Genomic DNA, 54,858 nt, shown 5'->3' on the forward strand with positions numbered 1-54,858 from the left:
CAGGTCGAGCGCGTCGGTGGCGTGCCAGGTGGCGTCGGCATAGGCGGCGAGCGATTCGCTGGTGTTGCGCGAGTCGGACTGGTGCGTGTCCAGCGGCATCGGCCCCTGCATCTGGTTGAACACTGCGCGCGATTGGGTGACGCGCTGGCGATACAGGCCCAACACGCCGTCGACGACGCGCTTGCCGGTGGTGGACAGGCGCAGCTCCTGCACCTGCTGGCGCCAACGCTCGGGCTGACTGGTGTAGCTGGGGCCGATGGGGTAGTGGCGGTCGTAGTGCAGGGCCTGCCAGGCCGCCACCGCGTTCAAGCGCCAGCCGTCGAAGTCGTAGCGGCCGGTCAGCGACTGGCTGTTGCCGCAGCGCTTCTGGTAGAAATCCGCCAGCGACGCCGGCATGCCCGGCGCGGTGTACGCGTGGCTGGCATGGAGATCGTCGAACGGGACGTAGGCGTCCTGGCTGGCGCGGGTGCATTCGCCGCTGACGGCCAGGCCCAGTTCCCACGGACTGCCGGCGGGCGCCAGCCGCAGCCGCGCGGCGCCCGCATTGGCCGAGGCCCCGCCGACGTGGCTGGCGCCGGTGGCGGCGTTGTCCAGCCGGCCGGGCGCGTCGTTCGCCACGGCGGTGACCGACCCGTACAGCAGGTTGTCGACCAGCGGCCCGCCGCCGCTGGCCTTGAACAGGTACCCGTCCCGGCTGGCGACGCCGGCGCTGGCGCGGAAATAGGGTTCGTCGCCCGGTTGCCGCGACACGATGTTGAGGACGCCGCCCATGGCGCTCTTGCCGTAGAGCGTGCCCTGGGGGCCCTTCAGCAGCTCGATGCGGTCGACGTCGGTCAGCAGTTGCGAGGTGAACGTCGGCAATTGCGGCACGCCGTCCACGTAGACCGTCAGGGCGGGGTTGTAGAAGTCCTGCGCGGACGTGATGCCGCGTACCGAGATCACCGGGTACAGGAACGAGCCGCTGCTGGACATCTGCACGCCGGGCAGCACGCGCGACAACTGCATGGTGTTGTCGACCTGCGCGGCCTGCAGCGCCTCGGCCGGCACGACGACCACGGCGCCGTTGACGTCGCGCAGCGATTGTTCCTGCTTGCTGGCGGTGACGGTGATGGGAGCGAGCTCGCTGACGGACTGTGCCGCGGCGGGCGCCGCGAAGGCGCACAAGGCGGCCGCCAGGGCGGTGTGTCGGAAAGGGAACGCAGTCGTCATGGTGTCGGCCCGGGCTTTCGGTAGAATCATTAATGAGAATTATTGTTGTTTGATGGGCGTCGCGCTGACGTTTTCGGTGCCGCCGTTGTTCAAATCGGGGTCTAAATTTGGATTTCGCCATCGGCGCTATCGCGCCCCCCGCCGCCGGGCCTATCGCGCGCGCCGACCATCCGTTGCTGTCGGCGGTGGCCATGCCGCCCGAGTGGATGACGATGCTGCGCATGGAGTCGCGTGACGACGACCTGGCCCTGACCGTCTGGAGCGGTACGCCCGCGGTCGGGCTCAACGTCAACGCCGAAGGCCCGCCGATGTTCTGCATCGCGGTTTTCCTGGATGGCCGTGCGCGCATGTCGATCCAGGGGGGAGAGCCGTTGGCGGTGGGGCCGGGCATGGCCGTGGTGCAAACCGGCGAGCGCGGGACACGCGGCTGGTTTCACATGCCGGGCAGGCAGAATGTCCGTCTGGTGGACATTCGTTATTCACCCGCCGGGCTGCTGCGCGCCGGCGGCAGGCCGCTGGCCGCGTTGCGCGGCGCTTTCGTGCTCGATCACAGCGTACCGGCCACGGGATCGCTGATGGCGGGCTTTCCCGCGCCGCCAGGCTTGTTGCGGTTGGCGGCGGACGTACTGGACTGCCGCCACGAAGACGCCACCGCGCGCCGCTTGTACATGCGCGCCAAGGCGCTCGAAGCCCTGGCCATCGTGCTGGAAACCATGAGCGACGCGGCCGCGGAGCCGCCGGTGGCGCCGCGCGAACGGTGCCTGCTGGCGCAGGCGCGGCGCCTGATAGAAGCCCGCTACGGCGAGGAATGGACGGTATCGCGGCTGGCGCGCGAGGTTGGCCTGAGCGAAAAGAAGCTCAAGGCCGGCTTTCGCCAGGTCGCCGGCCGTTCGGTCCATGCCTATCTGAAATCGGTCCGGCTGGACGCCGCGGCGTCCATGCTGGAGGCCGGTTACAGCGTCACCGACGCCGCGCTGGCCACCGGATTCAGCAACCTGAGCCATTTCAGCAAGAGCTTCCGTCAGGCCAAAGGAGTCGCTCCCCGGCAGTGGCTTGACCGCCCCGGCGTCCGGCTGCGCTAAAATTAAGTTATCCACAGCAATCCGGGCCTGGTACTGCCCTCATAAGTATCGAAACCAGAATGCGCCACCTGGCCTGCAAGGCAGGGTGCCGATTGCCCGCGACGCGCTTGCGCTTCGGGTGGTTCGCACGTGGCCGCGCGAGCGTGGCGCGCGTTCCGGTTGTCCCGATGCATATGCAGTGCAGTGCTTGCAGCACTCTCGTTTTGTTCTTTTTCACTGGTCCCGGTACTTGCCTAACCCTGATGACTGAATCCACTCAATCCGCAGCACCCACCGCCGAAGCGCCCGCGCCGACGCCCACGTTCTCCGACTTCGGGCTGCATCCCCTGCTGTTGCAGTCGATCGCCGAAACCGGCTACACCACGCCCACCCCGATCCAGGCGCAAGCCATTCCCGTCGTGGTCGAGGGGCGCGACGTCATGGGCGCGGCCCAGACCGGCACCGGCAAGACGGCGGCCTTCACGCTGCCGATCCTGCATCGCCTGATGCCGCTGGCCAACACCAGCGCCTCCCCCGCCCGCCATCCGGTGCGCGCGCTGATCCTCACGCCCACGCGCGAGCTGGCCGACCAGGTCTACGAAAGCGTCAAGCGCTACAGCAAGCAGACGCCGCTGCGTTCCGCGGTGGTCTTCGGCGGCGTCGATATCGGTCCGCAGAAGGAAGCGCTGCGCCGTGGCTGCGAAGTGCTGGTGGCCACGCCCGGCCGCCTGCTCGACCACGTCGAGCAGAAGAACGTGAACCTGAGCCAGGTCGGCATCCTCGTGCTGGACGAAGCCGATCGCATGCTGGACATGGGCTTCCTGCCCGATCTCGAACGCATCATCCGGCTGCTGCCCGCGCAGCGCCAGGGTCTGCTGTTCTCGGCCACCTTTAGCAACGAAATCCGCAAGCTCGGCCGTTCGTACCTGAACCACCCGGTCGAAATCGAAGTCGCGGCGCGCAACGCCACGGCCAACACCATCACGCAGATCGCCTACAAGATGTCGGGCGACCAGAAGCGCGCCGCGGTGGTGCACCTGGTGAAGTCGCGCGGCCTCAAGCAGGTCATCGTGTTCTCGAACACCAAGATCGGCACGGCGCGCCTGGCGCGCGAGCTCGAGCGCGACGGCGTCAAGGCCGAATCGATCCACGGCGACAAGACCCAGGCCGACCGCATGAAGGCGCTCGAAGCCTTCAAGGCCGGCGAACTTGAAGTGCTGGTCGCCACCGACGTGGCGGCGCGCGGCCTGGACGTGGCTGGCGTGCCTTGCGTCATCAACTACGACCTGCCGTACAACGCCGAGGATTACGTGCACCGCATCGGCCGTACCGGCCGCGCCGGCGCCACGGGCGAAGCCATCGCCCTGTTCACCGGCGACGAAGAGCGCTTCCTGCTCGACATCGAAAAGCTGATCAAGCGCGAAGTGCCGCGCGGCACGCTGGAGCTGCCCGCCGACCTGGTCGCGCGCAGCCATCATGGCCATGGCCGCCGCGAAGAGCGCGCCGCGTCGCCGCGAGAAGGCGGCCGCGAGCGTGGCCGTTCGTCGGAACGCCGTTCGAACGGCGGTTCGTCGCGCCAGCCGGTGGACGATTTCTTCCTCAAGCCCTACGAGCCGTCGACGTCGTCGGCCCCGGCCGAAGAGCCCGACGCGCCGCGCCAGGGCGGCAACTCGTCCGCGCCCAAGCGCCAGATCGCCGTCCTGCTGGGCGGCAGCCGCAAGTAGTGGCGTCGTCGCGCACCCGCATTCCGGATGCGCGACGCGCGGACAAAAAAAGCGCCCGGGGCGCTTTTTTTTTCTGCGGGCCGTTCAGGCGGCGAGCAGCCGGGGCAGGTCGGGGAGCGCCGAGGTCACTGCGGCGCTCTGCGCGTCCAGGCTTTCCAACAGACGTTCCAGATGGCCGATGTGCGGCAGCATCGGGCCGTAGAACACCACGCGGCCGCCGATCTGGATGAGCAGAGTCGGGAAGTTCTCGACGTCGACTTCCCCCAGCAATTCGGCATGATCCTCGATGTCGATCCAGGCGAAGACATGCTGCGGCAGCGCGCTGGACAGCGCCCGCAGCTTGGGTTTGTATTCCTCGCAGGTGTCGCACCAGGCGGCGCAGAAACAGGCGACCAGCCAGGCATCGGGCGAGGCCGCCAATTGGGCGCGCAGGGCGGTGAGGTCGGAGCCGGGTACAAGTAATGTCATACGAGCGCAGGGGGGCGTGTTTGACTATCATACCCGGGATGACCACCTTCCTTTCGTCCTGCGATGACCGCCTTGCGCACTGATTCCCCGCCGCCCGAAGCCGGCCGCTTCGCCCGTGCCGCCACCGGCGTCGGGTTGGCGTTCAAGCGCGCCCTGGTGTCGCAATGCCATCCAACGATGCTGTTCGCGGTGCTGCTGCCGTTCCTGATTGCGCTGGTCGGGGTGGTGCTGCTGTTCTGGCTGTTCTGGACGCCCCTGACCGACTGGCTTGCCGCCCAGGCCTCGCATTGGGACTTCATCAACCGCACCGAGGAATGGCTGCTGGCGATGGGGCTGTTCTCGCTCAAGATCTACCTGGTGCCGGTGATCGCGGTGTCGATCCTGCTGCCGCTGTCGGGCGTGCTGGGCCTGGCGATCGCCGCCGTTTTCGTCATGCCGCTGGTGCTGCGCCACGTGGGCCACCGCGAGTACGCCGGCCTCAGCCGGCAGGGCAAGCTGGCGACCTCCGTCAGCGTCTGGAACGCGATCTGGGTATCGGGCGCGTTCGTGCTTGGCTGGCTGTTCACCATGCCGTTGTGGCTGGTGCCGCCGATGGCCTTGATCCTGCCGATCTTCTGGTGGACCTTCGCCTTTTCGCGCATGATGCGGGTCGACGCCATCGTCGAACACGCCAGCCCGGCCGAGCGCAAGCTCATCCTGGAGCGCCACAACGGCGGCTTCTGGATCATCGGCCTGATCTGTTCGTTGCTGAACCTGCTGCCGCCTGCCTGGATTATCCTGCCGGTGTTCTCGGCACTGGTCTACGCGCACTACGGCCTGGACGCGCTCCAGCGGCTGCGCCAGGAACGCACCATCGACGTCGCCTGACGCGGCGCCTTCGCCTTCATTCAACCGCCAATCTCTGGAACCGGACATGGCTGCAGAATCCGCCTCCCGCCGTATCGGCCTCATCATCGTCGGCGACGAAATCCTGTCGGGCCGCCGCCAGGACAAGCACTTTTCCAAGGTCGTCGAGCTGCTCGGCGCGCGCGGCATGCAACTGGCCTGGGCGGAGTTCCTGCCCGACGACCGTGACGTGCTGGTTGCCGCCTACCGGCGCAGCTTCGCCACCGGCGACGTGGTGTTTTCCTGTGGCGGCATCGGCGGCACGCCGGACGACCATACCCGCCAGGCCGCCGCGGCGGCCCTGGACCTGCCGCTGGCCCTGCATCCCGAGGCCGAGCAGGCGATCGCGCTGCGCACCGCCGAAATGGCGGCCAAGGGGCAGGGCACGGCCGACATGAGCGCGCCCGAGAACCAGCAGCGGCTGCAGATGGGCGTGTTTCCCGAGGGCTGCGAGATTGTGCCCAATCCGTACAACAGGATTCCGGGCTTCTTCATCCGCGACCATACCTTCGTGCCAGGCTTTCCCGTGATGGCCTGGCCGATGCTCGAATGGACCCTCGATACGCGTTATCGTGCGTTGCAGCATACGCGCCGCCACGCGGAGCATTCGTTCCTGGTGTTCAGCATGCCGGAATCGCGCATCACGCCGGCCATGCAAACCGTCGAGAGCCGCTGGCCCGGGGTGCGCGCCTTCAGCCTGCCGAGCGTCGGCGAAGCCGGCGGCACGCCGCACATCGACCTGGGCGTGAAGGGCGAGCCCGAGGCGGCGGCCGAGGCATTGGCGTTCCTGCGGGCCGAAGTGCTGCGCCTGGGAGGCAAGCTGGCGCCACCCGCGGGTTGAATCGGGAGCGCTAAGGAAAACGGGGCATGTCCCCGTTTCCAAGGCCAAAAAACGATTGCCAAACGGCCCGGTAAATTTCACAATACGGGAAAGAACTGTTTGCTGCGTTGCCGCAAGTCTGGTCTCTTTCGGTGGCGCCGCGCTTGCCCTTCCTTTCCTATGTCCCGTCCTTCTTCCACCCGTAATGCCCTGGACGCCGAGGCCGATGGCGCTTCGGGCAGTCCCATCGCCATTCAGGTCATCGAGCGCGCCATGCGCCTGCTCGATGCGCTGGCCGCGCAGCCCGAACCCGTCACGCTCAAGGAATTGTCCGCGACCACCGGCCTGCATGCCTCGACCGCGCACCGCATCCTGAACGACCTGGTCGTGGGACGCTATGTCGAACGTGTCGACAACGGCCTGTATCAGTTGGGCATGCGCCTGCTGGAGCTGGGCTCGCTGGTCAAGGGGCGGCTGAATGTGCGCGAGGCGGCCATTTCGGCGATGCGGTCGCTGCACAAGCTCACGGGTCAGACGATCAACCTGTCGGTGCAGCAGGGCGACGAAATCGTCTACATCGACCGCGCCTGGAGCGAGCGCTCGGGCATGCAAGTGGTGCGCGCCATCGGCGGCCGCGCGCCCCTGCACCTGACCTCCACCGGCAAGCTGTTCCTGTCCACCGGCGACGCCCGCCAGGTGCGCGCCTACGCCTTGCGCACCGGCCTGGCCGGCCATACGCGCAACAGCCTGACCGATCTCGACCGCCTCGAACGCGAGCTGGCGCTGGTGCGTCGCCATGGCTACGCCCGCGACAACGAGGAACTGGAGCTGGGCGTGCGCTGCATCGCGGCGGGCATTTTCGATGACACCGGCAAGCTGGTCGCCGGTCTGTCGATCTCGGCGCCCGCCGAACGCTTGCAGGACGACTGGATCAAGGCCCTGGTGGACACGGCCGCCAGCATTTCCGAGGCGCTGGGCTACGAGCCCTCGGTATCCAGCGGCTTCAACGGCCTGGGTATGGCGGCGGAAGCGATGCGCACCTGATCGCCTGCGTTGCCGCGGCCATGAAAAAGCCCCCCGGTTTCAGCAACCGAGGGGCTTTTTCATGGCCGTGGCGAAACTATCCGCCAGGCGCGATGCACAGCGCAGGCCCCGCCCGGCGGGGCCCGCCCTGAATTACTGCTGTTCGACGCCGGCCTTCTTGAACAGCTCGGCCCACTGCGGGACCTGCTGCTTGACCTTGGCGTCCAGGGCCTGCGGGTTGGCGTCGGCGGTCAGCACCGTGGCGCCCAGTTGCTTCATGCGTTCCTGGAACTTCGGATCCGCCAGGCCAGCCTGCAGGCTCTTGACCAGCTTGTCGACCACCGGCTTGGGCGTGCCCTTCGGCACCCACATCCCATGCCAGATACCCACTTCGAAACCCTTGAAGCCGGACTCGTCCATGGTCGGCAGCTTGGGCAGGGTGGGCACGCGCTGCAGGCTGGTGACGGCGTAGGCCTTGACCTTGCCGCTGTCGATCTGCTGCGTGGTGTTGGTGGTCTGGTCGCACAACAGGTCGACCTGCTTGCCCAGCAGGTCGTTCATGGCTGGCGCCGTGCCCTTGTAGGGGATGGTCAGCAGTTGCACGCCCAGGGCCTCGACCAGCATGGTGCCGCACAGGTGGCTGGCGGCGCCGATGCCGGCGTTGGCCAGCGAGACCTTGTCCTTGTTCTTTTTGACGTAGTCGGCCAGTTCCTGGATGTTGTTGGGCGGGAAGTCGGAGCGCGCGATGATGGTCATGGGCACGTCGACCACCAGGCCGATCGGCTCGAAGCTCTTGTAGGGGTCGTACCCCGGGTTCTTGTAGAGCGACGGCGCGGTCGAGAAGCCGGCGTGCATCAGCAGCACGGAATAGCCGTCCGGCTGCGAGCGGGCCACCTGCGTGGTGCCGATCGTGCCGCCCGCGCCGCCCTTGTTTTCGACCACGACGGTCTGGCCCAGCGAATGCCGCATGGCTTCAGCCAGCGAACGCGCGACGTTGTCCGTCGGACCGCCGGCGGCGAAAGGCACCACCATGTTGATGGGGCGTTCCGGGAATTCCGCGTGGGCGGCGCCGGCCGCGAGCATGGCGCTGGCCGCGAGCAGGGCCGAAAGCGTGCGGGGGATGAGGGTCATGAAGTCTCCAATTGCAGGGTTTTGCTTGCTGCGATGTGTTTTTGACCGCTGACTTATCGTTTGTGTTTATCTGTCATCAGCGTGCAAGCAGTGTAGAAAAGAATTGATACGCCGTCATGTCCGGTATTTCCCGAATCATGGGAAATGCTTGAGTTGGATCAATCCTGCACCGGCGCCTGCACTGTTAATGTGCAAATAGTTGTTGCGTTGCACCAATATTGCTTGACAAGGTTTTTTAGGCCCGTAGAATATCAATTGTGCAGTGCATCAAACGGGCCGGCGGTAGCTTGTAGTACCAGTTTCCGCGCACGTTCCTTATTTCGTCGCAGACACCATCCTTACTCGCCGGACAGCCTCCGGCTACCCCTAAAAGGAGCAATTCTATGAGCGCTATCCCGCAACAAGTCCTGGACCGTCAAAAAGCCAGCATCAACACTTTCGTGGCCGCCCAGTCGGCCGTGTTCGCCGGCTTCGAAAAGCTGGTCGAGCTGAATCTGAAGGTCGTGCGCGCCACCCTGGACGAAGTCGCCCAGAAGTCGCAGCAAGCCGCTGAAGTGAAGGACCCGCAGGAAGCCGCGGCGTTCGCCTCCGGCCTGCTGCAACCGGGCGCCGAAAAGGCCTTGGCCTACACCAAGCACGTGTATGACATCGTCGCTGGCGTGCAGGGCAATCTGGTCAAGCTGACCGAAGAACAGATCGCCGAAGGCCAGCAGCAACTGAGCGAAGCCGTCGAGCAGTTCTCCAAGAACGCGCCGACGGGTTCGGAAAGCGCGGTCGCCCTGATCAAGTCCTCGCTGGCCACCGCCAACAGCGCCTACGATTCCCTGACCAAGGCCGCCAAGCAGGCCGCCGAGGTCGCCGAGTCGAACCTGAATGCCGCCGCCAACGCAACCTTCAAGGCCGCGACGGATGCCGCCGACGCCGCCACCAAGGTTGCCAGCCGTAGCCGTCGCAGCGCCTGAGTATTTGGCGCGTGATGCTGCGCAAATCGCAGTAATGTAGTACTGTTGAGTGACAGAGCAGAGCTGGAATTAGGGCCACCCTTCGGGTGGCCTCTTTTTTTGCCCGTTTTCCGGGGCGCGCCGGCGTTCAGCGGGCGACGGCCCGCACGCACTCGCCCACCAGGGCCGGGCCGCGGTAGATCAGGCCGGTATATAGCTGCACCGCGTCGGCGCCAGCCTGCATTTTCTCCAGGGCCTGGCGGCCCGACAGCACACCGCCCACGCCGATGATCGCCAGGCTGTCGCCCAGGCGTTCCTTCAGCCTGCGGATCACCGCCAGCGACAGTTCATGCACCGGCGCCCCGGACAGGCCGCCCGCTTCCTCGGCGTGCGCCAGGCCGGTGACCGCGTCGCGGGATAGCGTGGTATTGGTGGCGATGACGCCGTCGATGCCATGGCGCGGCAGCGCGTCGGCGATGGCGTCGATCTGTTCGGTGGTGAGGTCGGGGGCGATCTTGACCGCCATCGGCACACGATGCTGGTGCTGGTCTTCCAGTGCGCGGCGCTTGTCCGCCAGTTGCGCCAGCAGGGCCGACAATTCGTCGCCGCCTTGCAGCGCGCGCAGATTCTTGGTGTTGGGCGATGAGATGTTCACCGTGACGTAGTCGGCGTGCGGGTAGACGCCGGCCAGGCCGATCAGGTAGTCGTCGGCCGCGCGCTCGATCGGGGTGTCGGCATTCTTGCCGATGTTCAGGCCGAGGATGCCGCCCTGCTTGCGCCACTGGCTGCGCTGCACGTTGGCCAGGAACGCGTCCAGCCCCTGGTTGTTGAAGCCCAGGCGGTTGATCAGCGCGTTGGCGCGCGGCAGGCGGAACATGCGCGGCTTGGGGTTGCCCGGCTGTGCCCGGGGAGTTACCGTGCCGACCTCGACGAAACCGAACCCCAGATTGCCGAGCGCGTCGATATAGGCGCCGTTCTTGTCCAGTCCCGCCGCCAGTCCGATGGGGTTGGCCAGCCGCATGCCCATCAAGGTGCAGGGCGCCTTGGGTTGGGCGTGCAGCAGCTTGCGCGTGGCGCCGCAATCATAGGCCCGCTGCAGTCCCGACAAGGTGACTTCGTGGGCGGTTTCCGCGTCCATGGCGAACAGCGCCGGGCGGGCCAGGGAATAGGCGTGGAAGAGGATCGACATGGAGCGGGATTGTAAAGCGTCTTTGGCCCGCCCTGCGGGCCAGGCTCGGTCGCGGATCAGGCCTGGGGACCGGACGCGGCGGGCGCGGGCGGCTCTCCCCAGGCGCCGTCGACCAGATACTGGGCGGGATGGAAGCTGGCCTTGTACGACATTTTCTGGCTGTCGGCGATCCAGTAGCCCAGGTAGAGCCACGGGAGATTGAGCGTGCGGCATTGCTCGATCTGCCAGAGGATGCTGTAGGTGCCCAGGCTGCCCGGCACGTCGGGGTCGTAGAAGGTGTAGACGGACGACAGGCCGTCGTCCAGCACGTCGATGATCGAGACCATCATCAGCACCCCCGCGGGATCGCGGAATTCGACAAGGCGGGTGTTGACGCGGCTGGTCAGCAGGAACTGCGCGTACTGCGTGCGGCTGTCCTCGTCCATGCCGCCGCCGGGATGGCGCCCCTGCTGGTAGCGGGTATAGAGCCGATAGTGTTCTGGCGACCAGGCCAATTCGGCCACGAACGACTGCAGGTTGCGATGGTCTCGCCACGCACGGCGCTGGCTGCGGTTGGGCGCGAAGCTGGCGGTGTCGACCCGCACCGGCACACAGGCGTGGCAGTTGTCGCAGTGCGGGCGGTAGGTGAACAGGCCGCTGCGTCGAAACCCTTGCTCGACCAACTGAGAGTAGGTGCCGGCGTTGATCAGGTGGCCGGGTGCGGCGACCTGCGAGCGCGCCTGGCGTCCCGGCAGATAGCTGCAAGGGTAGGGAGCGGTCGCGTAGAACTGCAGCGTGGAGAAAGGTAATTCTTTGAGCTGGCTCATGTGGAATCCCGGCGTCCGGCGCCAAGTCCGTGACGGGGACCACTACATATTAACGCCTAACACGGCCGGTGATGTGCGGGGAGGGCGGCGCGCGGCGCCACCCGGCGGGAAGGCCGTCAGGCCGGGGCGCCCGGCGCCAGGGGCAGCAGCCGCCCCCCGCTGTCCAGCCGTCCCGGACCCCAGGTCAGCGGCGGTTGCGCGGTGGCGGCGCGTATGTGCTCCAGGAAGCGCGAGCGCGGCACCGGCCGCGCGCCCAGGCTGGCGAGATGGCGGGTCTGCTGCTGGCAGTCGATCCATTGCACGCCCTGCGCGCTGACGTAGCGCACCAGGTAGGCCAGCGCGACCTTGGAGGCGTTGGGCACGCGCGTGAACATCGATTCACCGAAGAACATGCGGCCCAGGTTGATGCCGTACAGGCCGCCGGCCAGTTCGCCGTCGATCCAGGTTTCGATGCTGTGGACGTAACCTGCCCGGTGCCAGTCGAGGTAGGCCTGCCGCATGGCGGCGGTGATCCAGGTGCCGGGCTGGCCATCGCGCGGCGCGGCGCAGTGCGCCATCACCGTGGCGAATGCCGTATCGACCCGCACCTCGATGCGCGGCGCGGCCTCCTGCTCTTGGCTGGCGATCTGGCGCAGCAGCTTGCGCAGCGAGTGCGAGGGCGCGAAGTCGCGACAGGCCAGCACCATGCGCGGATCCGGGCTCCACCACAGGATCGGCTCGCCCTCGGAATACCAGGGAAAGATACCGTTCGAATAGGCCTGGATCAGGCGCGGCGTGGACAGGTCGGCGCCGGCCGCCAGCAGGCCGTCCGGATCCGTCAGGGCGAATTCAGCCGGTGGAAACGGCGTGTCCGCGGCAAGCCAGGGCAGCTTCAACGGTGCGATTCTAGGGTGTAGTGGTGAGGGCCGAACGTGCCGCGCCTGCGGTCCTCGAAATAGCGTTGCAACGTGGTCGCCACGGTGCGGAACGCCAGGTCGTCCCAGGGAATGTCGGCCTCGTCGTAGAAGCGGGCTTCCAGGCTTTCCGGGCCGGGATCCAGCTCGGGGCCCAGCACCTCGGCCAGATAGAAGACATGCACCTGCTCGATCTGCGGCACGTCGATGATGGTGTAGATATCGCCCAGCCGGATGCGTGCGCCGGATTCTTCCAGCGTTTCGCGGCCGGCGCCTTGCGCGGTGCTCTCGCCCAGTTCCATGAAGCCGGCCGGCAGCGTCCAGGTGTTGTAGCGTGGCTCGATGGCGCGCCGGCACAGCAGCACGCGGTTGTCCAGAACCGGCACCGTGCCCACCACCAGCCGCGGATTCTGGTAGTGGATCGCGCCGCAGTGGTCGCAGATGTCCCGTTCGCGGTTGTCGCCCTCGGGCACCCGGCGGTTCACGGGCGAGCCGCATTGGCTGCAGAAATTCGCACGGCGCGGCGCGGGGAAGTATTCGAGGGGCGATTTGGCGGTCATGGCTACGATTCTAACGGCTGTGGCGCCGGCTGGCGCGCCGCGCGGGCGCCATCGGCGCGCGGGTGCCGAAGCGTTCTTCCAGGTGTTCGACGAAGGAACGCACCTTGGGCGAGAGGAAGCGCCGGTGCGGATAGGCGGCGTACATGGAAATCGGGGTGTGGGCGTAGTCCTGTAGCAGCGCGGTCAGGCGGCCGGCGCGCACGTCCTCGCCCACCAGGAATTCCGGCTGCAGGATCACGCCGTGCCCGGCCAGCGCCGCGGTGCGGAGCACGTCGCCATTGTTGGCGCGCAGGGCGGCGTTGATCCGCACCAGGTGGGTGACCCCGTCCTTCTCGAAATGCCATTCGTTGCCGGTGCTGGCGTAGGCGTAATGCAGGCAGCGGTGCTGTTTCAGGTCGTCCGGTGTCTGTGGCACGCCATGGCGTTCCAGGTAGGCGGGCGCGGCGCACACCAGCAACTGCTGCGGCGCCAGCGGTCGCGCCACCAGCGACGAATCCTGCAGCGGGCCGATACGCACCGCGACGTCGTACCCATCCTCTACCAGGTCGACGACGCGGTCGTTCAGATCCAGGTCGATGATGACGTCGGGATAGCGCAGCAGGTATTCGGCGATGGCCGGTCCCAGGTGCAGGATGCCGAACGAGACCGGCGCGCTGACGCGCAGGCGCCCGCTGGGCGCCTGGCCCTCGGCCTGCAGCGACAGCTCGAGGTCGGCCACTTCGGCCAGGATCGGCCGCACCCGCTCGTAGAAGGCGCGGCCGGCGTCGGTCATGCTGAGCTTGCGGGTGGTGCGGTTCAGCAGCCGCACGCCGTATTTTTCTTCGAGGTATGCGATCTGGCGGGTGACCACGGAGCGCGCCTGCCCCATCTTGTCCGCGGCGGCCGCGAACGAGCCCAGTTCCACGACTCGGGCAAAGGTCTGCATGGCAGTGTGGGTGTCCATGATTGTTACCTAATGGGGAACAATAAGTTGCGATTTTGCATGTTTATCTTTGTTTTTGGAATCGCAAGAATAGCGGCCATGAAGAATCTTCCCGTTCTGGGCGATTCGCTCACGGAGAATGCAATGATCGATACCCGTACCGCGCCTTATGCCGCGCTCCTGCTCCGCATCGCGCTGGGCGTGATGTTCCTGGCCCATGGCCTGACCAAGCTGCTGGTGTTCACCCTGCCGGGCACCGCGCAGTTCTTCGCCAAGATCGGCTTTGCCGGCTGGCTGGCGTATCCGGTGACCTTCTTCGAGATCGGCGCCGGCGCGCTGCTGATCCTGGGCGTGTGGCCGCGCTGGATCGCCGTGATCGCGGCGGTGCAGTTGTTCGTCGCTTCCACCGTGCACTTCGGCAACGGCTGGGGCTTCAGCAACCCCAACGGCGGTTGGGAATATCCGGTGTTCCTGTCGGTGGCCGCGGCGGTCCTGGCGCTGCTGGGTGACGGCAAGTTCGCGCTGCTCAAGAGCGGTCGCGGCTGACCGGCTCGCGCACCAAACTGTCAACTGGATTGGGCATCGCCCGCCAGGCGGCCGGCACCTAGAATGGGCCGGCCGCCTTGGCTTTTATGGAGATTCCATGTCGTTCATCACGCGTGTCTTCGGCGCAGTCCTGTTTGCCGCCGCCCTGTCGCCCGCCGTCCAGGCCTCGACCGAACAAGAGGCCGCCAACAAGGCGGCCGTGTTGGCCTTCTATGAGAAGGGCCTGAACCAGAAAGACGCGGACGCCGCCGTGAAGTATCTGGGCGACCGCTACATCCAGCACAATCCCAACGCGGCCGACGGGCCCGACGGGTTCCGCAAGTTCATCGCCTTCCTGCGCGACAAATATCCGCAATCGAAAAGCGAGATCAAGCGCGTCTTCACCGACGGCGATTATGTGATCCTGCATGTGCACGCGGTGCGCGAACCGGGCACGCGCGGCAACGCCATCATCGACATCTTCCGATTGGAGCGCGGCAAGATCGTCGAGCACTGGGACGCGGTGCAGCCAATTCCCGAACGCTCCGCCAACAGCAACGGCATGTTCTGAGGCGTGAGGCTTGCCGCTGGCGCGCCGTCTTGCGCGAACGCGCCGGATCAGGCGGTTGGATTGGCCTGGAAACCCAGGACGTTCGGCACTTGGGCGTGTTCGATCAGGCGCAGTGGCGCCGGGCCGTAGATACCCGGCAGCGCGATCCGCAGTGCTCGCGCAGGCGCCAGGCGATCGATGGCGTCCAGCAGGGCGGCGCCGTCTTCCGTGACGAGTCGCTCCATCAGGGGCGGCAGGTCGCGGTCCAGCACCACGCCGGGGCCCTGCGGCGCCATGGCGTACAACTGTCCGGCGTCATCCAGCCACCAGCCGCTTACCGCGCTCACCGCCTGGCCGGTATGCGTGAGCAGGGCGCGGCCGGCGTCATCGAGGCGCAGCACGTATGGCGCGGCATCGAGCCGCAGGAAGACGCGCTGCGGACCGTTCTGGAAAAACCAGCGGCCTGCGTCGTCGCGTTCGTAATTGCGGTCGATGAAACCCTGGATCTGGGCATTGGTGATGGACTCGCCGGGCCCGCCCGCGGCGGCCTGCCCTTGCGGATGCAGACGCCAGCGACCGCGCGGATCCAGCGACAGCCAGCCGAACACCGCAGGCACGTCGGGCCAGCGGGCGATGGCGTCTTTCACCGAGGCATCCATGGTCAGGGGCGGATGATGATGGGGGGCGGGTTGATGATGATGGCGGGCGCGGGCATGGCCGGCACCAGCACGGGCTGGGGGGCGTAGCCGTAGCGGTAGTCGTCGCGGCACTTGCGCTTTTCGCGGTAGTCGCCGTTGCGCTTCCACTTGCGCTCGACTTCACAGGCGCCGTCCCAATACTTCTCTTTATACTCGCCGCGGCCATGGCCATGGCCATGGCGATGGTGGTGGCGGTCGGAGTCCGCCTCCGCGGCCAGCGGCGCCAACGTCATCAGCGTGGCCGCGGACAACGCCAGCAGGGTGGAGGAAGCGCGCCGCGAGGTTTGATTGTTGTACATGGGATCGTCGTCAAATGAAAACGGCGTCACCTTAGCAATCAAACGATTGACTGGGCGTAGGGATGGGTAACGAGATGCTGGGGAGGAAATACTGGAGGCGCAAGCCGGAATCGAACCGACGTACACGGATTTGCAATCCGCTGCATAACCACTCTGCCATTGCGCCAGTACTGCAAGAAAAAAGGAAGCTCGGTATAGGCCGGTGCTTCCTTTTTGTATTTGGAGCGGGAGACGAGTCTCGAACTCGCGACCTCAACCTTGGCAAGGTTGCGCTCTACCAACTGAGCTACTCCCGCGTGGGCACTGCGTTTGATGAACCTGTTTTGTCGGTCTCTTTTGAAAGAGGCCGTGTCCACCAAAGACAGCGATTATACACAGTTTTTAGGACTTGTGCGGGTCTGTCCGGGCGTCCGAGAAAAAAAGTTGCCAGATGGTGTCGAGCGCGGCACCTTGCGGGCGGCGCGGCCGCGTCGTGCACTCGGGCTGGATGCGGGGCAATGACGATGCGGGCATCGAAGCGCACATCACGGCAATGTCGGGGGAGGCGACAGGAATCTGTCGAGAAGGCAAGCGGCGCCGATCAAGCCGATGGCGATCCGTTTTGGTCGGGAGATCCGGCGGTTGTTCCAACAATGCGGCGACGTTCGTGAAACGGCGCATCTGCTGGAGCGGGAGACGAGTCTCGAACTCGCGACCTCAACCTTGGCAAGGTTGCGCTCTACCAACTGAGCTACTCCCGCGCGGATACTGCTGTACTGCGAAGAGGCGAGAGTATACCGTAATTAGCGGCCAGGGCAAGCGGACGCGGCGCGAGGGAGCGCATGGCATGCGGCATCATGGCCCAGACCCTATGGCGATTCTTGGCGCTTTTGCGCCGCGGTTGCAGGCGGCACTATGTGGGTGTGCGGCGATGTCGTCCGCAATTCCCTCTACAAGGTGTCCGTGACATGACCCAGCGTCTGAATTACTTCCAGGTTTCCGCCGAACTTTCCAAGCATTACCTCGACTTCAGCGCCGCGCTGAAGAAGAAGGCCGTCATCCGGGAATTCAATGATCTCGTGACGATCCGCGCCTCGCAGCTCAACGGCTGCGGCTTCTGCCTGGACATGCACATCAAGCAGGCCAAGATCGGCGGCGAGCGCGAGCTGCGCTTGCACCACATCGCCATTTGGCGTGAATCCACGCTGTTCAGTCCGCGCGAGCGCGCCGCGCTGGAATGGACCGAGGCGTTGACCGCGCTGCACCCGCACGGCGTGTCCGATGCGGTGTACGAGCAGGTCCGCGGCCAGTTGTCCGAAGAGGAAATCTCGGACCTCACCTTCCTGGTGGTGGGCATTAATGGCTGGAATCGTCTGAACGTCGCCTTCCGCACCGAACCGGGTTCCGCCGACGCGGCTTTCGGTCTGGATAAGGCTGGGTTGAGGTAAGCCGGATTGAAGGGGGCGGCGGCGCCTTGCCCGCGGGCGGTTGCGCGCGTGCCGTCGCTACATCAGTTCCAGGATGCGGCGGCCGAGTTGCTCGGCGCGCTCCTGGGACTCGATGTTGGTGAAGCTCATCAGCAGGCCGGCGCCGCACGGCGCGCGGGTCGTCCAGCGCGACAGGGCGTGCGCGTAGATGCCGTGCTCGACCATGCGCTGCGCCAGTGGGCGGTCCGTCTGGTGGCCCTGCATCCGCACCAGCAGGTGCATGCCGCCCGGTTGCGGATTGATCGGCATGGCGGGGCCGAAGACCTTGGCCAGCCCCGCGGCGGTGGCGTTGCGGCGCTCTGAATAGAGCCGCCGCATGCGCTGGATGTGGCGCGCGAAATGACCCTCCAGCATGAACGCGCTGACCAGCGTCTGGGTCAGGCCCGGAATGCCGTTGCCGAGCACCCGGTTCACGTCCTCGAAGCGCCGCACCTGGGCCTCGGGCACCACCAGATAGGCGAGGCGGATGCCGGGAAACATGACCTTGCTGAACGTCCCGGCATAGAGCACGCGCCCATGGCGGTCCAGGCTCTTGAGCGCCGGCAGCGGCCGACTGACGTAGCGGTACTCGCCGTCGTAGTCGTCTTCCACGATCCAGCGCTGATTGCGCTCGGCCCATTCCAGCAGCGCCTGGCGGCGCGTCAATGACAGCGTCACGCTCAGCGGGCTCTGGTGGGCGGGCGTGACGATCGCGGCGCTCGCCTCTGGCGCCTGCGCAATGCCTTGCGACACCACGATGCCTTCGGCATCGACTTCCACCGGCGCCAGCGCCAGGCCCGAGTGCTTCAACAGTTCGCGCGTCGGCGGGTAACCAGGGTCTTCCACCCAGACCTCGTCGCCGGGCTGCAGCAGCGCCTGGATCACCAGGTTAAGGCTCTCGCGATAGCCGGACGTGATGAACACCTGCGCCGGTGAGCAGTGGATACCGCGCGCGACCTGCAGGTGCGCGGCAATCGCGGTGCGCAGCGCGGGCAGGCCATCGGCCGGCGGGTAGGACAGGTCGGCCGCCTGCGTGGCGCGCAGGTGACGGGCGCCGAGCCGCGCCCAGATTTTGCGCGGAAAGGCGTCCAGCGCCGGCAGGCCCATCTGGAACGGCAACAGCGTCGGCGGCTGGCGCCAGGTGTCGGGGTCCGCCTTGTCGGGTGGCGGCAGCGGCCCGGGCGCGGCCTGCGCCTGCAGGCCGGGGGTGACCACGGTGCCGGCCTGGCCGCGCGGCTGCACATAACCTTCCGCGTGCAGCAGCGAATAGGCCATCTCGATAGTGCCGCGCGCCACGCCCAGGTCCTTGGCCAGTGCGCGCGCGGACGGAATGCGGTCGCCCGGCTTGAGGGTGCCCTGGGCAATCGCGCCGCGAAAGCGCTCGTAGACCTGCCGGTACAGCGGTTCGTCGCCGGAAGCGGCGGGCGGCAGGCTGGCAAGGGAAGCGGGCGTCATGGCCTAGTCGAAAGGTCAATTTATGGTTCTTCAAATTATGGCATGGCTTCCCTAGCATCATGGTTGTGCCTGCCCTGGCGGCGGGTGGTTTCTTTCAAGACAGGATCCTCATGAGTCAACCGGACATCCGCTCTATCGAATCAGCCGAGGCGCTGCGCGCCTGTTTTCCAGTCATGCGCGAATTGCGCCCGCACCTGGCCGACGAGCGTGATTTCGCCGAACGCGTCGCGCGCATGCGCGACGAGCGCTACGCCTTGCTGGCGGTGTGGGAAGGCGACGCGCCCGTGGCGCTGGCCGGCTACCGTTTCCAGGAAAACCTGATCTACGGCCGCTTCCTCTATGTCGACGACCTGGTCGTCACCGAGCGCAGTCGCGGCGGGCGCCATGGCGCCGCCCTGCTGCAGGCGCTCGAGCGCATGGCGCGCGAGGCTGGCTGCGCCAAGCTGGTGCTGGACACCGGGCTGGCCAACGCGCTGGCGCAGCGCTTCTACTTCCGTCAGGGGTTGCTGACCGGCGCGATGCGTTTCAGCAAGGTGCTGGGGGAGCAAGCGGCATGAGCGTCCTGCGTTTGACGTGCAGCCCGCGCGGCGCGGAATCGGAAAGCCACCGGCTGTCGCAGTTCATCGTCGACGGCCTGGCGCGGGCCGATGCCGCGCGTGGCCGCGACCTTGTCGAGATCGACGCCAACCGGTTGCCGCATGTGGATGCCGAATACGCGTGGGCGCTGGGATCGCCCTCCGACCCGGACGGCGATCCCGCCGGATCGTTGCATCAGTCCGACCACCTGATCCAATCCCTGGTCGATGCCGACTACGTCGTCATCGCCACGCCGATGCACAACTACACCGTGCCGTCGGCGTTGAAGGCGTGGATCGATCACGTGGTGCGTGTGCGCAGCACGTTCAGCGTGACGCGCGAAGGCAAGGTGGGCGTGCTGGCCGACAAGCCGGTGTTCGTGGCGGTGGCGTCGGGCGGTTTGTTTTCCGGGTGCGAGGCGCGCCAGCCGGATTTCCTGACGCCCTACCTTAAGGCGGCGCTGGCCACCATCGGCCTGAAGCGCCTGACGTTCTTTTCGGTGGAGGGCACCGCGATGGGCGGGCAGGCGCTGGAGGCGGCCCGGCTGCGAACCCAGGCGGAGATCGCGGCGTACTTCGCGGATGCGGCTGATACCCTGGCCGCGGTTGCCGTCCAGGCGCCGCGCGGGGACTCCCTTTCCAGCACAGATAGGCCCTAGGCGTCCATCCACACGTCTTCGTAGCCCTGGTCGTCGATGATGAATTTCGCGCCTGGCGGCAGGCGCAGGTACTCGACGACCCGCGGCAGCAGCGTCGCCAGGTGCGCGGTGTGAAGGGGCTGGTAGAAGTCGTCGGCGTCCGAGTATTCGCCGGCGTGGATGAACCAACTGACGGTGCCGTCGCGCGGCAACGCGATGCGCGTGCCGTAAATCGGCATGGCGCCAAGGGTATGCAGGGCGACCGCGACCATCTCTTCCGGCGCCATGCCCTGCATGCCGTATCGGGCGCAGATCTCGTCCTGTGCCGCCGTTCGCGGGGGTGTCGTCATGGGTGTCGTCATGAGTGTCGTCATGCAGGCCATTTCCGGTTGTTCTCGCGAATGTGTGATTGTCGCCGCGGAAATGAAAAAAGGGCCCGCAGGCCCTTTCTTGCAACATGCGCAGTGTGAAGACACTGCCCATAAAATCTGGAGCGGGAGACGAGTCTCGAACTCGCGACCTCAACCTTGGCAAGGTTGCGCTCTACCAACTGAGCTACTCCCGCATGGGTCCGCAATCTCTGGCTTGGTGAAAATTCCACGCAGTGCCAGTGCAAACCATTTCTTATTGCCAACCACTTTCGTGGTTGCCTGATCAACTTGGTTATCGATCAGAAGGCGCGCATTCTACATGATTTTTTTCGATCGTGCTTGCCGCTGGCAGATTGCCGTGGCAGGCGGATCGCGCTGAACTTCGCGTGGCCAAGGCTGCAACTGAGTGCTGTCTGGCTGCCAAGCTCAATCAAGTAATATGAGCGAAGACAGAAAATATAGCATACCCGGTAGTATCCATGTCAAATTCCTCTGCCACCGCGGCTGTCCTCACTCCCGAGGCGCGGGACCTTTCCGCCTTGAACACCCTGGGCCTGGCGTCCACGGCCCCGGCCTGCGTCACGCTCGACGATGTGGCGCAACTGCCGGCCCTGTCGGCCCTGGCCGCGCGGCACGACCGGCTGCTGGTGCTGGGCGGTGGCAGCAATGTGGTGCTGCCCGAGGCCGTGCCGGGCCTGGTGGCGCGCGTGGCGCTGCGGGGCGTGCGCCTGCTGCGGGCCGAGCCTGATGCTTGGCTGGTGGAGGCGGCAGGCGGCGAGACCTGGCACGACTTCGTCGCCGAGTGCGTGAGGCAGGGCTGGGACGGCCTGGAAAACCTGGCGTTGATCCCCGGCACGGTCGGCGCGGCGCCGGTGCAGAACATCGGCGCCTACGGGGTCGAGCTGGCCGACCGCTTCGACAGCCTGACGGCCTGGGACGTGCAGGCGGGCCGGTATGTCGACCTGAGCGCGGCCGATTGCCGCTTCGCCTACCGCGACAGCATTTTCAAGCACCAGCCGCCCGGAAGTTGGGTGATCGTGGCGGTGCGCTTGCGCTTGCCGCGGCCCTGGCGGCCGGTGTTGTCGTACCCGGACCTGCAGCGTCATCCCGGCCTTATGGAAGAGCCGTCGGCGCGCGCCATCTTCGAGGCGGTCTGCGCGATCCGGCGTGCCAAGCTGCCGGACCCGGCGGTCACCGGCAACGCCGGCAGTTTTTTCAAGAATCCCATCGTGTCCGCGGCGCAGCGCGAAGCGCTCGTCTCCCGTTATCCCGGCCTGGTGTCGTATGCGCAGCCGGACGGCAGCTACAAGCTGGCGGCCGGCTGGCTGATCGACCAGTGCGGCTGGAAGGGGCGCAGCCTGGGCGCGGCCGGGGTGCATGACCGGCAGGCGCTGGTGCTGGTGAATCGCGGGGGCGCCACCGCCGCCGACATCCTGGCGCTGGCGCGCGCGATCCAGGATGCGGTCGCCGAGCGCTACGGCGTGGCGCTGGAGCCGGAGCCCGTGGTGGTGTGACCTGGTGCTGCATGAAAAAAGGACCCTCGCGGGTCCTTTTTTTCTGGGCGCTAAGGGATCAGAGTCCCAGCACCGCCTGCATGTCGTACAGGCCGTTGTGCTTGCCTTCCAGGAAGCGGGCGGCGCGCAACGCGCCTTCGGCATAGGTGGCGCGGCTGGCCGAGCGGTGGGTGATCTCGATGCGTTCGCCGATGCCGCAGAACGACACCGTGTGATCGCCGACGATATCGCCGCCGCGCAGTACCGAGAAGCCGATGGTGCCCGGCTTGCGCACGCCGGTGTCGCCGTGGCGGCTCCAGGTGGCCACGTCGGGCAGGGCCACGTCCCAAGCCGAGGCGATGGTCTCGCCCATCTTGAGTGCGGTGCCCGAGGGGGCGTCGACCTTGTTGCGGTGGTGGGCCTCGAAGACCTCGACGTCATAGCCCGAATTGAGGATGCGGGCGGCCATGTCCAGCAGCTTGAGCGTGGCGTTCACGCCCACGCTCATGTTGGGCGCGAACACGATGGCGGTTTTCTGCGCGGCCACTTCGATGGCGGCGCGGCCATTGTCGTCGAAGCCGGTGGTGCCGATGACGGCCTTCACGCCCAGCCTGGCGCAGACCTGCAGGTGCTCCAGCGTGCCTTCGGGGCGGGTGAAGTCGATCAGGCAGTCGGCGTTGGCCAGCGCGCCCAGGTCGTCGGTGATGGCGACGCCGGTCTGCTGGCCGAGCGGGGCGCCCGCGTCCTGGCCCAGCGAGGGCGAGCCCTTGCGGTCGAGCGCGACCGCCAGTTGCAGGCCGTCGGCCTTCAGGACGGCGTCGATCAGCATCTGGCCCATACGGCCGCTGGCGCCGGCGATAGCAATACGCATGAAGAAAATCCTTGGGTTAGCGCAGCGGCTCGGGCGCGTTGCCAGGCTGGCCGGGGTATTGGTTCATCGGGCTGGTGGGGGCGGCGGCGTCGCGTTTCTTCTGCTCTTCTTCCTGCTTGAGCCGGGCCTCGTCTTCGCTCAGGCGCTTGTCGGCCTTTTCATCGGCGGCCGCGCTGGGCGTGTTGATCTGGTAGGGCTGCAGGTCGGGCTGCTTGTCGCCTTCCCAGCGGGTCAGCCGGTCGTTCTCGAACCAGACCGTGAACTTGCGTTCCTGGGCCTCACCGTAGCCGGGCTTGTAATAGTAGGGGTAGTCCCAGCGGTTGGCATGCAGCACGCTGGTCAGGGTGGGGCTGCCCAGCGCGAAGCGGACCTGTTCGCGCGTCATGCCCGGCTGCAGCAGCGCCACCTGCTCCTGGGTGATCCAGTTGCCTTGCTGGACACCGGCCTTGTAGGGGAAGCCCCACTTGTCCCCCGTGCAGCCGGCAAGGGCGACGGCCAGGGCGGCGATGGCCAATCCGGTCTTGAGCGAGCGGGAAGGAATTCGTGCAATCATGGACACTACGCGCCCCTATTATTTGGAAGCAGACAAAACCGTTATCATAAAGGTTTCATAAGGATAGTTCTGCGGGGCGGCAGGAATTCTGGGGAGCCGGCTCGCGGTTACCGAGTATCCTTGCCCATGCCAACGCGGACGGAGAGCGATTACACCATGAGCGACCAAAGCGAACTGAAAAACATGGGTTTGAAGGCGACTTTCCCGCGCCTGAAAATTCTTGATATCTTCCGTAAGTCGGACCAGCGCCACCTCAGCGCCGAGGACGTCTACCGTGCCCTGATCGGCGAAAACGTCGAAATCGGCCTGGCCACCGTCTATCGCGTGCTGACCCAGTTCGAACAGGCCGGCATCCTTGCCCGCAGCCAGTTCGACAGCGGCAAGGCCGTGTTCGAACTGAACGACGGCGATCACCACGACCACCTGATCTGCACGAACTGCGGCAAGGTGGTTGAATTCTCCGACCCGGACATCGAAAAGCGCCAGCAAAAGATCGCCAAGGACAACGGCTTCGCGCTGGAAAGCCACGCCATGGTGCTGTACGGCATCTGCGGCAGCTGCCTGAAAGGCCGCTGAGCTTTTTCGCGTCGGACCTGACCGCGGCCGCGCTCGCCGCGAGTCAGTGAAAGCAAAAGCCCCTTCTCCAAGAAGGGGCTTTTTTTATTCCCGGACCGAGTCCGGCTTGGGGAATGGGGATCGCCCGGGCCTGAACCGCCTCAGGCCGGTGCGCGGCCAAAGCCTGCCAGCATTTCGCGGGCGTGCTCGCGGGTGGTGGCGGTGAGCTTGATGCCGCCCAGCATGCGGGCGATTTCCTCGACCCGGGCGCCGTCGTCCAGCTCTTCGATGCGCGAGCGGGTGGTGCCGCGCGATTCGGTCTTGCTGACCAGGAACTGGTTGTTGCCGCAGGCAGCGACTTGCGGCAGGTGAGTGACGCACAGCACCTGGTGGCGCTCGCCCAGTTCGCGCAGCAGCTTGCCGACGGCTTCCGCCACGGCGCCGCCGACGCCGCTGTCGACTTCGTCGAAGATCAGCGTGGGCACGCGCGCGGCGCGGCTGGCGATGACCGACAGCGCCAGCGAGATGCGCGACAGTTCTCCGCCGGACGCGACCTTGGCCAACGGCCGCGGCGTGGTGCCGGCGTGGCCGGCCACCAGGAATTCGACGTGTTCATTACCGTGGGCCGACGGCGCGGCCGCTGCCAGCGTGGGCTCGAACTTGCCGCCTTGCATGGCCAGCGTCTGCATGGCCTGGGTGACCTGTTTGCCGAGGTCCTTGGCGACCTTGCGGCGCGCCGCCGTGAGCTTGGCGGCGGCGGCGTCGTACTGCGCCTGCGCCACCTGCGCCTGGGCGCGCAGCGCGTCGATGTCGGCGGCGGCCTGCAGGGCCGAGAGTTCGGCGTGCAAGCTGTCGCGCAGCGCGCACAGCCCGTCGGGTTCGGTGCGGAACTTGCGCGCCGTCTCGAATACCGCGCTCAGGCGCGCCTCGACGTCGGCCAGCCGGCGCGGATCGAGATCGACGCGGCTGACGTAGTTGTTCAGGTCGGACACCGCTTCGCTGATGGCAATGCGGGCCGATTCGAGTTCGTCGTAGATGCCCTGCAGGCCGGTGTCGTGCCGCAGCATCTGCTGGATGCGGTGGTTGGCCGCAGTCAGCCGATGGTGGGCCGAGTCGCCTTCGCCATCGAGGGCGTCGAGGATCTGGGTGGCGCCGTCCAGCAGCGACTGTGAATGCGACAGGCGGGTGTGCTCGGATTGCAGCGATTCCCATTCGTCCGGGGCGAGCCCGAGGCGATCGAGTTCGTCGACCTGCCATTGCAGCCGCTCGCGTTCGGCGGCCAGGCCCGCCGCGTCCTTTTCGGCCAATTCCAACTGGCGCGCCAGCGCGCGCCATTGCTTCCAGGCCTGGCCCACCGCCTGGCGCAGGTCGCCGTGGCCGCCATGCGCATCCAGCAGGTCGCGCTGAGCCTCCGCACGCATCAGGCTCTGGTGCGCATGCTGGCCGTGGATGTCGACCAGGCTGTCGCCCAGTTCGCGCAATTGCGCCACCGTGGCCGGGGTGCCGTTGATGTAGGCGCGGCTGCGGCCCTGGGCGTCGATCACGCGGCGCAGGGCCAGTTCATCGTCGGCATCGATCTCGCGTTCGGCAAGCCAGGCGCGCAGCGCCGGCGGCGTGTCGAAGACGGCGGTGATGTCGGCGCGCGCGGCGCCTTCGCGCAGCACGCTGACGTCGCCGCGCTCGCCCAGCGCCAGCGCCAGCGCGTCGATGAGGATGGATTTTCCTGCCCCGGTCTCGCCGGAGAAGACGGTGAAGCCGGGACCGAAATGGATCTCGGTCTGCTCGACGATGACGAAGTCGCGGATGTGCAGGGTGCGCAGCATGTCGGGGCGCTTACTACTCTACGTTGTCGGTGGCCTGCGGCATCAGGTTCCAGTGCAGCTTGCGGCGCAGGGTGGAAAAGAAGCTGTAGCCTTCCGGATGCACGAAGCGGATGGTATAGGGCGCGCGCTGCACGACGATGCGGTCGCCGGGCTGCAGGTCGGACCAGGTCTGCATGTCGAAATGCACGCTGGCGCCGACCTCGACCCGGCCCATGGCGGTGAGCGTCATGTTCAGCACGCCGGTGTCCGGAATGACGATGGGGCGGTTGGACAGGGTCTGCGGCGCCACCGGCACCAGCACCATGGCGTTCATGCCGGGGTGCAGGATCGGGCCATTGGCCGACAGCGCGTAGGCGGTCGAGCCGGTGGGGGTGGCGATGATCAGGCCGTCGGCGCGCTGGGTGTACATGAAGGCGCCGTCCAGTTCGACGCGCACTTCGATCATGCCGCCGCGTCCGGCGCGGTTCAGCACCACGTCGTTCAGCGCCGAGGCCGCGTACATCTGCTGGTCGCCGCGCCAGGCGCTGCCTTCGAGCAGCATGCGTTCCTCGATCTGGAAGTTGCCTTCCAGCACGCGCGTCAGGGCGCCATGCGCGTCCTGCACCGGGATGTCGGTGATGAAGCCCAGATGGCCATGGTTGATGCCGACCACCGGCACGCCGTACGGGGCGAGATGGCGCGCGGCGCCCAGCACCGTGCCGTCGCCGCCCATGACCACCGCGAGCGAGGCGTCCTGGCCGATCTGCGCGTAGGTGGCGACGGGATATTCCGTCAGGCCGGTGTTGCGAGCCGTGTCGGCATCGACGAGCACCTGCCGCCCGGCCTGCGTGAGCGCGTGCGCGAGCGCCCTTAGCGGAGTGGCCAGGCCGGCGTCCTGGTATCTGCCGATCAGCGCGACGGTAGGAAAGTGCATGGTGGCAAGGCGAATCAGAAAAAGCGAAATCGGTCCGGAATCGGGCCTGTTAGCCGATTATATGGGGCCGCATATTGGCTTGCGGGACAAAAATCGCCTTAATTGGAAAAGATTCCCTAAAATAGCCGCTATGGATGACCGCGCACGCGCATTACTGAAAGCGTTGATCGAACGCTATATCGCCGATGGGCAACCAGTCGGCTCGCGGACGCTATCGAAGGTTTTCGATCTGTCGCCCGCCACCATCCGCAACGTCATGGCGGACCTGGAAGAGCTGGGCCTGATCCACAGTCCGCACACCTCCGCGGGGCGCATTCCCACGCCCCGCGGCTACCGCATGTTCGTCGATTCGCTGCTGGTGGTGCAGTCCTACCAGCTCGAACCGCACAACATGGGCGAGATGCTGGCCGCGGCCGAGCCCACCCGCGCGGTCAATGCCGCCGCAGCGCTGCTTTCCAACCTGACCCAGTTCGCCGGCGTGGTGCTGACCCCCAAGCGCGCCCAGGTGTTCCGCCAGATCGAATTCATCCGCCTGTCGGACAAGCGGGTGCTGCTGATCATCGTCACCCCCGACGGCGACGTGCAGAACCGCATCCTGTTCGTGCAGCGCGACTACGCCGAGGCCGAATTGCTGGAGGCCGGCAACTTCTTCAACGTCCACTTCGCCGGCAAGTCCTTCGACGCGGTGCGGCGCACCCTGTCCACCGAACTGGCGCAGTTGCGCGAAGACATCTCGCGGCTGATGCAGGCGGCGGTCGAGGCCAGTGCCGAGGCCGCCGAGGACGGCGATGCCGTGGTCATCTCCGGCGAGCGCAAGCTGCTGGACGTCACCGACATCGCTTCCGACATGGACCGGCTGCGCAAGATGTTCTCGCTGTTCGAGAAGAAGACCGACCTGCTGCAACTGCTCGACGTGTCCAGCCGCGCGCAGGGCGTGCAGATCTACATCGGCGGCGATTCCCAGTTGGTGCCGATGGAAGAAGTCTCGGTCATCACGGCGCCCTACGGCGTGGACGGCAAGGTGGTCGGAACGCTCGGCGTGATCGGCCCGACCCGCATGGCCTACGAACGGGTGATTCCCATCGTGGACATCACGGCGCGTCTGCTGTCCAACGCCCTCAGCCACAACCAGTAGTTCCATTCGAACCGACATCCTCCTCGCGGAGGAAGGGGAGTTTTTGTGTTTCTTCGCCTGTTCAAGTATCTCTGGCCTGAACGCTACCTGCCCGAAGCCGAGCAGGACGACCCTTTCAATGAAGACCCGCCGCCGCGCGCGCCGGGCAAGGTCGGCGTGCTGCTGGTGAACCTGGGCACGCCCGACACACCGGGCAGGAAGGACATCCGCAAGTACCTGGGCGAGTTCCTGTCGGACCCGCGTGTGATCGAGATTCCGCGCTATCTGTGGAAGCCGATCCTGCACGGCCTGGTGCTGACGCTGCGTCCCAAGAAACTGGAGCCGCGTTACGCCGGCATCTGGCTCAAGGACGGCTCGCCGCTGATGGTCTACAGCCGCCGCCAGGCCGAAGGCGTGCAGGCCGCGTTGACCGCGGCCGGGGTCAACGCGGTGGTGGAGCTGGGCATGCGCTACGGCAACCCGTCGATTCCCGACGCCATCTCGCGCCTGCGGGCGCAGGGCTGCGAACGCATCCTGACCGTGCCGCTTTATCCCCAATACGCCGCCAGCACCACCGCCACGGTGGTCGATGCCGTCACGCGACATGCCGGCCGGCTGCGCGACCAGCCGGAAATGCGCTTTATCAAGCGGTTCCACGAGGACCCCATCTATCTCGATCCGCTGGCCGCCAGCATCGAAGCGTACTGGCGCGAGCATGGCAAACCGCAGAAGCTGGTCATGAGCTTCCATGGCCTGCCGCGCTACTCCATCGAGCTGGGCGACCCGTACTACCGCGACTGCATGGAAACCGCGCGGCTGCTGGCGCAGCGCCTGTCGCTGCCGCGCGAGCAGATCGAGGTGACCTTCCAGAGCCGGTTCGGCACGGCCCGCTGGCTCGAGCCCTACACCGAACCGACCCTCAAGGCGCTGGCCGCCTCGGGCGTCACCGAGGTGGATGTGGTGTGTCCGGGATTTGTGGCAGACTGTCTGGAAACCCTGGAAGAGATCAGCCTGGAGTGCCGCGACGCCTTTCTCGGCGCGGGCGGCAAGCAGTTCCGTTACATCCCGGCGCTGAATGATGATCCGGCCTGGATCTCGGGGTTGGCCACCCTGGCGGAACGCCACTTGCGGGGATGGCCCACACATTCACGGACTTGAAGGAGAGGGCGCATGCACCATGATCCCAAGACGGGCAAAGTTGTGAAAAAGGGGGACGTCAGCACCCCGGTGGACGAGGATCAGGTCGAGCACGAGCTGGACGAGGCGCTGGCCGAAACCTTCCCCGCCAGCGATCCCATCGCGATCAATCCGGAACCGGACGATGATCCACGCGTCGACCGCGCCCTGAAAGAGAGCTTTCCCGCCAGCGACGCTGCCGCCCCGGCGCAGCCGCACAAGAAATGACCTGTCCCTGACATCGTCCGGAGTGTCGAAAATGCCGACTGCCGGAATCTTCGTGGTTGGAGCCGATTTTCAGGCACGAATTTCCGGATTTTCATGGGTGGCTGCCGGTTGCCCCGGCGGTGCGCGACGGGGAATATTTGCTTTCCCGGGCTTGAAATAGGGGTATTGGCCCCCATTCATGTCTGCGAAAGCCATTCTTTTTGGAGGATTCCCCATGACGGCACCCAACGAGCCTGTAGATCAGACGCCCGGATTCGGCGACGACGCCGATGCGGCCCCAGCCGCCCAGGACGCCGCGCAGGCCGAGCTGAACGAGTTGCGCGCCCAACTGGACGCGGCCCAGGCTACCGTCAATGAGCAGCAGGACCAGCTTCTGCGCATCCGCGCCGAGGCCGAGAACGTGCGCCGCCGCGCCCAGGAAGAAGTGTCCAAGGCACGCAAGTTCGGCATCGAGTCGTTCGCGGAAAGCCTGGTGCCGGTCAAGGACAGCCTGGAGGCCGCGCTGGCCCAGGCCGACCAGACCGTGGACACCCTGCGCGAAGGCGTCGAGGTCACCCTCAAGCAGCTCGCGGCCGCCTTCGAGCGCAACATGCTCAAGGAAATCGCGCCGGTCCAGGGCGACAAATTCGATCCGCACCTGCACCAGGCCATTTCTTCGATTCCGGCCGAACAGCCCGCCAACACCGTGGTTCAACTGCTGCAGAAGGGCTACGCCATCGCCGACCGCACCCTGCGTCCGGCCCTGGTGGTGGTGTCCGCCGGCCAAGGCTGACCGGACCGCGCGCCATGACCGACCCCAGGTTCGATCCGGCCCAGGTTTTCGCTGTGTTCGGCATGCGGCATGTCGACACCGCGGGATTCGACGAGGCCGTGGTCCAGGCGCCGGGATCGGACTTGCGTTGCGTGTTCCTGTGGGGCCAGGATTGCTATAACTGCAATCTTTTCAAGCAGGCGGCGTTGCTGCACCAGGACACCCTGCTGGGCCTGGGCCTGACCTGGTTCGAGGCCGATGTCTACGCCGACGAACCCCTGGGACGCCGCTTCTCCCTGCATGGTGTCCCCACTTTTGTGCTTTACCGTGCCGGAAAACGGCTCGGCCGCATCACCGGTTGGCCCGGATTGCCCCAGTTCACGGCGGCGATCCGGCGCCTGCAGGAAACCCCGGCGGAAAATTCCAGCCAGGCGTCTTGAAAAACCCTGTGGGCAGCCCCAGTTATGTGGGGACAGGAAATTTCTCTCCAATTTCATAGATTTATCCAAGGTAACCCGACCATGAGCAAAATTATTGGCATCGACCTGGGCACGACCAACAGCTGCGTGGCTGTCATGGACGGCGGTCAGGTCAAGATCATCGAAAACGCCGAAGGCGCCCGTACCACCCCGTCGATCGTCGCCTACATGGACGACGGCGAAACCCTGGTGGGCGCGCCCGCCAAGCGCCAGGCGGTGACCAACCCCAAGAACACCCTGTACGCGGTGAAGCGCCTGATCGGCCGCAAGTTCGAGGAAAAGGCGGTGCAGAAGGACATCAACCTGATGCCCTATGCCATCGTCAAGGCCGACAACGGCGACGCCTGGGTGGAAGTGCGCGGCAAGAAGATGGCGCCTCCCCAAGTGTCGGCCGACGTGCTGCGCAAGATGAAGAAGACCGCCGAGGACTACCTGGGCGAGGAAGTGACCGAAGCCGTCATCACGGTGCCGGCCTACTTCAACGACAGCCAGCGCCAGGCCACCAAGGACGCCGGCCGCATCGCCGGCCTGGAAGTCAAGCGCATCATCAACGAGCCGACCGCGGCCGCGCTGGCCTTCGGCCTGGACAAGACCGAAAAGGGCGACCGCAAGATCGCCGTCTATGACCTGGGCGGTGGCACGTTCGACGTGTCCATCATCGAAATCGCCGACGTCGATGGCGAAAAGCAGTTCGAAGTGCTGTCGACCAACGGCGACACCTTCCTGGGCGGCGAAGACTTCGACCAGCGCATCATCGACTACATCATCGGCGAGTTCAAGAAGGAACAAGGCGTTGATCTGTCCAAGGACGTGCTGGCCCTGCAGCGCCTGAAGGAAGCCGCCGAAAAGGCCAAGATCGAGCTGTCGTCGAGCCAGCAGACCGAGATCAACCTGCCGTACATCACGGCCGACGCCTCCGGTCCGAAGCACCTGAACCTGAAGATCACGCGCGCCAAGCTGGAAGCACTGGTCGAGGAACTGATCGAACGCACCATCGAACCCTGCCGCGTGGCCATCAAGGACGCCGGCGTGAAGGTTTCCGACATCGACGACGTGATCCTGGTCGGCGGCATGACCCGCATGCCCAAGGTCCAGGAAAAGGTGAAGGAATTCTTCGGCAAGGATCCGCGCAAGGACGTGAACCCCGACGAAGCCGTCGCCGCTGGCGCCGCCATCCAGGGTTCCGTGCTGTCGGGCGACCGCAAGGACGTGCTGCTGCTGGACGTCACCCCCCTGTCCCTGGGTATTGAAACCCTGGGCGGCGTGATGACCAAGATGATCCAGAAGAACACGACCATCCCGACCCGGTTCTCGCAGACCTTCTCGACCGCTGATGACAACCAGCCGGCCGTGACGATCAAGGTGTTCCAGGGCGAGCGCGAAATCGCCGCGGGCAACAAGGCCCTGGGCGAGTTCAACCTCGAAGGGATCCCGCCGTCGCCGCGCGGCATGCCGCAGATCGAAGTCACGTTCGACATCGACGCCAACGGCATCCTGCACGTGTCGGCCAAGGACAAGGGCACCGGCAAGGAAAACAAGATCACCATCAAGGCCAACTCGGGTCTGTCGGAAGACGAGATCCAGCGCATGGTCAAGGATGCCGAGGCCAACGCCGAGGAAGATCACCGCGTCGCCGAGCTGGCCCAGGCCCGCAACCAGGCCGATGCGCTGGTGCACGCCACCCGCAAGTCGCTGACCGAGTACGGCGACAAGCTCGAGGCGTCCGAGAAGGAAAGCATCGAAGCGGCCATCAAGGCGCTGGAAGACACGCTGAAGGACGGCGACAAGGCCGCCATCGACGCCAAGGTCGAAGCCCTGTCGACCGCCTCGCAGAAGCTCGGCGAAAAGATGTACGCCGACATGCAGGCGCAGCAAGCGGCCGGCCAGCAGCAGGCCGCCGACAACGCGAAGCCGGTGGACGACAACGTCGTCGACGCCGACTTCAAGGAAGTCAAGCGCGACCAATAATGGCCGGGCGCTGACCTGCCTCTGCCGCCCGGTAGCCGGAGAAATCCGCCTACCGGGCGAACTCATTCTGTAGCACTGAAAAGAAGGCTCTCCCCCGAGCCCACCGATCATGGCAAAACGCGACTATTACGACGTCCTGGGCGTGGCGAAAAACGCTTCGGACGACGAACTCAAGAAGGCCTATCGAAAGCTGGCCATGAAATACCATCCGGACCGCAATCCGGACAGCAAGGAAGCCGAAGAGAAGTTCAAGGAAGCCAAGGAAGCCTACGAGGTCCTGGGCGATGAACAGAAGCGCGCCGCGTACGACCGCTACGGCCACGCGGGCGTCGATCCCAACGCCGCGGGCATGGGCGGTGGCGGCATGGGCGGCGGGTTCGCCGACGCCTTTGGCGATATCTTCGGCGAGATCTTTGGTGGTGGCGGCGGTGGCCGTCGCGGCGGCGGTCCGCAGGTGTATCGCGGCGCCGACTTGAAGTACGCGCTGGAGATCACGCTGGAGCAGGCCGCGGCCGGCTTCGACACCGAGATCCGCGTACCGAGTTGGGAAAACTGCGACACCTGCCACGGTTCCGGCGCCAAGCCCGGCACCTCGCCCAAGACCTGCCGCACCTGCGGCGGCTCTGGCGCGGTCCGCATGCAGCAGGGCTTCTTCAGCGTGCAGCAGACCTGCCCGACCTGCCACGGCAACGGCAAGGAAATCACCGACCCGTGCGTGGCCTGCGATGGCGTCGGCCGCATCCGCCGCAACAAGACCCTGCAGGTCAAGATCCCCGCCGGCATCGACGACGGCATGCGCATCCGCTCCAGCGGCAATGGCGAGCCGGGCATCAATGGCGGCCCGCCGGGCGACCTGTATGTGGAAATCCACATCAAGCAGCACAAGATCTTCCAGCGTGACGGCGACGACCTGCACTGCGAGTTGACCATCCCGTTCACCACGGCGGCGCTGGGCGGTGAATTGCAGGTGCCGACCCTGGGCGGCAAGGCCGAGATCTCGATCCCCGAGGGCACGCAGTCCGGCAAGACCTTCCGCCTGCGCGGCAAGGGCATCCGCGGCGTGCGCGGCAGCTATCCGGGCGACCTGTACTGCCACGTGGTGGTCGAGACGCCGGTGCGCCTGAGCGACGACCAGAAGAACATCCTGCGCCAGTTCGAGGCCTCGCTGAACGACGGGGGCGACCGCCACTCGCCGCAAAGCAAGTCCTGGACCGATCGCGTCAAGGAATTCTTTAGCTGAATCGGCTGACCTGACCGCGCCGCCCGCTGGCGGACCACGGCCCGGGGCCCGGATCTCGCATCCGGGTCCCGGGCCGTTTGCTTTGGCGCCGCATGGATGACGCCCAGCGCAGGCGTCGCGCTATCGGCGCCTAGAAGTCGCCGCGCAGGGTCAGCATGACATTGCGCGGCTCGCCATAGAAGTTGCCGTTGTTGCTGCCCACACTGGTGTAATACGTCTTGTCGAACAGGTTGTTCAGGTTGACCGAGGCGGCCCAGTGGTTGTTGATCTGGTAGCGGGCGTAGGCGCTCCAGATGGCGTAGCCGGGGCTGTTGACGCGGATCGTGCCGGCGTCGTAGCTGCTGGTCTGGGCATTGACGCCGCCGCCCAGGGTCCAGCGTTGCGCGGCGCCCGCCAGCTTGTAGGTGGTCCAGACGCGCAGCATGTGCTTGGGCGTCAGCGAATTCAGCGGCTTGCCCTGGTTGGTCTCGTCTTCCAGATAGCGGGTGGTGTTGAAGGTATAACCGGCGAACAGGTTCCAGCCGCGCAGGATTTCACCGCTGATCTCGGCGTCCACGCCCTGGCTGCGGACCTTGCCGGCCGCGATCGAGCAATACCAGCCGGCGTCGCAATCGGGGCTGCTGCGGTAGTCGGTCTGGGCCCGGTTCTTCTGGTCGACGCGGAACAGCGCGATGGCGGTGTTGATGCGGCCGTCCAGCAGTTCGCCCTTCAGGCCTATCTCGTAGTTGGTGCCCAGCAGGGGATCGAGCGGCCTGCCGCTGCTGGACTTCTCGCTTTGCGGCTTGAAGATATCGGTGTAGCTGGCGTATGCCGTCCATTGCGGGCTCAGGTCATAGAGCAGCCCGGCGTAGGGCGTGAACTTGCCGTTCTCGCGGCTGCCGTAGGTCGAGTTCTCGCTGTAGCGGCTGCCTGTGGTGCGGGTGTCCCAGATCGTGTCGTACCAACTGACGCGCCCGCCCAGCACCAGCTTGAGCGGATCCGCCAACTGCAGGCGGGCGGCGCCGTACACGCCGTACTGCAGGCCGCGGCCGTCGCGGTGCTCGCGGAAGTTGGCGTAGAGCTGGCCCTTGGTCGGCTCCGGAATCGAGCCGGGCCGGTAGTCATAGACGTTGCCGACCCAGTAGTCGTTGATGCTGCCGTAGTCGGTGTTGACATCGTTGCGCGCGTAGTTGGCGCCCAGCACCAGTTCGTGGGTACGGCCGAAGGCGTCGATCTTGCCCAGCAGGTTGGCGTCCACGCCGGTGATGCCGATGTCGGCTTCGGTGATGTCCGCCGCTGTCGCGCTGATGTTCGTGCCGACGGCGGCCTCGCGGATGGGGCTGTTGAACTTCATGTCGTGGCGTTCGCGCAGGTGGATGGCGGCGACACGACCCTGCCAGTTGTCGTTGAAGCGGTGCGACAGATCGAAGTAGAACGTCTCGGTGGTGGACTTGCGGCGATTCCAGTCGGCGCCCATGTAGTACGCGCGCGACACGTCCAGGGGCGAGCCGTCGTCATAGGCGGGGAAACCGCGCATGTTGGGGCGGCCGCGGCTGGTTTCGGAACTGAAGCCGACGCTGGCGCGCGTGTCGGGCGTCAGGTCGTATTCGAGGGTGCCATAGAAGGTCTGGTCGCGGTTGTTGGCGTAGTCCACATACGAGCCGCGGGTCTCGTAGTCCACCACTGCGCGGCCGCGCAGGGTGCCGGATTCGTTCAGCGGGCCGCCGCCGTCGAGCTGCATGCCGTAGTGGTCCCACTGGCCGGCCTTGGTGATGACGCTGAAGCCCGCTTCGGGCAGGGCGCGCTTGCGTACCAGGTTGACCGCGCCGCCCGGTTCGCCGCCGCCTTGGAGCAGGCCGGCCGCGCCGCGCAGCACTTCGACGCGGTCATAGATGGCGGTGCCGCCGCCGAAATTGCTGGCGCGGCCGTACATACTGCGATCGAGCGGGATGCCGTCGTATTGGTAGGAGGTATTGCGAAAGCCGCGCGAATACACGTACTTGCCCGCCTGGGGGCTTTGCTGCAGGGTGATGCCGGTGGTGTTTGCGAGAGCGTCGTAGATCGAGGTGAGCGATTGTTCGTCCAGCCGTTGGCGCGTCACGACGCTGATGGACTGCGGAATGTCCCTGAGCGATTGCGCGCCCTTGGCGATGCTGGTCGCGCCGCTGGTGTAGGAGCCCGTGCCCTCGGTCGTCACCTCGTGGCTGCCCACCACCATCACCGGCTCCAGCACCGAGGCGTCGCCTTGCGCGACCGGCAAGCGGCGCAACAGGTAGCCGCCGGCCGGCGCCGGCACGGCCATCAGGCCCGTGCCGGACAGCAGTTGGCGCAGCCCTTGGTCGATCGGATAGCGGCCTTGCAGTCCGGCGGTGTCGCGGCCCGCTGTCAGTTCGGGATCGGCCGCGACATTGATCTGTGCGGCCCGTCCGAAGGCGCCGAGCGCGGTGTCCAGCGGACCCGGCGCGATGGTGAAGGCGATCTCGGCGACGGGCGCGGTTTGTGCCTGGGCTTGCGCCCCCGTCGTCAGCAGGGCGGCGCCGGCCGTGGCCGGCAGGGCGCGCAATGCCAGGGTCAGCGCGGAAACGAGGAAGGGCTGCGGACGCGCGCGGCGCGCGGCGGATGGGCCGCGCCGGGATGCGCGCGGGTGTTGCGGTGTGGCCATGATGGTCGGAGGTCCTGTCTCGTGGAAGGGCGAAGGGAACGCGTGCGCCTCGCGTCCGTCTACCTGTCTTTCGAACGAGACTGGAAAATCTGCCGGGCGGTTACAAATTTGTTTTCTGCGCGGGCCGGCCGCGGATCAGGCCGGCACCACCGTGACCCAATACCGCGTGCGGTAACGTACCCGCACTCCCAGCACGCGCGCCAGCAGCGCCAGGGCCTCGTCGGTATTGTCCAAACGAAAAGCGCCCGTGACCAGCTTGCCGGCCAGTTCGGACTCGCACTGCACCAGGCCCTGCCGATAACGGCCGAGTTCGGCCAGGAACCGATCCAGTCGCATGCGATTGGCGACCAGCATGCCGTCGGTCCAGGCCGCGGTCGCGGTGTCCAGCGGCGCGACGGCGGATGTGCCGGCCGGGCCGAACAGCGCCTGTTCGCCGGCCCGAACTACGCGCTCGACCCCGCCGGCGTGGATCGCCACCGCGCCTTGTTGCACCGCGACCAGGCTCTGGCGGCCGTTGTCGGCATGGTCACGCACGATGAAGCGGGTACCCAGCGGCACCAGCTCGCCATTGTGGGTGACCACCTTGAAACCGCGGCCTTCGGGGTCGGGCGCGGTGGTGACCTGGATCTCGCCTTCGCGCAGCAGGATGCGGCGTTCGTGGCGCGTGAACTGGACGTAGAGATTGGTGCCGGTGTTCAAGGCCAGCGCGCTGCCGTCGGACAGCGTGACCTCGCGCTGTTCGCCGACGGCGGTCTGGTAGCGGTCGCCGTCGGTCCAGAGCGCCTGCGGATCGCGGCACAGCCACAGCGCCGCGCCGCCGGCGCCGATGCCCGCGAACATCCATTTGAGACTGCGGCGGCGCGCCTGGTCGGCGCCGGCCGCCAGCACCGTTCTTGACGCCGCGCCGGCGGGCGCGCGACTGCCGACCCGGTTGAAATCCCGGCTCATGGCGCTGAGCCGTTGCCAGGCCAGTTCGTGGCTCGGATCGGCCTGACGCCATTGGTCACAGGCGCGGCGGGTGCGCTCGTCGGCATCGCCATGCAATCGCACCAGCCATTCCGCGGCCTGCGCCACCACGCTGGCGTGCACCGCCACGCGCTTGTCGGCCCGCAGTGGGGCAATCAGGGGTTGCGTGTTCATCGTCGGCGCGGGCGCTCAGGCGTACATCACTTGGTAGCAGCGCTGCCAGGTCTTGATCATGTCTTTCTGCACCACGTTGACGGACACCCGCAGCGCCCGGGCGATCTGCTCGTACGGCATGCCGTCGAGCTGGGCCATGAGGAAGGCGGCGCGGGCGCGCTGCGGCAGGCCGTCGATCATGGCGCACAAGGTGTCCAGCGCTTCGAGCACCAGCGCCAGTTCCTCGGGCGAGGGGGAGATGGGTTCGGCCTGCTGGGCCAGCGCATCGAGGTAGGCGCGTTCCAGCGACGCGCGCCGGAACTGGTCGATGGCCAGCCCCTTGGCGATGGTGGTCAGGTGCGGGCGCGGCGCCAGCAGGATGGGGCGGATGTCCTGCCGCAGCACCCGCTCGAAGGTGTCGTGAGCAAGGTCCGCCGCGTTGTCGCGGTCGCCGTTGAGTTTGCGGCGCAGGAATGACAGCAGCCAGCCATGGTGATCACGGTAGAGGTCCGTGACGGGATCCGGCGGGGCGATTGGGAGGCAACTCAAGGCGGACTCATTTATTTGCTAATGAGAATTATTATATTGAATTGCGGCAATCGCGCACCGGCGTGCGATTGGACGGACGAAAAAAAACCGCGGCTTGCGCCGCGGTTTCACTGCAGGTACTGCAACTTCTTGCTTCAGACTTCGTACTGCGAAACGTACTGCTAACTACAGGTGCTGCTTCTTCCAAACAGACTTCGTACTGCTGACTACAGGTACTGCTACTTCCACTGCTAGGTCCGCCGCTGACCTGAAAAAACCGACCCCGAGCCATGATGCCACCCGGGGCCGGCCGGGCTACAGCAAGCAGCTCACCGGGTGATCGGCGGGTATTCGAGCTCGCCGAACGTGTATTGGCCGCTGGCCTTGGCCTGGGCAAGTTCCTGCTGGACTTCGGCACGCGACTTGACGCCGGCCGCGGCCACCTTGACGGGCGGGTACTGCAGTTCGCCGAAGGTGTATTCGCCGCTGGTCTTGGCTTGTTGCAACTGGGCCTGCACTTCCTGCGAGCTCAGGCTGGTGGCCTGGGGCAGGGCGGGCGGGTAGTCCAGTTCGCCAAAGGTGTATTGGCCGCTGACCTTGGCCTGTTGCAGTTCGGTCGCCACCTGGGCGCTCGACTTGGCTTGTTCGACACCGGCGGCTTGCGCGCCAGCGGCAGCCAGGGCTAGGGAAATCAGAAGGGTAGTCGTCAGGGTTTTCATAATGACCTCCAATGTTGTTAGACGGGGCCGAATCCGGCGGCCCTCCGTCGTGGTTCGTTGTTTGTTCCCGATGACTGAATTGTGCGCGTCATCCCACCTGGGATAAACCCGTATATCTTGAAAACATCTTTCCAAATGGGTGGGTAATAAACATTTGGATAAGATATTTCCCCGTCTATGGCATGGTTATGCAGGTGCCCCGTCCCCATGAACGGCGCGAGATGCGCTTTGGGGCAAAAAAAACCCCTGCCGAGGCAGGGGCTTGGGATGCCAGGAAGAGCTGGCTTCAGGGCGTCTTTTTCTTGAAGTCGCCGGCGACCGCGGTGCTGAAGCCGTCGGGACGCAGGTACTTGCGCAGGGCGGCGTTGACCGTGTCGGGCGTGAGCGCGCTGATCTTCTTGTCCATCTCGGCCGACCATTCGAAGGTGCGACCGCGCTGCAGGTAGTCGAGCCAGGTGCCGGCCAGCACGTCGTCCTGGGCGCGGGCCAGGTTGCGGTAGTTCAGCAGCGCGGTGATACCGTCGGAAATCTCCTTGTCGCTGAAGCCGTCCTTGAGCACGCGGGCCAGTTCCTCGCCGATGGCCTTTTCCAGGCGCTCGCGGTTCTGCGGCGCGTAGATGGCATACATGGTCCAACTGGCGCTGGGTTCGAACGACGAGACCGACAGCGAGCTGCGCACGTTGTAGGACAGACCCTCGGTTTCACGCACACGGTTCCACAGGCGCGAGGTTTCCGAGGCGCCGAACAGGTAATTGGCCAGGTACAGGGCCGGGTAGTCCGCGTCCGTATCCTGCAACTTCAGCGGCATGCGCGAGATGTAGAACGCATTGGCCTTGTCCGGGGTCTCGATGTCGAACTGCTTGGCGGGGATGTCGCGGTACGGATTGCCGACACGGGTGTAGGCGGGGGCGCGCTTCCAGCCGGCCAGGCCATCCTTGACGGCCTTTTCGACGGCTTCGGGCTCGAAATCGCCCACGGCCGAATATTCGATCTTGCCGGCGCCATAGAACTTGGCGTGGAACTTGACCAGCGCATCGCGGTTCAGCGCGCGCACGCCGGCCAGCGATTCCTCGAACGTCGGCACGTAGCGCAGGTCGTCGGCGGGCCACGGATTGTCCTGGCGGGCCAGGGCGCGTCCGGCCAGGGCCTGCGGTTCGGTCATGGCGTTCTGGATCGAGGTTTCGAGCTGGCGCTGGTATTCCTCGAGTTGTTCCTTGGGGAAGTTGGCGTTGCGCACGATGTCCAGCGCCAGGCGGGTCAGTTCGGGCAGGTTTTCACGTTTGGTCGACATGGCGATCTTGAGCGTGGTGCCGCCACCGCTGAAGCCGAGCTCGGCCTGCAGCTTGTCGAGGCGGTCCTGGATGTCCTGGCGCGACAGCTTGGCGGTGCCGCGCGTCAGCAGGTCGGCCACGGCGCTGGAGTTCACGCGCTGGCCGAGCAGGTCTTTCTCGTTGCCGAACTGGATCAGCATCTGCGCCTGCACGCGGTTGCCGCGCGTGGCCTTGGGCAGCAGCGCCAGCTGCACCGGCCCGTTGGGCAGGTCGAGCGTCTTGCGCTGGGTCAGGCGGTCGATGTTCTGCGGGGTGGGATCGAAGGCGGACGCGGCCTTGAAGTCGGGATCGCCCTTGTAGTCCTTGAACACGGCCGTCAGATCGACGCGCTGGGTCTGCGGCGCGCGCACCGGTTTGTCGGTCGGGATGTAGCGGCCTTCGATGCGGTTGCTTTGCACCAGGTAGGTGGTGGCGGCCCGCTGCACCTCGGCCAGCGTGGCCTTGCGGGCGCGGTCGCGCTGCAGGAAGAACAGGCGCCAGTCGCCGGCGGCGATGGCCTCGGATAGCGCCACGCCGACCTGTTCGGGATCGCTGTAGGTCTGCTCCCAGGAGGTCAGCCATTTGCTGCGCGCGCGGTCCAGTTCCTGCTGGGTGAAGGGCTTCTTGCCGAGATCTTCCAGCGTGCCGGTCAGCGCCTTCATGGCGGCGTCCTGGTTCTTGCCCGGGGTCAACTGGGCGGCGAACATGGCCAGGCCCGGATCCAGGTTTTCCATGGTGAAGCCGAACACGCCCGAGGCCAGCTTGGTCGGCACCAGCGCGTGGTAGAGGCGGCCCGAGGGCGTGTCGGCCAGTATGGTGGTGGCCAGGTCGAACGGCACGAAGTCGGCGCTGCCCGCGGCCGGGATGTGGTACATCGCGGCGACCAGCGGCGTGCCGCCGGTGCGGCGCAGCGTGACGGCGCGTTCGCCGTCCTGGGCCGGCTCGACGGTGTATTCCGGCGGCAGCTTGCGTTCGGGCTTGGGCAGCTTGCCCAGCGTGGCCTCGATGTCGGCCAGCGTGGCCTGCGGATCGAACTTGCCGGCCACGATCAGCACCGCGTTATCGGGCTGGTAGTACTCATGATAGAACGCGCGCAACTGGCCGATGTCGACGTTTTCGACGTCGGAGCGGGCGCCGATGGTGTTCTTGCCGTAGCTGTGCCACTGGAACGCGGCCGCCTGCATCTTCTGCATGAGGATGCGGAAAGGGCTGTTCTCGCCGCTTTCCATCTCGTTGCGCACCACCGTCATTTCGGAATCGAGGTCTTCCTTGGCGATCAGGGAATTGACCATGGCGTCGGCCTGCCAGCCGAGGTACCACTTGAGGGTGTCGGGATTGGCGGCGAAGCTGGCGAAATAATTGGTGCGGTCGCTGGAGGTCGAGCCGTTGGCCTGCAGGCCGCGGCGCGAGAATTCGCCCATGGCGTTGCGGGTGGTGGAAGTGCCCTTGAACAGCATGTGTTCGAGCAGGTGGGCCATGCCGGTCTGGCCGTAGTTCTCGTTGCGCGAGCCGACCAGATAGGTCATGTTGACCGTGGTCGAGGGCTTGGATTCGTCGGGCACCAGCAGGACGCGCAGGCCGTTGCTGAGGCGGTATTCGGTGATGCCTTCAATCGAGGCGGCCTCCGTGACGCCGGCCGGCAGGCTGGCGGCTCCGGCCTGGAAGGCCAGGAAGGATGAGAACAGCAGCGCGCCCAGGGGGCGCGGCAGCTTCGATATGGACAGGCGCATGGCGGACTATTCCTTTGGCATGGCAGAATCCGTTGGAGTGTATACGGTGTGAATGGTTCAGGGCTGCGCCCCTGGCGCGCCGGCCCGTCGTTCCGTCCGGAAAATCTTGTATGTCGCTATCCCTTGAAATCGAGACTCCCCGCCTAGTGCTGCGGCAGTGGCTCGCGGCCGACCGCAAGCCGTTCGCGGCCATGAACACCGATGTGCGCGTGACGCGCTACCTGTTGCCGATGACCCCGCCGGAAAGCGACGCGCTGGCCGACCGGCTGGCCGCCGGCATCGATGAATACGGCTGGGGCTTCTGGGCCGTCGAGGCGCCGGGCGTCGCGCCGTTCATCGGGTTCGTCGGCATCAAGGCGCTGGCGCCGACGCTGCCGTTCGCGCCCGGCGTGGAAATCGGCTGGCGCCTGGCGGCGCCCTACTGGGGCAGGGGCTATGCCAGCGAGGCCGCGCAGGCGGCGCTGCGGGTGGGGTTCGAGCAGATCGGCGTGCCCGAGATCGTGGCGTTCACGGTGCCGGAAAACGAGCCATCGCGCGCGGTGATGCGGCGTCTGGGCATGCGCGAAGACGCACAGCGCTTCGAGCATCCGGCGGTGCCGGACGGCCATCCTTTGAAGACGCACGTGCTGTACCGGCTGGCGCGAGAGGCGTGGCATGCACAAAAAAATGGTGACGCAGGCGCAGGCAGGGAGCCGTTTGCCGCTGCATAAGCGTCGGCCGGCCCCGTCCTGCCGAGATGTTGCAATGCAACATCCTGGCGTGGCGCGGCCGATTTGAGATCGGGACGGGCGCGGGTGTAAGCTTTGCGGAACGTAGTTGCTGTTGTCGACGGGATGCGCGACAGCCGTCTACAGGTTTCCCGTCCAACGCCAGCCGCCGCCCCGCCGGGCCGCGCCGGTCGCATGCCGGATCGCGCGTCCCCGCCTCGCGGGCGACGACGGTGCTTGTTGTTCGCGCCTTCGCCGCCGGCATCCTGCCGGCGCATCTTTCGGAGGAACGACCCATGCTGACCGAGATCGTCACGCGTGCCTTGTCCCAATTGACCGGCAGCCCCATGAGCGGCGACCGCATCAAAGGGCAGTTTCAGTACGCTTATGCCAGTGATGACGGCCAATTCGTGGCCATACTGACCCATGACATGACCACCTACGTGGTGGACCTGAGCACGCAGCGCTATTTCGCCGAGTGCGGAGGGTCGCCGCGAGGCTTTGCCGGGCACGTGCTCGAGATGGAGGGCGCCGAGGCGCGCCAGCATCCGTGGCCCGCGGCCAATGACCTGTTCGACCTGGACATGGATGCGGACGAATTGTCCTGGCGCCAGTGTCCCGGGATGCGCAGCATGGCCGACAGTGCCAATCGATCTGTGGAGAGCCGCGCCGCCTGAGAGTGGCCAGAAGCGGCAGTCCCCTCACTGAACCGGCGAGATCGCCGGTTTTTTTTATCTTGCGGTCGGGGTGGCTCGCTACAATCCGAAGCATGACTTCCCACGCTGATAACCGCGCCCCGGACGGCGCCATCCTGGTTGACTGCACGCACGAACGCCATGCGGACCAGATTCTGGCCATCTTCAACGAGGCCATTGCCACCTCGACCGCGCTGTATGACTACAAGCCGCGTCCGCGCGAGGCGATGCAGGGCTGGTTCCAGGCCAAGGCCGGGGGAGGTTTTCCGGTGGTGGGGTTCGAGAACGCGGCGGGCGAGCTGATGGGGTTCGCCAGCTACGGCACGTTCCGCGCCTGGCCGGCCTACAAGTATTCGGTCGAGCATTCGGTCTATGTCGACGGCCGCTTTCGCGGGCGGGGCTTGGGCGAGGCGCTGATGCGCGTGCTCATCGAACGCGCCCGCGCCAACCAGGTGCACCTGATGATCGGCGGCATCGACGCGGCCAACCTGGGCAGCATCAAGCTGCACGAGAAGCTCGGATTCGTGCATGCCGGCACCATCCGCGAGGCCGGTTTCAAGTTCGGCCGCTGGCTCGACCTGGCGTTCTACCAATTGACCCTGGATACCCCGGCGCGGCCGGTGGACGGCTGAGCGCGTCGCCGGGACCGCGTCTTGCTGCGTGGCGTCGCGCTACTTCGACAGCACCCGCATCGCCTGCTCCAGTCCGGCGACCGTCACGGGGTACATGCGGTCCTGCATGATGTCGCGCATCAGCGCGATCGACTGACGGTACTGCCACGACGCGGTGGGCTCGGGATTGAGCCACACGGACTTGGGCCAGGCATCCAGCAGCCGGCGCATCCACTGTGCGCCCGGTTCCTTGTTGTAGTGCTCGACCGAGCCGCCCGGCTGCAGGATCTCGTAGGGGCTCATGGTGGCGTCGCCGACGATGATCAGGCGCCAGTCGGGGTTGTACTTGCGCAGCACGTCCCAAGTGTCGAAGCGTTCGTTCTGGCGCCGGCGGTTGCTCTGCCACAGGCTTTCGTACGGGCAGTTGTGGAAGTAGTAGACCTCGAGGTTGCGGAACTCGCTGCGCGCCGCGGAGAACAGTTCCTCGACGCGGCCGATGTGGTCGTCCATGCTGCCGCCGACATCCAGCAGCATCAGCACCTTGACCGTATTGTGGCGCTCCGGGACCATGCGCAGATCCAGGTGGCCGGCATTGCGCGCGGTGCTGGCGATGGTGTCGTCCAGGTCCAGTTCGAGTTCGGCGCCTTCGCGCGCGAAACGCCGCAGGCGGCGCAGCGCGACCTTGAAGTTGCGCGTGCCCAGTTCGACCTGGTCGTCGTAGTCCTTGAACTGGCGCATGTCCCAGACCTTGACCGCGCTGCGGTTGCCGGCCGACTGGCCGCCGACGCGGATGCCTTCTGGGTGGTAGCCGCCGTTGCCGAAGGGCGAGGTGCCGCCGGTGCCGATCCACTTGCTGCCGCCGGCGTGGCGTTCCTTCTGCTCTTCCAGGCGGTCCTTGAAGAGCTCCATCAGCTTGTCCCAGCCGTGCTTCTCGATGGCGGCCCATTCTTCTGGCGTCAGGCTCTTCTCGAACTGCTTGATGAGCCAGTCCAGCGGGATGTCCTTGCCGGCCGGCAGCGCGGCCTCGATGCCCTTGTAGTAGGCGCCAAAGGCCTTGTCGTAGCGGTCGTAGAGCGATTCGTCCTTGACCAGCGCGGTGCGCGCCAGGAAGTAGAAGTCGTCCAGCGTCGGCGTCATGACGTCCTGGCGCAGCGCGTCCACCAGCGTCAGGTATTCCTGCACCGAGACCGGCAGCTTGTGTGCCCGCAGGTGGTAGAAGAAGTCGATCAGCATGATGGCCGCGAGGAGGGCGTCAGCGGCGCTGGGTGCCGCGGGTCATGGCGGCGAGCCGTTCCAGCAGGTGCACGTCCTGTTCGTTCTTGAGCAGGGCGCCAGCCATCAGCGGCACCGCCGTGGCGGTGTGCGCGTCGATCTGCGCCGCGCTGACGTCCTCGGCCAGCAGCAGGCGCAGCCAGTCCAGCAGTTCGGAGGTCGACGGCTTTTTCTTCAGGCCGGGCGCGTCGCGCAGGCTGAAGAAGGTGTCGAGCGCCGCGCGCAGCACGTCCTGCTTGAGTTCGGGGAAGTGCACCGCGACGATGTCGCGCATGGTCTCGCGGTCGGGGAAGCGGATGTAGTGGAAGAAGCAGCGGCGCAGGAAGGCGTCGGGCAGGTCCTTCTCGTTGTTGGAGGTGATGATGACCAGCGGGCGGTGGCGCGCGGCGATGGTCTGGCGCGTTTCGTACACATGGAATTCCATGCGGTCGAGTTCGCGCAGCAGGTCGTTGGGGAATTCGATGTCGGCCTTGTCGATCTCGTCGATCAGCACCACCACCGGCTGCTCGGCCTCGAAGGCCTGCCACAGCGTGCCCTGCACGATGTAGTTGCGGATGTCGCGGACCTTTTCGTCGCCGAGCTGCGAGTCGCGCAGGCGCGACACCGCGTCGTATTCGTAAAGACCCTGATGCGCTTTGGTGGTGGACTTGATGTGCCACTGCAGCAAGGGGCGGTCCAGCGCGCGCGCCACTTCCTCGGCCAGCATGGTTTTGCCGGTGCCGGGTTCGCCCTTGATCAGCAGCGGGCGCTGCAGTGTGAGCGCGGCATTGACGGCGAGCTTGAGGTCATCGGTGGCAACGTAGCGATCGGTGCCATCGAAGCGTGTTTGCGGTGCGGAAGGAGCGGTCTGGGCAGCGGACATGGATTGGCGGACTTCTCGGGGTTGATGGGGATCAAGGCCATTTTTGGGTATTAATCCTAGACAATTATCGTACAATCAGGCGGTTTTGCAGTTGGGTTCGACCCGCAACGTGTTTGCCGGGGGCCTTTTCGTGTGAGCAGGCCCTAGTCCTCAAGCCATACCAAGAAGAGCCATCCCAATGAAGTTGCGATTCTCTCTGAAGTACTCGGTTTCCCTGCTGGCCGCATTGGCATCCTGTGCGATCACCGGCCAGGCAGCAGCTGCGGATGCAGCGCCGGTCGGTAATGTCCAGAACGCCCGCGACAAGGTTTCCATGTGCATCGGTTGCCATGGCATCGAAGGCTACAAGGCGACGTTTCCCGAGCTTTATCACGTTCCGATGATCGCTGGCCAGAACGCCAAGTACATCGAGACCGCCCTCAACGAGTACAAGAAAGGCGCGCGCAGCCATCCCACCATGGATGCCATTGCCGGCAGCCTGTCCGACCAGGACATCGCCGACCTGGCCGCTTACTACTCGAACCTGAAATAACCGGGGGCAATCACAATGAACCGCATCATGCTTGCCCTTGCGGGCGCGACGCTGGCCATTTCGGGCGCGACTGCCCAGGCCCAGGACCTGGCGGCCGGCAAGGCCGTCTTCGACAAATTCAATTGCGCGTCGTGCCACGGCGCCGATGCCAAGACAGCGGTGGACCCGGCCTATCCGACGCTGGCCGGCCAGCACGCCGACTACCTGGTGCATGCGCTCAAGGCCTATCGTCGCGGCGCCTCGGGCAGCGCGGCCACAGCCAACGTGCGCAAGAACCCCATCATGGGCGCCTTCGCCACCCAGCTCTCCGACCAGGACATCAGCAATGTGGCCGCCTGGCTGGCGTCCCTGCCCAGCGACCTGGGCGTGCGCAAGTAGCGGGACGGTCCGGCCCGCATGTAAAAAACCCTCGGGAGACCGAGGGTTTTTTACATGGGCTTTCGCGTTGCGTAAGGCTAGCGCTCGGCGCGCTGGCGGATCAGGTCGATGTAGGTATCGCTGTCCAGCGGAGTGCCCAGGCGTTGCGCTTCCCAGACGACCCGGCCCAGGCATTCCATGATCTCGTGCGCGGCCTGGTGCGCATCGGTGCGCGCCACCAGGCGCTGGTAGGCGCTGCGGATGCCGGGCGGATGGTCGATCGACAACTGCTCGGCGATGGCCAGGTGCATCGACAGGTGCAGGAACGGGTTGGTGCGGCCCTTTTCCACCGCGTATTCGGCGGTCATGGCCTCGGGGCTTTCGAGGTCGCCGTGGTATTCCGGATGCTCGATGATCCAGTCCAGGGCCATGGCCTCCAGCGGGGTCAGGACCTCGTTGGCGCGGTGCTTGCGCCAGGTTTCGATGAAGAATTCGCGGACTTGGTCGCGGGAGGGGTTGAACATTGTCAGACGGATGCCATGCTGGCCAGAGAGGGCTTTATTTTACCGCCCGCCGCCACGGCGCCCGCCCGCCGGCCGCAATGCGATATAGAATTGGTTGCTATCCGCTATCCAGTGTGCGTTTCGCCAGGGCCGCGCGGCCCGCGGACCACACGCCAGCCGATGCGGCGCGCGTGCAGAAAAACCACTCGGAGCAAATGGAGCATTCATGTCCTATCAACATATCAAGGTGCCCGCTGGGGGCCAGAAGATCACGGTCAACGCTGATTTCTCGCTGAATGTGCCGGATCAGCCCATCGTGCCCTACATCGAGGGCGACGGCACCGGCGCCGACATCACGCCCGTCATGATCAAGGTGGTGGACGCCGCCGTGCAGAAGGCCTACGGCGGCAAGCGCAAGATCCACTGGATGGAGGTCTACGCCGGCGAGAAGGCCACCAAGGTCTACGGACCGGACGTCTGGCTGCCCGACGAGACCCTGGACGTGGTCAAGGACTACGTGGTGTCGATCAAGGGTCCGCTGACCACGCCCGTGGGCGGCGGCATCCGTTCGCTGAACGTGGCGTTGCGCCAGCAACTGGACCTGTACGTCTGCCTGCGCCCGGTGGCGTATTTCAAGGGCGTGCCCTCGCCGGTGCGCGAACCCGAGAAGACCAACATGGTGATCTTCCGCGAGAACTCGGAAGACATCTACGCCGGCATCGAATACATGGCCGAAAGCGAGCAGGCCAAGGAATTGATTCAGTTCCTGCAGACCAAGCTCGGCGTCAAGAAGATCCGTTTCCCCAACACCTCGTCGATCGGCATCAAGCCGGTGTCGCGCGAAGGTACCGAGCGCCTGGTGCGCAAGGCGGCGCAGTACGTCATCGACAATGACCGTACCTCGCTGACCCTGGTGCACAAGGGCAACATCATGAAGTTCACGGAAGGCGGCTTCCGCGACTGGGGCTATGCGCTGCTGCAGAAGGAATTCGGCGCGCAACTGATCGACGGCGGCCCGTGGTGCAAGTTCAAGAACCCCAAGACCGGCCGCGAGATCATCGTCAAGGATGTCATTGCCGATGCGTTCCTGCAGCAGATCCTGCTGCGCCCGGCCGAATACGACGTCATTGCCACCCTGAACCTGAACGGCGACTACATTTCCGACGCGCTGGCCGCGCAGGTGGGCGGCATCGGCATCGCCCCGGGCGCCAACCTGTCCGATTCGGTCGCCATGTTCGAGGCCACCCACGGCACGGCGCCCAAGTACGCGGGCAAGGACTACGTCAACCCGGGTTCGGAGATCCTGTCGGCGGAAATGATGTTGCGCCACATGGGCTGGACCGAGGCGGCCGACCTGATCATCTCGAGCATGGAGAAGTCGATCCTGTCCAAGAAGGTCACGTATGACTTCGCCCGGCTGCTGGAGGGCGCGACGCAGGTGTCGTGCTCCGGTTTTGGCCAGGTCATGATCGAGAATATGTGACCGGGATTATCGGGCTCGTCACCGGAAAGCCCGTGAGCCGCAAGGCTTGCGGGCTTTTTCACGGCCAACCGTTGTGAAGATCTAGATCGAAATGGGGGCAGTCCTTAGTCGCAATATACCAAAACAAGACAAAAAGAATCAGAGTGTTATTGTTGCAGCAGTATAATTTCGCCGTTCAGAAATGCTGCATTTTTCCCTCCACCGCTGATACTCTTGGCTTGGTTTTGCTGCCCCGGTTTCGCTGATATTCCCCTGACATGGCCCAGCCCGCTCCCAATATGCCACCCTATGATGCCTTGGCGTGCGTCCGCAACCTGCGCGACGCCAGGCGGGTAGCGCTATTGATGGCTCCCAGGTTGGGTGACACGCTGTTGATGATGACGATGGCGTTCAACCTTGCCGCGCACGGACGCCAGGTGACGGTCTTCGGCGATTTTGCCTATGGCCTGCGCAGTTGGTTCCCCGGCATGGACATCAGGCCGTCGCTGCCGCGGGAGCAGGCGCCGGCCGCGCTGGCCGACTACGATTGCGCGGCGCAGATGCACGTCGGCTGGCCATATGCCCTGCATGATTGTGCCGCGTCCTATTTCTATTACGACGCCCATGTCGTGATCACCGGCAAGGGGTTCATCAAGCTCAACCAGATCCGTGACTACTGCCGTGATGCGCTGGGGTTGTCGCTGGCGGGCACCGATATCGGCCTGCGTCCACCTGTGGCGGGCAGGCACCGGGCGTTCGAGAAAAGGGTTGCGGTGCATCCGTCGTCCACTGGGGCGCAGCGTTGCTGGGCGCCCAGGCACTTTGTCGAACTGGGGTTGCGCCTGCAGCGCCAAGGCTACGAGCCTGTTTTCATCCTGGCGCCTCATGAGCGCGCCGAATGGACCTGCCTGACCGACGCCGGCCTGGCGATCCAGCAGTCTCCCTCCCTGGCCGACGTGGCGGCATTCATTCATGAGTGCGGCTGGTTCATCGGCAACGAGTCCGGCATTGGCCATCTGGCCTCCAGCGTGGGCGTGCCGACGCTGACGCTGACGGGCAGACCCACCCGGACCAAGGCCTGGCGCCCGGGTTGGTCAATGTCGCGTATCGCGTATCCCGTTTTTATCCCGGGCGGCCGCTGGCGTGATCGCTTGTGGCGCGAATGGCTGCGGCCGGGCAGCGTCATGTCGGCTTTCGAAAGCCTGACGCGGGACTACAAGAAGTCCATGGCCGCCGCAAAGGTCGTTCGATCTTGATCTAGACCCGGCGCGACAGCCGTGCGTGACGGTCTGCCGGATCCGCATAACCCATCTCGTCCCTGTGCGCCGAAGGCTCCTCTCCCCCTGAAGTATCGACTGGCCCTTCCAAAGGTCGAATTGAATCCCATGATGTCCATTCCATGTCTGCGCGGTGTTGCGCTCCTGACACTGCTGATTCCCGCTTTGGCCTTGACCAGTGCCGTAGGTGGGCCCGTCATCCTCTATCTGACTGCGTTGATCGCCCTGGTGGCGATGGCCGCCAATCTGGTCCAACGCTCGGAACCCTTCGCGCTGAAGGAAATGTCGGCGATGATCGTGGCGCTGACGGCGCCACTATTGGCGATGTTGATCAGCAGCGTCTACCTGGGCGTCTGGAGTTCTTCCGAAATTGAAAAGCTGCTGCGCTTCGCCCTGGCGGTGCCGGTCTGCTGGATGTTGTTGCGAGCGCCCCGCAATTGGTTGCAGCAGGTGCAGTGGAGCCTGCTGTTCGGCGCTTTCGCCGGATCGCTGATGCTGGTGTACATCATCCACGAACCCAGCCTGGGCCGGGGCGCGGTGTCCGAATATGGCGGGCGCTACAACGCGGTGGCATTTGCCGACCTGACGATCTTCTTCGGCCTCGCCTCCGTGTTGACGCTGCCCTGGCGGTTATCGCCCTGGCCGAGGTTGGAAGCCGGGTTGAAAATCGCCGCGGTGCCGATCTGCCTGTACGGTGTCTGGGTCTCGCAAACGCGCAGCAGTTGGGCGCTTTTGCTGGTGTTCGCACTGGTTTATCTGCTGACCAAGCGGCAATGGCAGCGCCGCACCAAGCTCATCTTCGTGGCGGCCTTGGTCGTGATCATGGCTGCGGGAGCGGCGTTGTCCTGGAACAGCAAGGAAAGCCGCTGGAAGAATATGGTGTCGGACGTGAGCCGCTATGAGCAGCATGACCGCGATACCTCGGTTGGCATCCGCATCCAGCTCTGGAAGGCTTCCTGGCTGATGTTCCGCGAAAGCCCGCTGGTTGGCGTGGGCGTGCCCAATTTCCGACCGGAGCTGGTCAAGTTGCAGAAGCAGGGCATCGTGACCGAGCTGGTCTCGACCGATTATGGCGAGCCTCACAACGACATGCTGGGCGCGTTGGCAGGATACGGGCTGTTGGGGCTGCTCAGCATGCTGGCGCTCTACCTGGTGCCCGCCGCGGTCTTCTGGCGCCGCTCCGCCAGCGATGACCCGGTGGTGCACGTGGGCTCACAGATCGGCATGCTGTTCTGCCTGGGCTATTTCGTCTTCAGCTTGTCGGAGATGATGTTCCGCAACATGCGCAGCGTGCCGATCTACGCGTTGACGGTGGTGGTGCTGTATGCCCTGACATCGGCCCGTACCGGACTGGCGCAGCAGCGTCTGGCGGCGAAACGATAGCGGATCCGGCGGCCCGTCGTAGCCGCATGTCGCCCCGCAAAGCAAGGCCCTGGCGGCCTTGCTTTTTTTTGTGCGCGCGGGGCGCATTCCAAATGCCTGCCGGGTTTGACGCAGATCAAGCCAGTCTCCCCTCGCCGGTGAAAACCCTGGCGCTCCCCCTTATCCTGATCAGACGCAACAGATAAATAGTCACATTTTGCTGTCTTTGGTTTCCGACGGCGGTGGGTATGGAGAAGAGGGTCTATGAAGAATTCAAGCTTGCGCAGGGAGCTGCTGTGGTTCGTGCTCGCGATCGGGGTCGCGGTGCTGGCCCTGGGAGGATGGGATGCCTGGGAGCGGCGCGCCGAGATGCTGGCCGAGCGCAAGACGGAACTGCGCAACGTGCTGGACCTGGCCGCCGGCATCGTGCGCAACGGCAAGCAGCGCGCCATCGACGAGCGCCTCTCGCCCGAGCAGGCCAAGCACAACGTGGCGCAGCGCCTGGCGCAGTTGCGCTATGGCGCTGACGGCTATGTCGGCGTGTTCGACGACAGCTACACGCTGCTGGTGCATCCCGACGCCAAGCTGGCCGGCACCAATGTGCGCGCGGTCAAGGACAGCGACGGCCTGCCGATCTTCGAGAATCTCTACGCGCAGGGCAAGGCGGGAGGAGGCTTCGTCCAATACCACTTTCCGCGCCCGGGCGCCGAAGAGGCGCTGCCCAAGGCCAGCTACGCCGTCTACGACCCGGAATGGGGTTGGCTGATGTTCACCGGCCTGTACGTGGATGACGTCGACGCCGCCTTTCGCGCGACGCTGTGGCGCCAGGGCGGCGTGACGCTGGTGCTGCTGGTGGTACTGCTGGCGGCGGCGCTGCGGTTCTTCCGTTCCCACATCATCCGTCCGCTGGACGAGGCGGTGGCGGTCTGTGAGCGGGTGGCGCACGGCGACCTGTCCAGCATCATTTCGCGCCATCATCGCGGCGAGATCGGCCGGCTGTTCGAAGCCATGGCCTTGATGCAAGAGCGGCTGGACGTGGCGGTGCGCACCATTGTGCACTCCACCGGTTCGATCGCGGCGGCCTCTCGCCAGATCGCCGCCGGCAGCATGGACCTGCACGACCGCACCGAGAAACAGGCCGCCGCGCTGGAACAGACGGCGGCCAGCGTCGAGCAGATAACGGCCACCGCCAAGCAGAGCGCCGACCACGTGCGCGAGGTCAGTTCGCTGGCAGGCCAGTCGGCGCAACTGGCGCGGCAGGGCAGCGAAGAGACCCAGCACGCGATCGACGCGATGCGCGAAATCTCGCAGAGCTCGCAGCGGATCGACGAGATCATCCGGCTGATCGACGAAATCGCGTTCCAGACCAATATCCTGGCGCTCAATGCCGCGGTGGAGGCCGCGCGCGCCGGCGAACAGGGGCGCGGGTTCGCCGTGGTGGCGGGCGAGGTGCGGGCGCTGGCGCAGCGCTCGGCCACCGCCGCCAAGGAAATCAAGACGCTGATCGAGGCGTCGTCGGATTCCGTCGAGCGCGGCAGCCAGCGCGTCGCGCAGGCCAGCGCCACCATGAGCAGCGTGCTGCACTCGGCGGCGAGCAGTGCGCCGTTGATGGGCGAGATCGCCACCGCGTCGTCCGAGCAGAGCGTGGGCATCGAGCAGATCAACCAGGCGGTGACGCACCTTGACAGTGTGACGCAGCAGAACGCGGCGCTGGTCGAGGAGTTCGCGGCGTCGGCCTCCACCTTGCATGATCAGGCCGACGACCTGGCGCGCGCGGTGGCGGTGTTCAAGCTGTCTGCAGCCTGCTAGGGGAGCCCTGCACCACGCTCATGGCCCGCTGCAGACGCGGGGTCAGCTCGCGGCTGGCGCCGGTCATGGGCAGGCGCAGTTCGTCGGCGATCAGGCCTTGCAGGGCCAGGGCGCGCTTGATCGGCGCCGGGTTCGGTTCGGCGAACAGTAGGCGGATCAGGCCTCGCAGCGGTTCGAACAGTTCGCGCGCCGCTTCGACGTGGCCGTCGCGCGCCAGTTGCATGACTTCGACGAAGCGCTCGGGGAACAGGTGCGCGGCCGCCGGAATGGCGCCGCGCCCGCCCGCCAGGCAATGGTCGAGCAGCGCCATGTCCTCGCCGCAGAGGGCCGCCAGGTGTCCCCGTGCGTTCAACGCCATCAGCACCGGCGCATTGCATTCCTTGACGGCGCGGAAATTGGGCAGCAACGCCAGCGATTCCATGGTTTCGACGGTCATGGTGACGCCGGCGCGCTTGGGAATGTTGTAGAGGATGATGGGGCGCTCTGTGGCCCAGGCGATCTGCCGGTAGTGCCACAGGATGCCCTGCTGTGACGGGCCCAGGTAGTAGGGCGGGGGAACCAGGTAGCCGGCGGGCGCGTACTTGTCCAGGCGGCGGATGGCGGCGGCCACGCCGCGCGTGTCGACGCCGCCCGCGCCGAACACCAGCGGCAGGGCGTGCGGATCGCGGCGGATGGCCTCGATCATCTCGATCTTCTCGGGGATGGAGAGCAGGTTGCCTTCGCCGGTGGAACCGAACAGCACCAGGCCGGCCACGCCGGCGTTGCGGTAGTAGCGCGCCAGCGCCTGGGCGGCTTCGCAATCGACGTAGCCACCGCGCATCGGCGTGACCATCGGCAGCCAGAGGCCTTCGAAAGCGGGAGTGAGCGGGGTATCCATGGCTTATTGCACCGTGATGGCGGTCGCGGGGCGCAGCGGGCCGAATTCGGCCTGGGGCAGGCCGCACATCACCGCGTGCATCAGGGCGTCGACCTGGTTGCGGTCGCAATGCAGTTGCAGGATGCTCTGGCCATGGGCGTGATCCACCGACAGCACGTATACGCCGATCCGTTCGCCCAGTTCGCGGTGCAGGGCCAGCCGGACCTTCAGGGCGTCCAGCGTGTCGATCCTGACGGTCAGGGAAACCATCTGCGCGGGTTGCGGCGCATGGGCCGGAGCGGGACGTTCAAACGAGGCGTACGTGCTGCGTTCTTGGCGGGGAATCATGGCGGTCGGGGGGGGCGCAGCCGTGAGGGCGGGCTCGCGCGTATCCGGTTGGTTGATGACGATTCCACTATAGAAAGCGGGCCGTAAAACCTGCCGATAAATGCGGGCGAGACGCGTAAAAAGCGCGTCAACGCCCGGGCGTTTCAGAAGGTCTTGGTCAGCGACAGCAGGCCGGTGGCGCGGCCCATGTAGCGGCCGCGGCTGTTGGTGTAGACGGCGCGGTCGGCGTCGGTGTCGATATAGGCGATCGAGATCGCCAGGCCCTGCCCGAAGTCCTTGGTCAAGCCCAGTTTCCAGTCGGTGTAGGCGCCGTCGGTGACGTTGCGGACCGTCTGGCGGCCGACGTGGGCGTTGACCGTCAGGCCCCAGAACCCGGTGTCGAAGTTGCCGCTCAGGTCGAAATACTGGCTGTACTTGCTGTCGGCGAAGCCGAACAGATTGGTCATGGCGATCGAATACTTGAACAGGATCGGGCCGTAGCCCAGGCCGGCATACAGCTCGGTGGTGTCGGGGCTGGTGTAGCCCGACGGGTAGTCGCCGGGGTAGTAGTACTGCAGCACGCCCAGGTCGAACGGCACGTCAGGCGCCAGGTTGCCCTTGTAGCCGCCGTAGAAGTCCATTTCGACCGGCGCCGAGACCTTGCTGTTGCTGTCGTTGAGCCAACTGATGCTGGAGTTCCAGTTGCCCAGGTACAGGCCGCTGGCGTGGGTGAAATCGAAGCCGCCCTGGATCGCGGGCTGGTTGTTGGTCTGCATCAGGCCGCGGTAGCGGTACTGGCTGGCCAGGGTGACGTTGGCGGTCAGCGA

The 54,858-nt window shown here is 65.9% G+C and carries 56 protein-coding genes and 4 tRNA genes (2 of these 60 only partly in view); 29 read left to right on the plus strand and 31 right to left on the minus strand.

The window, feature by feature from the left end; all coding sequences use genetic code 11:
- Positions 1–1,209 carry the 5' portion of a TonB-dependent receptor gene (locus HV783_RS01210; RefSeq protein WP_175188556.1) on the minus strand. It extends 867 nt beyond the left edge of the window, so 1,209 of the gene's 2,076 nt are visible here — the first part of the coding sequence; it begins with the start codon at positions 1,207–1,209; the stop codon falls past the left edge of the window.
- A gap of 107 nt (positions 1,210–1,316) precedes the next feature.
- On the opposite strand from HV783_RS01210, the gene HV783_RS01215 reads away from it, so the two are divergent.
- A complete protein-coding gene (locus HV783_RS01215) occupies positions 1,317–2,291 on the plus strand; it encodes a helix-turn-helix transcriptional regulator (protein ID WP_254603818.1) in 975 nt (324 codons plus the stop codon).
- Positions 2,292–2,533: 242 nt separating this feature from the next.
- Positions 2,534–3,994: a DEAD/DEAH box helicase gene (locus HV783_RS01220; RefSeq protein ID WP_155755479.1), complete on the plus strand. Its 1,461-nt coding sequence runs from the start codon at positions 2,534–2,536 to the stop codon at positions 3,992–3,994.
- A gap of 84 nt (positions 3,995–4,078) precedes the next feature.
- Here the strand turns inward: HV783_RS01220 and HV783_RS01225 are convergent, their stop codons facing one another.
- On the minus strand, positions 4,079–4,462 hold the full coding sequence (locus tag HV783_RS01225; RefSeq protein ID WP_054501761.1) for a thioredoxin family protein: 384 nt from the start codon (positions 4,460–4,462) through the stop codon (positions 4,079–4,081).
- Between the two features lie 63 nt (positions 4,463–4,525).
- Between HV783_RS01225 and HV783_RS01230 the strand changes: the two genes are divergently transcribed.
- The 3 genes from HV783_RS01230 (at position 4,526) to HV783_RS01240 (ending at position 7,211) form a co-directional block, all read left to right on the plus strand.
- Positions 4,526–5,329: an EI24 domain-containing protein gene (locus HV783_RS01230; protein ID WP_064523861.1), complete on the plus strand. Its 804-nt coding sequence runs from the start codon at positions 4,526–4,528 to the stop codon at positions 5,327–5,329.
- 46 nt (positions 5,330–5,375) lie between these two features.
- Positions 5,376–6,188 carry a competence/damage-inducible protein A gene (locus tag HV783_RS01235; RefSeq protein WP_054501759.1) on the plus strand — a complete coding sequence of 271 codons (813 nt, stop codon included), beginning with the start codon at positions 5,376–5,378 and terminating at the stop codon, positions 6,186–6,188.
- A gap of 159 nt (positions 6,189–6,347) precedes the next feature.
- Entirely contained in the window at positions 6,348–7,211 is an 864-nt protein-coding gene (locus HV783_RS01240; protein ID WP_054501758.1) for an IclR family transcriptional regulator, read from the plus strand.
- Between the two features lie 132 nt (positions 7,212–7,343).
- Here the strand turns inward: HV783_RS01240 and HV783_RS01245 are convergent, their stop codons facing one another.
- Positions 7,344–8,321, minus strand: coding sequence for a tripartite tricarboxylate transporter substrate binding protein BugD (locus HV783_RS01245; protein WP_049071679.1), 978 nt, complete (start codon positions 8,319–8,321; stop codon positions 7,344–7,346).
- Between the two features lie 383 nt (positions 8,322–8,704).
- On the opposite strand from HV783_RS01245, the gene phaP reads away from it, so the two are divergent.
- Positions 8,705–9,283: a TIGR01841 family phasin gene (gene phaP, locus HV783_RS01250; RefSeq protein WP_054501756.1), complete on the plus strand. Its 579-nt coding sequence runs from the start codon at positions 8,705–8,707 to the stop codon at positions 9,281–9,283.
- A 127-nt stretch (positions 9,284–9,410) separates the two neighbouring features.
- Here phaP and HV783_RS01255 read toward each other — a convergent pair whose 3' ends face one another.
- The 5 genes from HV783_RS01255 to HV783_RS01275 form a co-directional block, all read right to left on the minus strand.
- On the minus strand, positions 9,411–10,451 hold the full coding sequence (locus HV783_RS01255; RefSeq protein ID WP_175188558.1) for a quinone-dependent dihydroorotate dehydrogenase: 1,041 nt from the start codon (positions 10,449–10,451) through the stop codon (positions 9,411–9,413).
- A 56-nt stretch (positions 10,452–10,507) separates the two neighbouring features.
- Positions 10,508–11,257: an arginyltransferase gene (locus HV783_RS01260; RefSeq protein ID WP_054501754.1), complete on the minus strand. Its 750-nt coding sequence runs from the start codon at positions 11,255–11,257 to the stop codon at positions 10,508–10,510.
- Positions 11,258–11,373: 116 nt separating this feature from the next.
- A complete protein-coding gene (aat, locus tag HV783_RS01265; RefSeq protein WP_054501753.1) occupies positions 11,374–12,132 on the minus strand; it encodes a leucyl/phenylalanyl-tRNA--protein transferase in 759 nt (252 codons plus the stop codon).
- Positions 12,129–12,710 (minus strand): NUDIX hydrolase, encoded by a 582-nt coding sequence (locus HV783_RS01270; protein ID WP_054501752.1) that lies wholly within the window; start codon positions 12,708–12,710, stop codon positions 12,129–12,131. Before HV783_RS01270 ends, aat begins: the two co-directional genes overlap by 4 nt.
- Before the next feature lie 10 nt (positions 12,711–12,720).
- Entirely contained in the window at positions 12,721–13,653 is a 933-nt protein-coding gene (locus HV783_RS01275; RefSeq protein WP_054501751.1) for a LysR family transcriptional regulator, read from the minus strand.
- A 123-nt stretch (positions 13,654–13,776) separates the two neighbouring features.
- On the opposite strand from HV783_RS01275, the gene HV783_RS01280 reads away from it, so the two are divergent.
- Both HV783_RS01280 and HV783_RS01285 read left to right on the plus strand, forming a co-directional pair.
- Positions 13,777–14,178 (plus strand): DoxX family protein, encoded by a 402-nt coding sequence (locus tag HV783_RS01280; protein WP_054501750.1) that lies wholly within the window; start codon positions 13,777–13,779, stop codon positions 14,176–14,178.
- A gap of 97 nt (positions 14,179–14,275) precedes the next feature.
- On the plus strand, positions 14,276–14,728 hold the full coding sequence (locus HV783_RS01285) for a nuclear transport factor 2 family protein (RefSeq protein ID WP_175188560.1): 453 nt from the start codon (positions 14,276–14,278) through the stop codon (positions 14,726–14,728).
- 47 nt (positions 14,729–14,775) lie between these two features.
- Here the strand turns inward: HV783_RS01285 and HV783_RS01290 are convergent, their stop codons facing one another.
- The 5 genes from HV783_RS01290 to HV783_RS01310 all read right to left on the minus strand — a co-directional run bounded on the left by HV783_RS01290 (position 14,776) and on the right by HV783_RS01310 (position 16,444).
- Positions 14,776–15,366, minus strand: coding sequence for a DUF2946 family protein (locus HV783_RS01290; protein ID WP_054501748.1), 591 nt, complete (start codon positions 15,364–15,366; stop codon positions 14,776–14,778).
- Positions 15,367–15,368: 2 nt separating this feature from the next.
- A complete protein-coding gene (locus HV783_RS01295; protein WP_054501964.1) occupies positions 15,369–15,704 on the minus strand; it encodes a hypothetical protein in 336 nt (111 codons plus the stop codon).
- Positions 15,705–15,796: 92 nt separating this feature from the next.
- Positions 15,797–15,870, minus strand: a tRNA-Cys gene (locus HV783_RS01300).
- 54 nt (positions 15,871–15,924) lie between these two features.
- Positions 15,925–16,000, minus strand: a tRNA-Gly gene (locus HV783_RS01305).
- A 368-nt stretch (positions 16,001–16,368) separates the two neighbouring features.
- A tRNA-Gly gene (locus HV783_RS01310) sits at positions 16,369–16,444 on the minus strand.
- Between the two features lie 207 nt (positions 16,445–16,651).
- On the opposite strand from HV783_RS01310, the gene HV783_RS01315 reads away from it, so the two are divergent.
- Positions 16,652–17,131: a carboxymuconolactone decarboxylase family protein gene (locus tag HV783_RS01315; protein WP_054501747.1), complete on the plus strand. Its 480-nt coding sequence runs from the start codon at positions 16,652–16,654 to the stop codon at positions 17,129–17,131.
- 57 nt (positions 17,132–17,188) lie between these two features.
- Here the strand turns inward: HV783_RS01315 and pdxR are convergent, their stop codons facing one another.
- Entirely contained in the window at positions 17,189–18,604 is a 1,416-nt protein-coding gene (gene pdxR / locus HV783_RS01320; RefSeq protein ID WP_175188562.1) for a MocR-like pyridoxine biosynthesis transcription factor PdxR, read from the minus strand.
- Positions 18,605–18,714: 110 nt separating this feature from the next.
- On the opposite strand from pdxR, the gene HV783_RS01325 reads away from it, so the two are divergent.
- Entirely contained in the window at positions 18,715–19,161 is a 447-nt protein-coding gene (locus HV783_RS01325) for a GNAT family N-acetyltransferase (RefSeq protein ID WP_054501745.1), read from the plus strand.
- Entirely contained in the window at positions 19,158–19,838 is a 681-nt protein-coding gene (locus HV783_RS01330; RefSeq protein WP_116793594.1) for an FMN-dependent NADH-azoreductase, read from the plus strand. The genes HV783_RS01325 and HV783_RS01330 overlap by 4 nt, the downstream gene beginning before the upstream one ends.
- Here HV783_RS01330 and HV783_RS01335 read toward each other — a convergent pair.
- Both HV783_RS01335 and HV783_RS01340 read right to left on the minus strand, forming a co-directional pair.
- Positions 19,835–20,167 (minus strand): immunity protein Imm33 domain-containing protein, encoded by a 333-nt coding sequence (locus tag HV783_RS01335; RefSeq protein ID WP_054501743.1) that lies wholly within the window; start codon positions 20,165–20,167, stop codon positions 19,835–19,837. The two genes, HV783_RS01330 and HV783_RS01335, sit on opposite strands and share 4 nt — an antisense overlap.
- A gap of 139 nt (positions 20,168–20,306) precedes the next feature.
- Positions 20,307–20,382 (minus strand) — tRNA-Gly (locus HV783_RS01340).
- Positions 20,383–20,667: 285 nt separating this feature from the next.
- On the opposite strand from HV783_RS01340, the gene murB reads away from it, so the two are divergent.
- Complete coding sequence (gene murB, locus HV783_RS01345) at positions 20,668–21,702, plus strand: UDP-N-acetylmuramate dehydrogenase (protein WP_175167761.1); 1,035 nt, start codon at positions 20,668–20,670, stop codon at positions 21,700–21,702.
- Positions 21,703–21,760: 58 nt separating this feature from the next.
- Here the strand turns inward: murB and dapB are convergent, their stop codons facing one another.
- Both dapB and HV783_RS01355 read right to left on the minus strand, forming a co-directional pair.
- Positions 21,761–22,552: a 4-hydroxy-tetrahydrodipicolinate reductase gene (gene dapB, locus HV783_RS01350; RefSeq protein ID WP_054501741.1), complete on the minus strand. Its 792-nt coding sequence runs from the start codon at positions 22,550–22,552 to the stop codon at positions 21,761–21,763.
- A gap of 16 nt (positions 22,553–22,568) precedes the next feature.
- Positions 22,569–23,105 carry an outer membrane protein assembly factor BamE gene (locus tag HV783_RS01355; protein ID WP_006389038.1) on the minus strand — a complete coding sequence of 179 codons (537 nt, stop codon included), beginning with the start codon at positions 23,103–23,105 and terminating at the stop codon, positions 22,569–22,571.
- Between the two features lie 156 nt (positions 23,106–23,261).
- Here HV783_RS01355 and fur point away from each other — a divergent pair, with 156 nt between their 5' ends.
- Positions 23,262–23,681 (plus strand): ferric iron uptake transcriptional regulator, encoded by a 420-nt coding sequence (fur, locus tag HV783_RS01360; RefSeq protein ID WP_006223539.1) that lies wholly within the window; start codon positions 23,262–23,264, stop codon positions 23,679–23,681.
- Positions 23,682–23,821: 140 nt separating this feature from the next.
- Here the strand turns inward: fur and recN are convergent, their stop codons facing one another.
- Positions 23,822–25,483, minus strand: coding sequence for a DNA repair protein RecN (recN, locus tag HV783_RS01365; RefSeq protein WP_175188564.1), 1,662 nt, complete (start codon positions 25,481–25,483; stop codon positions 23,822–23,824).
- Positions 25,484–25,496: 13 nt separating this feature from the next.
- Positions 25,497–26,396, minus strand: coding sequence for an NAD kinase (locus tag HV783_RS01370; protein ID WP_054501739.1), 900 nt, complete (start codon positions 26,394–26,396; stop codon positions 25,497–25,499).
- A gap of 130 nt (positions 26,397–26,526) precedes the next feature.
- Between HV783_RS01370 and hrcA the strand changes: the two genes are divergently transcribed.
- The 7 genes from hrcA (at position 26,527) to dnaJ (ending at position 33,352) form a co-directional block, all read left to right on the plus strand.
- Positions 26,527–27,531, plus strand: coding sequence for a heat-inducible transcriptional repressor HrcA (hrcA, locus tag HV783_RS01375; protein WP_175188566.1), 1,005 nt, complete (start codon positions 26,527–26,529; stop codon positions 27,529–27,531).
- Between the two features lie 45 nt (positions 27,532–27,576).
- On the plus strand, positions 27,577–28,668 hold the full coding sequence (gene hemH, locus HV783_RS01380; protein ID WP_175188568.1) for a ferrochelatase: 1,092 nt from the start codon (positions 27,577–27,579) through the stop codon (positions 28,666–28,668).
- Between the two features lie 12 nt (positions 28,669–28,680).
- Complete coding sequence (locus tag HV783_RS01385; protein ID WP_175188570.1) at positions 28,681–28,914, plus strand: hypothetical protein; 234 nt, start codon at positions 28,681–28,683, stop codon at positions 28,912–28,914.
- A gap of 214 nt (positions 28,915–29,128) precedes the next feature.
- Positions 29,129–29,686 (plus strand): nucleotide exchange factor GrpE, encoded by a 558-nt coding sequence (gene grpE, locus HV783_RS01390; protein WP_049071727.1) that lies wholly within the window; start codon positions 29,129–29,131, stop codon positions 29,684–29,686.
- A gap of 14 nt (positions 29,687–29,700) precedes the next feature.
- Positions 29,701–30,105, plus strand: coding sequence for a thioredoxin family protein (locus tag HV783_RS01395; protein WP_054419543.1), 405 nt, complete (start codon positions 29,701–29,703; stop codon positions 30,103–30,105).
- An 81-nt stretch (positions 30,106–30,186) separates the two neighbouring features.
- Complete coding sequence (gene dnaK, locus HV783_RS01400) at positions 30,187–32,112, plus strand: molecular chaperone DnaK (RefSeq protein ID WP_020924906.1); 1,926 nt, start codon at positions 30,187–30,189, stop codon at positions 32,110–32,112.
- A gap of 109 nt (positions 32,113–32,221) precedes the next feature.
- Positions 32,222–33,352 carry a molecular chaperone DnaJ gene (gene dnaJ, locus HV783_RS01405; protein ID WP_006389047.1) on the plus strand — a complete coding sequence of 377 codons (1,131 nt, stop codon included), beginning with the start codon at positions 32,222–32,224 and terminating at the stop codon, positions 33,350–33,352.
- A gap of 130 nt (positions 33,353–33,482) precedes the next feature.
- Here the strand turns inward: dnaJ and HV783_RS01410 are convergent, their stop codons facing one another.
- The 5 genes from HV783_RS01410 to HV783_RS01430 all read right to left on the minus strand — a co-directional run bounded on the left by HV783_RS01410 (position 33,483) and on the right by HV783_RS01430 (position 41,399).
- Positions 33,483–35,993, minus strand: coding sequence for a TonB-dependent siderophore receptor (locus HV783_RS01410; RefSeq protein WP_175188572.1), 2,511 nt, complete (start codon positions 35,991–35,993; stop codon positions 33,483–33,485).
- A gap of 135 nt (positions 35,994–36,128) precedes the next feature.
- Positions 36,129–37,133, minus strand: coding sequence for a FecR domain-containing protein (locus HV783_RS01415; protein WP_175188574.1), 1,005 nt, complete (start codon positions 37,131–37,133; stop codon positions 36,129–36,131).
- A 15-nt stretch (positions 37,134–37,148) separates the two neighbouring features.
- Positions 37,149–37,661 (minus strand): sigma-70 family RNA polymerase sigma factor, encoded by a 513-nt coding sequence (locus HV783_RS01420; protein WP_196767524.1) that lies wholly within the window; start codon positions 37,659–37,661, stop codon positions 37,149–37,151.
- Positions 37,662–37,969: 308 nt separating this feature from the next.
- Entirely contained in the window at positions 37,970–38,359 is a 390-nt protein-coding gene (locus HV783_RS01425) for a DUF4148 domain-containing protein (RefSeq protein ID WP_175188575.1), read from the minus strand.
- Between the two features lie 286 nt (positions 38,360–38,645).
- Positions 38,646–41,399, minus strand: a complete 2,754-nt coding sequence (locus HV783_RS01430) for a M16 family metallopeptidase (RefSeq protein ID WP_116793601.1) — start codon at positions 41,397–41,399, stop codon at positions 38,646–38,648.
- A 110-nt stretch (positions 41,400–41,509) separates the two neighbouring features.
- Here HV783_RS01430 and HV783_RS01435 point away from each other — a divergent pair, with 110 nt between their 5' ends.
- The 3 genes from HV783_RS01435 to HV783_RS01445 all read left to right on the plus strand — a co-directional run bounded on the left by HV783_RS01435 (position 41,510) and on the right by HV783_RS01445 (position 43,433).
- Positions 41,510–42,109, plus strand: a complete 600-nt coding sequence (locus HV783_RS01435) for a GNAT family N-acetyltransferase (RefSeq protein ID WP_175188576.1) — start codon at positions 41,510–41,512, stop codon at positions 42,107–42,109.
- Between the two features lie 293 nt (positions 42,110–42,402).
- Positions 42,403–42,783 carry a hypothetical protein gene (locus tag HV783_RS01440; RefSeq protein WP_049071745.1) on the plus strand — a complete coding sequence of 127 codons (381 nt, stop codon included), beginning with the start codon at positions 42,403–42,405 and terminating at the stop codon, positions 42,781–42,783.
- Between the two features lie 92 nt (positions 42,784–42,875).
- Positions 42,876–43,433, plus strand: coding sequence for a GNAT family N-acetyltransferase (locus tag HV783_RS01445; protein WP_144655846.1), 558 nt, complete (start codon positions 42,876–42,878; stop codon positions 43,431–43,433).
- Positions 43,434–43,472: 39 nt separating this feature from the next.
- On the opposite strand, the gene HV783_RS01450 is transcribed toward HV783_RS01445, so the two are convergent.
- Positions 43,473–44,645, minus strand: a complete 1,173-nt coding sequence (locus tag HV783_RS01450) for a vWA domain-containing protein (protein WP_175188577.1) — start codon at positions 44,643–44,645, stop codon at positions 43,473–43,475.
- Between the two features lie 19 nt (positions 44,646–44,664).
- Positions 44,665–45,546 carry an AAA family ATPase gene (locus tag HV783_RS01455; RefSeq protein WP_064523891.1) on the minus strand — a complete coding sequence of 294 codons (882 nt, stop codon included), beginning with the start codon at positions 45,544–45,546 and terminating at the stop codon, positions 44,665–44,667.
- A gap of 178 nt (positions 45,547–45,724) precedes the next feature.
- Between HV783_RS01455 and HV783_RS01460 the strand changes: the two genes are divergently transcribed.
- Positions 45,725–46,078, plus strand: coding sequence for a c-type cytochrome (locus tag HV783_RS01460; protein WP_054501729.1), 354 nt, complete (start codon positions 45,725–45,727; stop codon positions 46,076–46,078).
- A gap of 15 nt (positions 46,079–46,093) precedes the next feature.
- Positions 46,094–46,456: a c-type cytochrome gene (locus HV783_RS01465; protein WP_054501728.1), complete on the plus strand. Its 363-nt coding sequence runs from the start codon at positions 46,094–46,096 to the stop codon at positions 46,454–46,456.
- A 77-nt stretch (positions 46,457–46,533) separates the two neighbouring features.
- Here HV783_RS01465 and HV783_RS01470 read toward each other — a convergent pair whose 3' ends face one another.
- The gene (locus HV783_RS01470) at positions 46,534–46,959 is read right to left on the minus strand and encodes a DUF1841 family protein (RefSeq protein WP_054501727.1); all 426 of its coding nucleotides are present in this window, start codon (positions 46,957–46,959) and stop codon (positions 46,534–46,536) included.
- Positions 46,960–47,164: 205 nt separating this feature from the next.
- Between HV783_RS01470 and icd the strand changes: the two genes are divergently transcribed.
- The 4 genes from icd (at position 47,165) to HV783_RS01490 (ending at position 52,848) form a co-directional block, all read left to right on the plus strand.
- Entirely contained in the window at positions 47,165–48,421 is a 1,257-nt protein-coding gene (gene icd, locus HV783_RS01475; protein ID WP_054501726.1) for an NADP-dependent isocitrate dehydrogenase, read from the plus strand.
- A gap of 257 nt (positions 48,422–48,678) precedes the next feature.
- Positions 48,679–49,656: a glycosyltransferase family 9 protein gene (locus HV783_RS01480; RefSeq protein WP_054501725.1), complete on the plus strand. Its 978-nt coding sequence runs from the start codon at positions 48,679–48,681 to the stop codon at positions 49,654–49,656.
- 132 nt (positions 49,657–49,788) lie between these two features.
- Complete coding sequence (locus HV783_RS01485) at positions 49,789–51,060, plus strand: O-antigen ligase family protein (protein WP_175188624.1); 1,272 nt, start codon at positions 49,789–49,791, stop codon at positions 51,058–51,060.
- Between the two features lie 243 nt (positions 51,061–51,303).
- Positions 51,304–52,848: a methyl-accepting chemotaxis protein gene (locus tag HV783_RS01490; RefSeq protein WP_116793606.1), complete on the plus strand. Its 1,545-nt coding sequence runs from the start codon at positions 51,304–51,306 to the stop codon at positions 52,846–52,848.
- Here the strand turns inward: HV783_RS01490 and dapA are convergent.
- From dapA to HV783_RS01505, 3 genes are all read right to left on the minus strand, one after another.
- A complete protein-coding gene (dapA, locus tag HV783_RS01495) occupies positions 52,826–53,725 on the minus strand; it encodes a 4-hydroxy-tetrahydrodipicolinate synthase (protein ID WP_054501723.1) in 900 nt (299 codons plus the stop codon). The two genes, HV783_RS01490 and dapA, sit on opposite strands and share 23 nt — an antisense overlap.
- 3 nt (positions 53,726–53,728) lie before the next feature.
- Positions 53,729–53,974 (minus strand): hypothetical protein, encoded by a 246-nt coding sequence (locus HV783_RS01500; RefSeq protein ID WP_054501961.1) that lies wholly within the window; start codon positions 53,972–53,974, stop codon positions 53,729–53,731.
- Between the two features lie 221 nt (positions 53,975–54,195).
- Positions 54,196–54,858: the 3' portion of a TorF family putative porin gene (locus HV783_RS01505; protein ID WP_175188578.1), read on the minus strand. Its footprint extends 99 nt past the window's final position; only the last 663 of its 762 coding nucleotides appear in the window; the start codon falls outside the window, past its right edge — the gene reads right to left on this strand; the stop codon is at positions 54,196–54,198.

Source organism: Achromobacter dolens (assembly GCF_902859745.1).
GTDB lineage: Bacteria > Pseudomonadota > Gammaproteobacteria > Burkholderiales > Burkholderiaceae_B > Achromobacter > Achromobacter dolens.

Bases quoted from the DNA above. Each gene is read 5' to 3' on its own strand.
- HV783_RS01330 (WP_116793594.1), top strand. From the start codon at position 19,158: ATGAGCGTCCTGCGTTTGACGTGCAGCCCGCGCGGCGCGGAATCGGAA.
- HV783_RS01430 (WP_116793601.1), bottom strand. From the start codon at position 41,399: ATGCGCCTGTCCATATCGAAGCTGCCGCGCCCCCTGGGCGCGCTGCTG.
- phaP (WP_054501756.1), top strand. From the start codon at position 8,705: ATGAGCGCTATCCCGCAACAAGTCCTGGACCGTCAAAAAGCCAGCATC.
- HV783_RS01470 (WP_054501727.1), bottom strand. From the start codon at position 46,959: ATGTTCAACCCCTCCCGCGACCAAGTCCGCGAATTCTTCATCGAAACC.
- HV783_RS01370 (WP_054501739.1), bottom strand. From the start codon at position 26,396: ATGCACTTTCCTACCGTCGCGCTGATCGGCAGATACCAGGACGCCGGC.
- HV783_RS01415 (WP_175188574.1), bottom strand. From the start codon at position 37,133: ATGAACACGCAACCCCTGATTGCCCCACTGCGGGCCGACAAGCGCGTG.
- HV783_RS01460 (WP_054501729.1), top strand. From the start codon at position 45,725: ATGAAGTTGCGATTCTCTCTGAAGTACTCGGTTTCCCTGCTGGCCGCA.
- HV783_RS01455 (WP_064523891.1), bottom strand. From the start codon at position 45,546: ATGTCCGCTGCCCAGACCGCTCCTTCCGCACCGCAAACACGCTTCGAT.
- icd (WP_054501726.1), top strand. From the start codon at position 47,165: ATGTCCTATCAACATATCAAGGTGCCCGCTGGGGGCCAGAAGATCACG.
- grpE (WP_049071727.1), top strand. From the start codon at position 29,129: ATGACGGCACCCAACGAGCCTGTAGATCAGACGCCCGGATTCGGCGAC.
- dnaJ (WP_006389047.1), top strand. From the start codon at position 32,222: ATGGCAAAACGCGACTATTACGACGTCCTGGGCGTGGCGAAAAACGCT.
- dapA (WP_054501723.1), bottom strand. From the start codon at position 53,725: ATGGATACCCCGCTCACTCCCGCTTTCGAAGGCCTCTGGCTGCCGATG.
- HV783_RS01325 (WP_054501745.1), top strand. From the start codon at position 18,715: ATGAGTCAACCGGACATCCGCTCTATCGAATCAGCCGAGGCGCTGCGC.
- murB (WP_175167761.1), top strand. From the start codon at position 20,668: ATGTCAAATTCCTCTGCCACCGCGGCTGTCCTCACTCCCGAGGCGCGG.
- HV783_RS01435 (WP_175188576.1), top strand. From the start codon at position 41,510: ATGTCGCTATCCCTTGAAATCGAGACTCCCCGCCTAGTGCTGCGGCAG.
- hrcA (WP_175188566.1), top strand. From the start codon at position 26,527: ATGGATGACCGCGCACGCGCATTACTGAAAGCGTTGATCGAACGCTAT.
- HV783_RS01230 (WP_064523861.1), top strand. From the start codon at position 4,526: ATGACCGCCTTGCGCACTGATTCCCCGCCGCCCGAAGCCGGCCGCTTC.
- HV783_RS01280 (WP_054501750.1), top strand. From the start codon at position 13,777: ATGATCGATACCCGTACCGCGCCTTATGCCGCGCTCCTGCTCCGCATC.
- HV783_RS01410 (WP_175188572.1), bottom strand. From the start codon at position 35,993: ATGGCCACACCGCAACACCCGCGCGCATCCCGGCGCGGCCCATCCGCC.
- HV783_RS01440 (WP_049071745.1), top strand. From the start codon at position 42,403: ATGCTGACCGAGATCGTCACGCGTGCCTTGTCCCAATTGACCGGCAGC.
- pdxR (WP_175188562.1), bottom strand. From the start codon at position 18,604: ATGACGCCCGCTTCCCTTGCCAGCCTGCCGCCCGCCGCTTCCGGCGAC.
- dapB (WP_054501741.1), bottom strand. From the start codon at position 22,552: ATGCGTATTGCTATCGCCGGCGCCAGCGGCCGTATGGGCCAGATGCTG.
- HV783_RS01275 (WP_054501751.1), bottom strand. From the start codon at position 13,653: ATGGACACCCACACTGCCATGCAGACCTTTGCCCGAGTCGTGGAACTG.
- HV783_RS01285 (WP_175188560.1), top strand. From the start codon at position 14,276: ATGTCGTTCATCACGCGTGTCTTCGGCGCAGTCCTGTTTGCCGCCGCC.
- HV783_RS01425 (WP_175188575.1), bottom strand. From the start codon at position 38,359: ATGAAAACCCTGACGACTACCCTTCTGATTTCCCTAGCCCTGGCTGCC.
- HV783_RS01245 (WP_049071679.1), bottom strand. From the start codon at position 8,321: ATGACCCTCATCCCCCGCACGCTTTCGGCCCTGCTCGCGGCCAGCGCC.
- HV783_RS01290 (WP_054501748.1), bottom strand. From the start codon at position 15,366: ATGGATGCCTCGGTGAAAGACGCCATCGCCCGCTGGCCCGACGTGCCT.
- HV783_RS01450 (WP_175188577.1), bottom strand. From the start codon at position 44,645: ATGCTGATCGACTTCTTCTACCACCTGCGGGCACACAAGCTGCCGGTC.
- HV783_RS01395 (WP_054419543.1), top strand. From the start codon at position 29,701: ATGACCGACCCCAGGTTCGATCCGGCCCAGGTTTTCGCTGTGTTCGGC.
- HV783_RS01480 (WP_054501725.1), top strand. From the start codon at position 48,679: ATGGCCCAGCCCGCTCCCAATATGCCACCCTATGATGCCTTGGCGTGC.
- HV783_RS01500 (WP_054501961.1), bottom strand. From the start codon at position 53,974: ATGGTTTCCCTGACCGTCAGGATCGACACGCTGGACGCCCTGAAGGTC.
- HV783_RS01270 (WP_054501752.1), bottom strand. From the start codon at position 12,710: ATGACCGCCAAATCGCCCCTCGAATACTTCCCCGCGCCGCGCCGTGCG.
- HV783_RS01465 (WP_054501728.1), top strand. From the start codon at position 46,094: ATGAACCGCATCATGCTTGCCCTTGCGGGCGCGACGCTGGCCATTTCG.
- HV783_RS01260 (WP_054501754.1), bottom strand. From the start codon at position 11,257: ATGAGCCAGCTCAAAGAATTACCTTTCTCCACGCTGCAGTTCTACGCG.
- HV783_RS01445 (WP_144655846.1), top strand. From the start codon at position 42,876: ATGACTTCCCACGCTGATAACCGCGCCCCGGACGGCGCCATCCTGGTT.
- HV783_RS01295 (WP_054501964.1), bottom strand. From the start codon at position 15,704: ATGTACAACAATCAAACCTCGCGGCGCGCTTCCTCCACCCTGCTGGCG.
- HV783_RS01355 (WP_006389038.1), bottom strand. From the start codon at position 23,105: ATGATTGCACGAATTCCTTCCCGCTCGCTCAAGACCGGATTGGCCATC.
- HV783_RS01240 (WP_054501758.1), top strand. From the start codon at position 6,348: ATGTCCCGTCCTTCTTCCACCCGTAATGCCCTGGACGCCGAGGCCGAT.
- HV783_RS01225 (WP_054501761.1), bottom strand. From the start codon at position 4,462: ATGACATTACTTGTACCCGGCTCCGACCTCACCGCCCTGCGCGCCCAA.
- fur (WP_006223539.1), top strand. From the start codon at position 23,262: ATGAGCGACCAAAGCGAACTGAAAAACATGGGTTTGAAGGCGACTTTC.
- HV783_RS01315 (WP_054501747.1), top strand. From the start codon at position 16,652: ATGACCCAGCGTCTGAATTACTTCCAGGTTTCCGCCGAACTTTCCAAG.
- HV783_RS01255 (WP_175188558.1), bottom strand. From the start codon at position 10,451: ATGTCGATCCTCTTCCACGCCTATTCCCTGGCCCGCCCGGCGCTGTTC.
- HV783_RS01220 (WP_155755479.1), top strand. From the start codon at position 2,534: ATGACTGAATCCACTCAATCCGCAGCACCCACCGCCGAAGCGCCCGCG.
- HV783_RS01235 (WP_054501759.1), top strand. From the start codon at position 5,376: ATGGCTGCAGAATCCGCCTCCCGCCGTATCGGCCTCATCATCGTCGGC.
- HV783_RS01385 (WP_175188570.1), top strand. From the start codon at position 28,681: ATGCACCATGATCCCAAGACGGGCAAAGTTGTGAAAAAGGGGGACGTC.
- recN (WP_175188564.1), bottom strand. From the start codon at position 25,483: ATGCTGCGCACCCTGCACATCCGCGACTTCGTCATCGTCGAGCAGACC.
- HV783_RS01485 (WP_175188624.1), top strand. From the start codon at position 49,789: ATGTCCATTCCATGTCTGCGCGGTGTTGCGCTCCTGACACTGCTGATT.
- dnaK (WP_020924906.1), top strand. From the start codon at position 30,187: ATGAGCAAAATTATTGGCATCGACCTGGGCACGACCAACAGCTGCGTG.
- HV783_RS01490 (WP_116793606.1), top strand. From the start codon at position 51,304: ATGAAGAATTCAAGCTTGCGCAGGGAGCTGCTGTGGTTCGTGCTCGCG.
- HV783_RS01335 (WP_054501743.1), bottom strand. From the start codon at position 20,167: ATGACGACACCCCCGCGAACGGCGGCACAGGACGAGATCTGCGCCCGA.